Raw genomic sequence first — 57,671 nt, 5'->3', positions numbered from 1 at the left:
TGGCCAGCGCTCGAACTTCGTCGGCGACTACGGCAAAGCCCCTGCCCGTTTCGCCTGCACGCGCCGCTTCGATGGCGGCGTTGAGCGCAAGCAGGTTGGTTTGTTCGGCAATACCGTGGATGACTTCCAGCACAACCTCGATCTGCTGGCTTTGCTGCGCCAGGCGCTCGATGACCTGCGCACCGGTCTCGACCTGACCGGCCAGCGCTTCGATCAGCCCGCCGACCTGACTGGAAGTACGGGTGTTTTCATCAGTCGCCTGCTTGATATCGATCACCTGACGCAGGGCGGCCTGCATTGCGTGACTTTCCGACTGCGCCTCGTCGGCCATCTGCTCCAGCGCTTTAAGACTGGCCGCCACCTCATCACGCTGCAACTCGGCCGCCGCATCGGCACCGGCATTACGCTGGCTCATTGCACCGATCTCGATCCCGGTCAACTGTGCAACCTCACCCGCCTCACGCACGATGGGCTGCAACTTGTCGATGAAGCGATTGACCGCTGCCGACATGTCGCCAATCTCGTCATTGCTGTCCAGCTTGACGCGCTTGGTCAAGTCACCCTCTCCCGCCGCCAGATCGTTGAGTGCCGCGATCAACAGGTGCAGCTTGCTGACCACTCGACGCCCCAGCACGACAGCCAGCAACAGCAGCACGCCAAGGCCCACCAACGCCAGGCCCATGCCGATCCGCCAGCGCAGCGTTTCGGCCGCTTCCTGAACAGTGACACGCGTGTTGCCGGTCATTGCCGTTGCTGCGGTCTGAGCCGCTTGCAAGCGCCCACGCAGAGCCGTCGAGCTGTCTTTTGACGCACTGGCAAGGCTGTCGGAGACCAATTGTTCGCCGCTGGTGATCAGCGCTGCAAAACGCTTGTCCAGTGCCGCAAGATTTTCCTCGACCGTTGCCGTGGAAACACCCATGCGCACTTTGCCGATCTCGACACCATTAGGGCTGATGGAGGCTTCGACGTAGTACACGGATGGATCGTTTTTTGCGGCACTCAGGACTTTATCCATCGCCCGTTCGCCCTCGCCCTTGGCCAACAACGCTCTGACCAGCGCGTTATCCCGGTTCATGTAGCGAGTAAGGTGCTCTCCTGCTGCATCGTCATAGACGACGAACAGCACATTGGGATTGCGCTGCGCCCGTCGGGCAAACTCGGAAAGTGTCGGTGTGTCGTTGTCCCACATGGCTCGCGGAGCGACGGCAGCCAGCAATTCGGCCATATCGGTGGCCGAGTCTTTGAGGTCTTTTTCCAGCGTGGCGCGCAGTTGCGTCTGCTCGTCTTTCAAACGCGTCGACAGACCGACACTCAGGCGTTGACGCGTGCTGGCCGAAAGCGCATCGAGACTCGACGTCACTTCGCTACTCGCCAGTTCCAGCTCGGAGGAAAGATGTTGCGAATCTACCCCGAGGCGATTGGCGAGATCCGCCTCAAGGGCTGTGACCGTGCTCCGGGTAAGCGCAACCGCCACGATGACTTGCACCAGAAGGGCAATGCCCAACGCAATGAAGACCGGGCGCAGCAGACGACTTTGCAATAGAGATAAGATCGCAGACACAGGAGAATCCTTCCACCCTGAGCGCCACTAAAATGATGGCACTTTTCTGTCACCTTTGTAGCAAGCGCCGTGCCGTGACACAAGTCTCACTTTCTGGCGCATTTGATACGCCAGACTTCGAAAGCAGAAAGGGCCGCAAATGCGGCCCTTTCTGTATAACCAAGTGGTGAATCAGCCGAATGGATGACGCAGCACGATGGTTTCGTTGCGGTCAGGGCCGGTCGAGATGATATCGATAGGCGCCCCCACAAGCTCTTCGACCCGCTTGATGTAAGCGCGGGCAGCGGCAGGCAGCTCTTCGAGAGTCTTGGCACCCAGCGTCGACTCGCTCCAGCCTGGCATTTGCTCATACACCGGACGCAGGCCCAGATAGCTGTCAGCATCAGTCGGAGCATCAATGACGGCACCGTCTTCGTTCTCGTAACCGATGCAGATGTTGATGGTTTCCAGACCGTCGAGCACGTCCAGCTTGGTCAGGCACAGACCCGAAATGCTGTTGATTTCGATGGCACGACGCAGGATGACGGCATCGAACCAGCCACAACGACGTGCGCGACCGGTGGTGGCGCCGAACTCGTGGCCACGCTTGGCCAGAAACGCACCAACGTCGTCGAACAGCTCGGTCGGAAACGGCCCAGAACCCACACGCGTGGTGTAAGCCTTGGTGATACCCAGAATGTAATCCAGATACATCGGACCGAAACCCGAACCGGTGGCGATGCCGCCAGCAGTGGTGTTGGAGCTGGTGACGTACGGATAGGTGCCGTGGTCGATGTCCAGCAGCGAGCCCTGGGCACCTTCGAACATGATGTCCTTGCCATCGCGACGCATCTCATGCAGCGCAGCAGTGACGTCGAGCATCAGCGGCTTGAGCAGGTCAGCGTATTCCATGCACTCGTCGAGTGTTTTCTGGAAGTCGATGGCAGGCTCTTTGTAGTAATTGACCAGCACAAAGTTGTGATAGTCGAGCAGCTCGCCCAGCTTGGCGGCGAAGCGCTCGCGGTGGAACAGGTCGCCGATGCGCAGTCCGCGACGCGCCACCTTGTCTTCGTAAGCCGGGCCGATACCACGACCGGTGGTGCCGATCTTGAATTCGCCGCGGGCTTTTTCGCGCGCCTGATCCAATGCAACGTGATACGACAGGATCAGCGGGCAGGACGGGCTGATGCGCAGGCGCTCGCGCACCGGAATGCCTTTCTCTTCCAGCTTGATGATTTCGCGCAGGAGCGCGTCGGGGGCGACGACCACACCATTGCCGATCAGGCACTGCACGCCTTCGCGCAGCACACCGGACGGGATCAGGTGCAATACGGTCTTCTCACCGTCGATCACCAGGGTGTGGCCAGCATTGTGGCCACCCTGATAACGCACTACGGCGGTAGCATGTTCGGTCAGCAGATCAACGATCTTGCCTTTGCCCTCATCACCCCATTGAGTGCCCAGGACTACGACATTCTTACCCATAACACTTGTCCTCATTCACGCAAACTTGGTGCCGGCGGCGGCCGGCAGGAATACTCAAGAAGCCAGCGGCATTACCTGCCAGTGCTCGCCATGCTGAATCAATTGCCGGTCACAGTCGGCTTCGCGCGCCGCACTCACCTGCTGCCCAGGCAATGCCTGAACCACACGCTGACCCTCATTGCGCAACTGGCATACCTGCTGCCAGAGTGCCGCGTCCGTGCTGTCCGGCATCCATATGCCACCGGACGGTAAAACGATTTCTGCCTGCCCCAGAGTTACCAGGGTTTTCAGGTCAGTGGAAAAGCCGGTCGCCGGGCGGGCACGACCGAAGTCGGCGCCGATATCATCGTAACGACCGCCCTGGGCAATCGACTGGCCCACGCCCGGTACGAACACCGCAAAGACCACACCGGTATGGTAGTGGTAGCCGCGCAGTTCGCCGAGATCGAAATACAAAGGCAGCTGCGGGAAGCGCACAGCCAGGCGATCGGCGATAGCCAGCAGGTCATCAAGCGCTGCCAACACAGGTGCAGGGGCCGCCGACAGTCGATCCCGAGCTGCATCAAGCACCTCACGACCACCGCACAGATCAACCAGCGCACGCAGCATCGAAGCCAGCTCTTGCGGCAGATCAGCGGTCAGTGCAACCACTTCGTCGATGGCCTTGCGTTGCAGCGCATCGAACAACTGCTGCTCGACCTCGCCTGACAGACCGGCCGCACGCGCCAGACCACGATAGATACCGACATGCCCGAGGTCCATGTGCACATCCGGCACATCGGCCAGCTGCAGCATGGCCAGCATCAGACTGATGACCTCGACGTCGCTGCTCGGGCTTGCGTCGCCATACAGCTCGGCGCCGAGCTGTATCGGACTGCGAGAGGAGGACAATGCTCGTGGCTGAGCATGCAGAACGCTGCCTGCGTAGCATAGACGGCTAGGGCCTTCACGCTTCAGGGTGTGCGCATCGATGCGTGCAACCTGTGGCGTGATGTCGGCACGAAAGCCCATCTGCCGGCCCGATTGCGGGTCGATGACCTTGAAGGTGCGCAAATCCAGATCCGAACCCGCGCCGGTCAGCAGCGACTCCAGATACTCGATATGCGGGGTGACGACGAACTCATAGCCCCAGCTCTGAAACAGATCCAACACCTGACGGCGCGCTACTTCAATACGCGCCGCTTCCGGTGGCAGTACTTCTTCGATGCCATCTGGTAGCAGCCAGCGGTCAACCGTTGCCATTACGCCTTTCCCCTGTGATCCAGGCGGCCAGCCTACAGGCTGGCCTTGAGTGAAGCAGAGAGTGGCGCGCCGTATGACGGGCACGACAAATGCCCGGGACAGGCCACGCAGACCACTCTCCTCGAAAAACTTTGCCGCCTTCTGAATCAGATGCGGCCAATCAATCGTGCAGACGCAAAAAAGCCGGGAATTTCCCGGCTGCCGCATGATACACACGTTTCACCGTACGTTCACCCCACCAGGCGGTTTTGCCGCCCGGCGGGTGATTGATTACGGCTTGGCTTTTTCCATATAGCGAAAGAATTCGCTGTTCGGATCAAGCACCATCACGTCACTCTTGTTCGCAAAGCTTTCGCGGTAGGCGCGCAGGCTACGGTAAAACGCGTAGAACTCCTGATCCTGACCGTAGGCCTTGGAGTAGATCGCAGCAGCCTGGGCATCACCATCACCACGCGCCTCTTCAGACTCGCGATAGGCTTCTGCCAGCAACACACGGCGCTGACGATCGGCGTCGGCACGGATGCCTTCACCCAGCTCGTTACCCTTGGCACGGTGCTCGCGCGCTTCACGTTCACGCTCGGTACTCATCCGCTCGAAAACGCTGCGATTCACTTCCTTGGGCAGGTCAATGGCCTTGACCCGAACATCGAGCACTTCGATACCCAGCTCTTTTTCAGCCATGCGGTTCAGCGAACCGGTGATATCCGCCATCAGTGCGTCTCGCTCGCCCGACACGACTTCGTGCAGGGTGCGCTTGCCGAACTGGTCGCGCAGGCCGGACTCCAGACGACGCGACAGGCGTTCATCAGCAATCTGCTTGAGGCCGGAAGTCGCGGTGTAGAAACGTTCCGCATCCTTCACGCGCCATTTGGCGTAGGCATCGACCATTACGGCTTTCTTTTCCAGCGTCAGAAAACGCTGGGTAGGCGCATCGAGCGTCAGCAGACGTCCGTCGAACTTGCGCACCTGGTTCACGTAAGGAACCTTCACATGCAGGCCCGGCTGAACGTCAGCCTGGACCACCTTGCCGAACTGCAGCAAAACCGCACGTTCAGTCTGGGACACTATGTAGAAGCTGTTCCAGGCGATGACTGCCAGTACCACACCGACAATAAGGGTGATCAGCGATTTATTGCTCATCAGCGAGTCTCCCTTGTACGTACTTCACCGCGCTGCTGAGCCTCAGTCGCCCGGGCGGCGGCAGCGGCAGCATCGGTATTGGCCTGAGATGGCGTACCCGAACCGGAGCCATGGGCAGTACTGCTGCGACTGCTTTCGATCATCTTGTCGAGCGGGAGGTAAAGCAGATTATTCTGCCCCTTGTCACCGGTCACGAGAACCTTGCTGGTGTTGCTGAAGACTTCCTGCATGGTGTCCAGGTACAGACGCTGGCGGGTTACTTCAGGAGCCTTGCGGTATTCGGCAACCAGCTTGGTAAAGCGATCAGCCTCACCTTTGGCCCGCGAAACCACTTCGTCACGGTAGCCGTTGGCATCTTCGAGAATGCGCTGAGCCTGACCGCGAGCTTCCGGGATAACCCCGTTGGCGTAGCTTTCAGCCTGGTTGCGTGAACGCTGCTCGTCTTCACGGGCGCGGATCACGTCATCAAACGCTTCCTGTACTTCGCGTGGTGCGGCAGCGCTTTGCACGTTCACCTGAGTAACGGTGATGCCGGTGCCGTAGGTATCGAGGAAGCGTTGCAGACGCTCCTTGATTTCGCTGGCCATCAGCTCACGGCCTTCAGTCAGTACCTGGTCCATCGCCGTGGAGCCCACGACATGGCGCAGCGCGCTTTCAGTCGCGTGCTGCAGGCTGATTTCAGGCTGATCGACGTTCAGAACGAAGTCCTTCAGGTTGCTGATCTTGTACTGCACGGTCAGTGGCACCTCGACGATGTTCTCGTCTTCGGTGAGCATCTGGCCCTGCTTGCTGTAGGCGCGCTCGCGAGTCACGTTTTCCATGTACTTGCGATCGAACGGCGGGAAGTAGATGTTGAGGCCCGGCCCCACGGTTTCGTGGTATTGACCGAAACGCAGCACGACGGCCTGCTCCTGCTCATCGACAACATAGATAGCGCTGTACAGCCAGAAAGCGACAAGCACGACAAGGCCGATGCCGAGCAGGCCAAAGCCACCGCCCTTGCCCGAACCGCCGCCATTGCCACTGCCGCCATCACTGCCGCGTTTGTTACCGCCGCCGAACAACCCCTTCAGGCTTTCCTGCAGCTTACGGAAGGCCTCGTCGAGATCAGGTGGTCCCTTGCGGTCGCCGCCACGGCGTTTGCCGCCCCAGGGATCTTGATTATTCGAGTTGCCACCCGGCTCATTCCAAGCCATAGCGCTCTCCATCTGATAAAGCAAAGACGCGCCCGCGGCGCGCCGACCAATGCTACAGAATGCCCGCGAAAGCCGTACAACGGCTTTTTCGTGCTTTTATTGCAAAGTGTGTTGCTCGATGAACTCCAGCGGCTGCAATCCTTCGCGACTCACCAGTCGATTGAGTTCAACGCGCGGTATTCGCACCGCCAGCAAGCTGGCACCGTCTTCGTCATGCGCCTCGCTCTGCACCGCACCCAGCTCGAAGAACTGGGCGCGCAGCCGGGCAAGGCTTTGCGGCAAGTGAAGCGTACCGACAAACAGGTCGTTGCCAAGCAATTCGGCGATAGCCTGTTTGAGCAGATCCAGCCCGCGACCATCACGCGCCGACACCCAGACACGCTGCGGCTTGCCATCGGCATCGCGTTGTATCTGAGGCTCCACGCCTTCGAGCAGATCGAGTTTGTTATAGACCTCGAGGATCGGCAAGCCCTCGGCACCGATCTCACCGAGCACGGCCATTACCTGCTCGATCTGCGACATGCGATCAGGCTCATGCGAGTCGATGACATGCAGGAGCAAATCGGAATTGCTCGACTCTTCAAGGGTCGCGCGAAAGGCTTCTACCAGCTTGTGAGGCAGATGGCGAATGAAGCCTACGGTGTCAGCCAGAACGATCGGGCCAAGGTCATCGAGCTGCAGACGACGCAGGGTAGGATCGAGCGTGGCGAACAACTGATCGGCCGCAAACACATCCGAATCGGTCACCGAGTTGAAAAGGGTCGATTTGCCGGCGTTGGTATAACCCACCAGTGAAACCGACGGAATATCCGCACGCCGACGCCCGCGACGCGCCTGATCCCGCTGACTGCGAACCTTCTCAAGACGGCCTTTGATCTGCCGCAGGCGAACCCGCAGAAGACGTCGGTCGGTCTCGAGCTGAGTTTCACCCGGACCACGCAGGCCGATACCGCCCTTTTGCCGCTCAAGGTGAGTCCAGCCGCGTACCAGACGGGTGCTCATATGCTCAAGCTGGGCCAGTTCGACCTGCAGCTTGCCTTCGTGAGTACGCGCCCGCTGCGCGAAGATATCGAGGATCAGCCCCGTACGATCAAGCACGCGACACTCGAAAACGCGCTCGAGGTTACGCTCCTGACTGGGCGTGAGGGTGTGATTGAATATCACAAGATCAGCCTGCTCGGCTTTGACCTGGTCGCGAAGCTCCTCGACCTTGCCAGAGCCGATCAGGTATTTGGCCGATGGCCGATGACGCGGCACGTTGATAAACGCAACGGTATCAGCACCAGCCGATATGGCCAGCTCCTGAAACTCCTGCGGATCTTCGCGCGCCTCAGGGTCCTGACCATCCAGGTGAACGAGAATGGCCCGCTCACCACCACTGTGGCGCTCAAAGAACAAGGCAGACTCCTATCAGGCGTTACCTGGCTCGGCGTCCGCGCCGTCAGCATCAGTAGCGCTGGGCAGGCGGATCGGGCGAACCGGTACGACGGTGGAAATAGCGTGTTTGTAGACCATCTGGCTGACCGTGTTCTTCAGCAAAATGACGAACTGGTCGAAAGACTCGATCGTACCCTGCAGCTTGATACCGTTGACCAGATAGATCGATACCCCGACCTTCTCTTTACGCAAGGTATTCAGGTAAGGGTCTTGTAGCGAATGCCCTTTTGACATGTGCCGCACTCCTTTAAGGATCAATAATAATAAATCGAATTCGATTGGCTTGACCGGCCACCCCCCAAGGATAGACGGCTATTGCAGGGACTCAGCTCAATATGGAGACCGATCCCAGGTATTTCAAGGCGCGTGGCAGATTGTCGCTGGCCAGACTGTCCAGCCAGTGCAGATTCTCCCAGCTGCGAAGCCAGGTAAATTGCCGTTTGGCCAGCTGGCGCGTTGCAATGATGCCCCGCTCCTGCATTTCATCCCGCGTCAGCTTTCCGTCCAGATGATCCCAGACCTGGCGATAACCCACTGCTCTTATGGAAGGCAACCCTGAATGCAGGTCGCCTCTCGAGCGCAATGCCAGTACTTCGTCCAGAAACCCCTGATCCAGCATTTGCTCAAAACGTAGCGCGATGCGATGGTGCAGCACCTTGCGATCAGCCGGAGCTATTGCAAGGTTTGCGACAGTATAGGGCAATTGCTGACGCCCTGATGCGGCTGCTTCGGTACTTTGCGCAGTTTGTTGCTCGCGGTGTGCGGTCATGCTCATTCCGCTGACGCGATAAACCTCCAGCGCCCTTATCAGCCGTTGCGGATCGTTAGGGTGAATACGCGCCGCCGACACGGGGTCGACTGCCGCCAGTTGATCATGCAACGACTGCCATCCAAAGGCCTGTGCATCGGCTTCAAGCTGCGCCCGAACCTCTGCATCGGCGGCCGGCATATCTGCCAGCCCGTCCAATAGAGCCTTGAAATACAACATAGTGCCGCCGACCAGCAAAGGAATATTTCCGCGTGCGGTAATTTCTGCCATCGCCGCCAGCGCATCGCTGCGAAAGTCAGCTGCAGAGTAGCTTTGTGCCGGGTCGAGAATATCGATAAGGCGATGCGGAAACTCGGCCAATTGCGCTTTGGATGGCTTGGCGGTGCCGATGTCCATGCCGCGATAGACCAGTGCAGAATCGACGCTGATCAGCTCGCAGGGCAGCACTTTGCTGAGTTCGATTGCCAGATCGGTCTTGCCTGCAGCGGTTGGCCCCATGAGAAAGATGGCCGGAGGTAAAGCGTTCATTCATTGACCGCGCAGGAATAATTTATCCAGATCACTCAGGCCCATCTGGGTCCAGGTGGGACGACCGTGGTTGCACTGTCCGCTACGCTCGGTGTTCTCCATGTCGCGCAGCAGGCCGTTCATTTCCGGAATGGCCAGACGCCGGTTGGCGCGAATCGCCCCGTGACAGGCCATTGTGCCAAGCAGCTCGTTCATGTGTGCCTGCACCCGGTCGCTGGTGCCGTACTCCATCAGATCGGCCAGCACATCGCTGACCAGCCGATTGGCCTCGGCCTGCTTGAGCAACGCGGGAATCTGGCGGATGGCCAGGGTTTCCGGACCTAACCGCTGAAGCTCGAAACCCAGGCGCTGGAACGTCGCGATGTGTTCTTCGGCGCAGTCCGCTTCACGCTGGCTGACAGCGAGCGACTCAGGCACCAACAGTGGCTGGCCGCTGAGCCCTTCGTTGGCCATCGCGATTTTCAAACGCTCGTACATGATCCGCTCATGGGCAGCATGCATGTCTACCAGCACCAACCCGTGGGCGTTTTCAGCAAGAATGTAGATGCCTTTGAGCTGCGCCAATGCGTAACCCAGCGGAGGGATATCGCTCGGCGACTCCGGCAATGCCGAAGGGGCGGCGCTGGGCAAGGGCGCAAAAAACTCGCGGTAGGCACTCTGCGCTTCGGCGACCGGCAGCGCTGACGCAGGTCGCGGAGAATACTGGTACTGGTAACCACTGCCGGAACCGCCGCCAGCAGGCCGGGCAAAAGCCTCGCCCTGGGGCTGTTCAAGCACGTTGTTGGCCAGACGCATTTCGCCCTGTGGCCCGAACTCACCTGCGTCAGGACCTGTCGGTTTGGGCTCGGCGGCGACTGGCACGCTGCCGCCCACCTGATTCTCGGGACGCACATCGCCCAAAGCGCGGTGCAAGGTGCCGTAAAGGAAGTCATGCACCATGCGCCCGTCGCGGAAGCGCACTTCATGTTTGGTCGGGTGAACGTTGACGTCCACCGCTGCAGGGTCGACTTCAAAGAACAGCACAAAGGTCGGATGACGACCATTGAACAGCACATCGCGATACGCCTGGCGCACCGCATGAGCGACCAGCTTGTCGCGCACTGCGCGGCCATTCACGAAAAAATATTGCAGATCGGCCTGGCTGCGAGAAAACGTCGGCAACCCTACCCAGCCCCACAGATGCAAGCCATTGCGCTCGATCTCGATAGGCAGCGCCTGCTCGAGAAAGCCCGGCCCGCAGATGGCCGAAACCCGCCGGGCTCTGGCGGTGTCGTCATGCGCCTCGTGCAGGCTGAGCACAGTCTTGCCGTTGTGGCGCAGATGGAAGGCCACGTCGAAACGCGCCAGCGCCATGCGCTTGATGACTTCCTGCAAATGATCGAATTCGGTTTTCTCGGCCTTCAGAAACTTGCGGCGAGCCGGTGTATTGAAAAACAGGTCACGCACTTCCACCGAAGTGCCGACCGGATGCGCCGCAGGCTGCACGCGCGGGGCCATGTCACGGCCTTCGGTTTCAACCTGCCAGGCCTGGTCGGCGTCACGAGTGCGCGAGGTCAGCGTCAACCGCGCAACGGAACTGATCGACGCCAATGCCTCGCCACGAAACCCGAGGCTCATGACGCGCTCGAGGTCTTCCAGATCGCGAATCTTGCTGGTCGCGTGTCGCGCCAGTGCCAGCGGAAGATCATCGGAGGAAATACCTCCGCCATCATCACGCACCTTCAACAGCTTGATGCCAGCCTGCTCGACATCGATATCAATGCGCCGAGCGCCTGAGTCAAGGCTGTTTTCCAGCAGCTCCTTGATCACCGAAGCCGGACGCTCGACCACCTCGCCAGCGGCGATCTGGTTAGCCAGACGCGGACTGAGCAGTTCGATACGCGCAGCGCTCAGGACAGCTTGAGCGCTGGTGGCTTCAGCGCCGTCGAGAAGAAGATCGGTCATTACTGGGCTGCAACCTCAGAGCTCGGAATTCGCAGGTCCTGACCGATTTTCAACTCATCGGTTTTCAGGTTGTTGGCTGTGCGCAGCGTGGCGATGTTCATGTCATAACGCGCTGCGAGCATGGCCAGAGTCTCGCCAGAGCGCACCACGTGATTGCGCGGCCCTTGGGTCAGCTTGCCGTTGTCGCGCAGCCAGGCAATGTAAGTGCCCTGTGGCGGGTTCTGCTGGAAGAACTGTTTCACGCCAGAGGTAATCGAGCGCGCCAGAGCCTGCTGGTGCGACGCAGAACCCAGTTTGTTAGCTTCGTTGGCATTGGAGATGAACCCGGTTTCTACCAGAATCGATGGAATGTCCGGCGACTTGAGAACCATGAAGCCTGCCTGCTCGACACGGGATTTGTGCAGCGAAGTCACTCGGCCAATATTGCTCAATACTTTCTGGCCGACATTCAGGCTCGACGACAGCGACGCGGTCATCGACAAGTCCAGCAACACGCCTGCGAGCATTCGGTCCTTGTCATCGAGGCTGACCGCACCGGCACCACCAATCAGGTCGGAACGGTTTTCACTGTCCGCCAGCCAGCGCGCGGTTTCGGAAGTGGCTCCGCGATCAGACAGGGCGAATACCGACGCACCAAACGCAGCGGAGGAAGGTGCAGCATCGGCGTGAATCGACACGAACAGGTCGGCACCCTTGGCGCGAGCAATCTCGGTACGTTTGCGCAACGGGATAAAGTAATCGCCGGTTCGCGTCAGTTCGGCGCGGTAGCCTTTTTCTGCGTTGACCTGACGCTGCAATTCCTTGGCAATCGACAGCACCACGTTTTTCTCTTTCTGGCCCGCGCCACCCGAGGCGCCCGGGTCTTCACCGCCGTGCCCGGCATCGATCACGATAACGATATCGCGCTTACCGTTAGGCACAGGTGTCAGCTTGATTTCAGGTTTGGCAGGGCTCACCGGAACTGCGGGCGCCGTATTGGCGGCAGTGTCCGGGATCACAGGGGTCGTCGGATTGGCATCTGCGGCGTTGTCGAACAGATCGACCACCAGACGGTTGCCATACTGCTGGTTAGGCGCAAGGGTGAAGCTCTTGGGCGTCACTGCTTTCTTCAGATCGATGACCACCCGCAGGTCGGTCGGCGTACGCTGGGCAGAACGCATGCTGCTGATCGGCGTATTGGCTGTCGGCACATTCAGCGCACCGCCGAGGGTGGCACCATTTATGTCGATCACCAGGCGATCCGGCGAGGTCAGGGTGAATACGCTGTGCTGGACGGGCCCTGTCAGGTCGAACACCAGGCGCGTGTTATCCGGCGCTCGCCATAAGCGGACACTTCGTACTTGCGTAGCGGCAACCGCCTCGACAGCCAGGGCCATCAACAGCAGACCAACTACAGTAACCAGCGCGCGCATGCGCATACCTAACCCCATATCTATTTGAATTCCAAAGCCAAAGTGGCGCACCAGCGTTCACCACGCGAACCCAGCGGGCTCAATATCACGGACCGACCTTCGCCGTGCGCGCCAATGGTAATGGTCAGGTCGGGCTTTGGCAAAAAGCCTGCACCGCGTTGGGGCCATTCAATCAGACAAAGTGCATCGCCGTCGAAGTAATCACGCACACCCATGAACTCAAGTTCTTCGGGATCGACCAGCCGGTAAAGATCGAAATGGAAGACCCGGATCTGACCTATTTCATAAGGCTCGACCAGCGTGAAAGTGGGGCTCTTGACAGCCCCTTGATGCCCGAACCCGCGAATCATTCCCCGTGAGAGAGTGGTTTTTCCAGCGCCCAGATCGCCGTCGAGAAAAATCACACCGGTGCCCTCGGTAACGCCTGCGAGGCGCGCACCAAATTGCATCATGGCGTCCTCACCAACCACCTGCAGCTTTAAATCAGACACGGTTGCAGCTCCTCCAATAACTGACGAATGGCGGGAATAATATCGCTGGCAGCCAGCCCTCGGCCGGTTTCACCGAGTTTCTGACCGGCACTGGCGTGCAGCCATACTGCAAGGCAGGCAGCATCGAATGGCGTCAGGTGCTGCGCCATCAACGCGCCGATCAGCCCGGCAAGCACGTCGCCCAGACCTGCGGTAGCCATCGCCGGATGGCCGCGATCACACAACGCCACTTGCCCGCCTGCATCGGCGATCAGGCTGCCGGAGCCCTTGAGGACGCAAACGGTGTTGAATTTACGGGCCAGTGCCCGGACCGCGCCAAGGCGATCCGCTTGAATGTCCTTTATAGCTACACCCAGCAGGCGCGCTGCTTCACCTGGATGCGGCGTGATGACGCTGTTGGCAGGCAGGCTTACCTGCCCTGTCGCCAGCCTGTTCAGCGCGTCGGCGTCCCAGACCTGCGGACGCTCGGCGTTGGCGGCAGCCGACAACAGACTGCGCCCCCAGGCGTCCTGCCCCAGACCCGGTCCTACGACCAGCACACTGGCGGGCTCGATCAGCGCCATCAACTGATTGGCCGAGCTGATCGCCGCACTCATGATTTCCGGCATGCGCGTCAACGCTGCCGGAATGTGTTCGGCGCGCGTCGCGAGGGTGAGCATGCCTGCGCCACTGCGCAGGGCGCTTTCCGCGCTGAGCAGGGCAGCACCACCAAAACCGTGATCGCCACCGATGACCAGCACGCGCCCGAACATTCCCTTGTGCGCAGTGCGCGGCCGTGGCGCCAACAGCGGCAGATTATGTGTATCAAGACGTTTCGCGCTGACCGGAGTTTGCGCGACCAGCTCCGGATCGGCCTGCAAGTCATCAAAAACCAGTTCACCCACCAGGTCTGCCGCCTCACCGGTCAGCAGTCCTGTTTTCAGGCCGATGAAGGTCACCGTAAGATCGGCACGCACCGCAACGCCCAGTGCCTGACCGCTATCAGCGCTCAGCCCTGAAGGAATGTCCACCGCCGCAACTGGCAAACCGCTGGCATTGATTGCTTTGATAGCCGACAAGTAAGGCTCGTGCACCTCGCCATTGAGCCCGGTGCCGAGCAACGCATCCAGCACCACGCCGTCGAGCGGCTGCCCTGCCCACGCCTGGATGCCCACTGCCGAGGCCGCTGCATACGCCGCTGCTGCGTCACCGGTCAGTGCAGCCGGATCACCGACAGCCAGCACGCTGACCTGCCAGCCCGCCTTGTGGGCGAGGGCCGCCACCAGATAACCGTCACCGGCATTGTTGCCACGTCCGGCCAGAACGGTCAGCTGGTTAGCCTGCGGCCAGCGCCGACGCAGCGCGCGCCACGTCGCATGGGCAGCACGCTGCATCAATTCCATGCCTGGCGTGCCGGCGGCAATCAGCCGGGCATCAAGGTCGCGGACCTGCGCCGCACTGTACAGCGCGTCGGGTAAATGAGGTTTAGTGTCGAACATGCGTCTATAGGCTCCGATGTCTGGCAGAATTATACGCACCTTGGCTCCGGTTTCTCTCTGCGCATGTCCGCTATTACTGCTGTACTTCCTACTTCCGATGATCTTGCCGCACTCGCCTTGTCTATCAAGACGTGGGGGCGTGAGCTGGGCTTTCAGGAAGTCGGGATCAGCGGCCTCGACCTGGCAGAGCACGAGCAGCACCTGCAACGCTGGCTCGATGAGGGTTATCACGGCGAAATGGACTATATGGCAGCCCATGGCAGCAAACGTTCCCACCCCGATGAGTTGGTACCGGGGACGTTGCGCGTGGTGTCGCTACGCATGGATTACCTGCCAGGCGACAGCGAAATGGCCCAGCGCCTTGCTGAGCCGGAAAAAGCCTACGTTTCGCGCTACGCCCTGGGCCGTGACTACCACAAACTGATTCGCAAACGCTTGCAGCAACTGGCCGAGCGCATTCAGCAGGCCATCGGCCCTTTCGGTTTCCGCGCATTCGTGGACAGCGCACCGGTGCTTGAAAAAGCTATTGCACAACAGGCCGGATTGGGCTGGATCGGCAAGAACACACTGGTCTTGAATCGCAAGGCGGGCAGCTTCTTTTTTCTCGGCGAGCTGTTTGTCGATATTCCGCTGCCGGTCGATGCACCTCATGCCACTGAACACTGCGGGCGTTGCACTGCCTGCCTGAACATCTGCCCGACTGCAGCTTTTGTAGGGCCTTACGTGCTGGACGCGCGGCGCTGTATTTCCTATCTGACCATCGAGCTGAAGACGGCTATTCCTGAAGAGCTGCGCCCCTTGATCGGCAACCGGGTGTTCGGTTGCGACGATTGCCAGATTGCCTGCCCATGGAACCGCTTCGCCCGGCCGACAGACCAGCGTGACTTTCAGCCGCGCCACAATCTGGATAACGCAGGCCTGGCCGAGTTGTTTTTATGGGATGAAGAGACATTTCTCGCCAACACCGAAGGCTCGCCCCTGCGTCGCGCCGGCTATGAACGCTGGCTACGTAACCTGGCCGTTGGCCTGGGCAATGCGCCCTCCACCATACCGGTGATCGAAGCCCTGCAAGCAAGGCGCGTCTACCCGTCGGAGCTGGTCAGAGAACACGTGGAATGGGCGTTGCAGCGGCATGGGTTGGCGCCACTTTAAATTTGCGACGCGGCGAGAAGTTTTGACGCGGGGCGTCACGAAATGCATCCCCACGCTGGAGTGAGGAACGATAGTCCTCGAACTATCGTGCGTAAGCTCTGCGTCCTCTTAAGGCTCGTCTTTATAGACGAACTTGGGCATCTCCCAGTGGAAACGAATGGCCAGCAAGCGCAGCAGCAGACCACCGAACAAGGTGATCAGCACGGCCTGCTCGTTTGGCAATTGCAGGTACTGGCACAGTAGAAAACACCACGCGGCCAGAAACGAAACGCTGGCATACAGCTCGCGGCGGAATATAAGAGGGATGTCGTTGCAGAAGATGTCGCGCAGGATGCCGCCGAATACCCCGGTGATGACGCCGCACACTGAGGCAATCAGCAGCCCGTGCCCCGCCTCCAGTGCGGTCATGCAGCCGATAAGGGTGAAGGCCACCAGCCCCAGGGCGTCCAGCACCAGAAACAGGGAGCGCAAGTGGCGCATCAACGGGGCGATAAAGATCGTCACCAGGGCCGCCACACTGGTCAGCACCAAGTATTCCGGGTGTTTCACCCAAGTCAGCGGATAGTGGCCGATCAGCACGTCGCGCACTGAACCACCGCCCAGCGCAGTGACGCAGGCGATCAGTACTACACCGAACCAGTCCATGCCGCGTCGACCGGCAGACAAGGCGCCCGTCATGGCTTCAGCAGTGATGGCGATCAGATAAAGCATCAGCAACATGGCGGCGACTCTGCGAAAAAGGCGCGCAGTCTAACCAGCGAACCTGCGCACTGAAAGAGTGCAGCGAAGATTAATCACCGCACACCGATGCCTTGCTTTCACTCGATCACGGCTTGATGAAATGCTCTCGGTAGAAACGCAACTCGGCAATCGACTCGCGAATGTCATCCAGCGCCAGATGCGTGCTGCCCTTCTTGAACTTGAGCTCGGGGGACCAGCGGGCAGCCAGTTCCTTGAGGGTCGAGACGTCGAGGTTGCGGTAGTGGAAGTAGTTTTCGAGCGTCGGCATGTGACGATAAAGGAAGCGACGATCCTGACAGATGCTGTTACCGCAGATCGGCGAACTGCGCTCGGGCACCCACAGCTTGATGAATTCCAGAGTCTGCGCCTCAGCGTCAGCCATGCTGATGGTGCTTTCGCGCACGCGCTGGGTCAGGCCAGAACCGCCGTGCTGGCGCGTATTCCACTCGTCCATCTTTGCCAGCGTCTCGTCGCTTTGATGCACGGCGATCACCGGCCCTTCGGCCAGTGTGTTGAGCTCACTGTCCGTGATAATCGTGGCCATTTCGATGATGACATCGGTATCAGGGTCCAGACCGGTCATTTCCAGATCGATCCAGATCAGGTTCTGCTTGTTCTGCATGTGTCGACTCCTCAGCGTAGGCGCGCAGTTTAGCTCACCCTGCCGTGCTAGACTCCTGCCGATCCAACGTACTGCTTAATTCATCGGTTACATCACATCGGAACACCCATGGCCAAACGCCAACTCAATCGACGTCAGAACTGGCGCATCGAAAAAATTCAGGGCGAGCGTGCTGCACGTGCAGCAAAACGCGAGTCCGTTACACTCGAAACACTGGAAGGCGGCGACCTCGGTCCCGAGCAGACAGGCCTGGTCATTGCCCACTTCGGCGTACAGGTTGAAGTAGAGGCCCAAGAAGGCGAGACAGCCGGCCAGGTATTCCGCTGTCACCTGCGTGCCAACCTGCCTGCATTGGTTACTGGCGATCGCGTGGTCTGGCGGGCCGGCAATCAGGGCATCGGCGTGATCGTCGCGCAACTGCCCCGCTCCACCGAACTGCGCCGTCCGGATTCCCGCGGGCAGCTCAAGCCCGTGGCCGCCAACGTCGATCTGATTGTGATCGTCTTTGCGCCGATGCCCGAGCCGCATGCCAACCTGATTGACCGTTACCTTGTCGCCGCCGAGCATGCCGGGATTCATCCGCTGCTGCTGCTAAACAAAGCCGACCTCATCGACGAGCAGAACGCGCCGGCGCTGAATGCGCTGCTCGCGGTCTATCGCACGCTGGGCTACCCAGTGCTGGAAGTGTCCGCGCACCAAGGCGATGGCATGCAGAAGCTGCAAAGCCAGCTTGATGGCCATATCAGCGTATTCGTCGGGCAGTCCGGTGTCGGCAAGTCCTCGCTGGTCAACAGCCTGCTGCCGGAAACCGATACGCGGGTCGGGCCTTTGTCCGAGGTGTCCGGTCAGGGCACGCACACGACCACCACCGCACGCCTGTTTCACTTCCCGCGTGGTGGCGACTTGATCGACTCACCCGGTATTCGTGAGTTTGGCCTGGGCCACGTCAGCCGAGCCGACGTCGAAGCCGGTTTCATCGAGTTCAATGACCTGATCGGCACCTGCCGCTTCCGCGACTGCAAGCATGACCGCGAACCGGGTTGTGCCTTGCTCAAGGGTCTGGAAGACGGCCGCGTGCAACAGCAGCGCATGAACAGCTATCGCTCGATCATTGCCAGCCTGCCGCAAGACAGTTACTGACGGCTGAAACCGCACACACAAAAACGCCGCGATGATCGCGGCGTCTTTGTATCTGTGCGGCTCAGTTCTGGGCCGGCTCTACTCGCAGCTTGCCATCATCGAAAATGTTCAGCTTCTGCCGAATCTCGTGCGGCTGAGCATACGCCTGCGGGTCGGCCGGTGTTGCTGTGGAAGCCCCCGGAATACCCGGAGCAGCAGGCGCTGCGGGCGTAACCGGTGCTGCTGGCGCAGGCTTGGCTGGCGCTCCACCGGAGTTCTGATCGCCTTCGATACGGTGCTGGGCCTTTTTGGTCAGGACCACGATATCGATGCGGCGGTTGACCGGATTGGTTGGGTTCTCGTGGTCATAAAGCGCCGACGAGGCATAACCCACCACCCTTGCCACCTGTGCATCCGGGTACGTCCCGGCGACCAATGCCCGGCGTGCAGCGTTCGCGCGGTTGGCCGACAGCTCCCAGTTGCCGAAGCCGCCACTGCCCACAAAAGGCGTTGCATCTGTATGACCGCTGATACTGACCTTGTTCGGCACGCTTTTGATGGTGTCGGCCAGCGCCAGCAGAATGTCCTCGAAATACGGTTTGAGCCGGGCGCTACCCGAGTCGAACATGGGCCGATTTTCGGCATCCATGATCTGGATACGCAAGCCGTCCTGCGTGATCTCGAACAGAATCTGGTCCTTGAACTTCTGCAGTTGCGGGTTTTCCTCGACCTTGTTCTGCAGTTCCTGCAGCAGCATCTCCAGACGCTCCTGCTCGACCGCTTCGGCCTTGGTCTCGGATGTCTCTGCCTCAATGGGCACAGTGTCCGGCGAAGGCGTGGTCTGCACCTCGGGATTGAGGGTCTGGTTCGGCGACATTTCCGGCGAACCACCCAGGTCGATCACATAGGGCGAACCACTGTCCGAGAAGCCGACCGGGTCCTTGAAGTAGCCAGCGACCGCGAGCAATTGCTCGGGCGTGGCAGACGACATCAGCCACAGCACCAGAAAGAACGCCATCATCGCAGTCGCGAAGTCGGCAAAGGCGATTTTCCAGGCGCCGCCGTGATGTCCGCCACCGAAGCGCTTTACGCGCTTGATGATAATCGGCTGATTATTTTCCATGACTTAGCGACCGCGAACCGCTTGTTCCAGCTCGCTGAAGCTGGGGCGATGCAGTGGATAAAGAACCTTGCGACCGAACTCGACGGCCAGCGAAGGCGGCATGCCGGAAGCCGAAGCCACCAGCGACGCCTTGATGCTTTCATAGACGTTCATTTCTTCCTTGGCATCGTGCGCAAGGCTGGTGGCCAGCGGACCGAAGAAGCCGTAAGCCGCAAGAATACCGAAGAATGTACCGACCAGCGCCGCACCTACGTGCATACCGATCGCAGCCTTGTCGCCCGAACCCAGCGACGCCATCGTTACTACGATACCCAGTACTGCCGCCACGATACCGAAACCGGGCATGCCATCTGCGACACCGGTGACGGCATGGGATGGATGCTCGAGCTCTTCTTTCATGCTCAGCAGTTCCATGTCGAACAGGCCCTCCAGCTCGTGGGGCGCCATGTTGCCGGACGACATGATGCGCAGGTAATCGCAGATGTACGCGGTCATGCGCTCATCTTTCAGAACGCCCGGGTATTTGGTGAAAATCGGGCTGGAGGCGGCGTCTTCGATATCCCCTTCAATCGCCATCATGCCTTCACGACGGCTCTTGTTGAGGATCTCGTAGACCAGACCCAGCACCTCAAGGTAATAGGCGTGAGTGAAGCGACTGCCGAACATCTTCAGCGACTTCTTGAACACGTGCATGAACATGTAGCCAGGGTTGGCCTGGAGGAATGCGCCCAGCGCAGCACCGCCGATGATCAAGACCTCATAGGGCTGGAACAGCGCCATGATCTTGCCATGGGACAGCACGTATCCGCCGAGGATGCTCGCGATGACGACAATGATGCCGATGATTTTAGCCATAGGAGAAAATACTTTACTAAGAGTCGGGTTCAGGGACAGTGCGGAAGTTCATGAATCTCTTCTTCTCCTTATCGGCCCATCTGGGCCAGACTATAGCCGGTTCTCGTGAAAAACCCATTTCGCCTGCCGAATCAACAGGTGAAAATGGCCGTTCCACCCAGCACACTGGCAGTCTTCCCGCCCGGATAATCAGTCGCACAGGCCATCCAATGCCGACAGCACATACATCGCATCATCTTGTTCCGAAGACGCTCGACGCCTGGGTCAAACAGCTTGACGGTATCGCGTTGCCAGTTCCTGCCGCCAATCACGCGCATGTGCGTTCCGCACTCAACGACAGCCGCCGTTCACTGCGTGACATTGCCGAGATGATGCAGGAAAGTCCTGCACTGGTGCTGAGCGTGATGCGCGAGGCAAACCATCACACGCACGGCATGACCGAGCAGGCCGAGAGCCTGGAAATCGCGATCAACCGTCTGGGCCTGGCGCGCACCGAAGTCCTTTTAGGCCGCCTGCCGGCCAAACCACCTGAAGAGATTCCTGCCGCTTACCGCCAACTGATACTGGTCAGCCAACACGCCACGCAACAGGCCAACGGGCTGTTTGCCAGCCGTCTTGCGCGGCTGTGGCAGGACATCCATCTGGGCAGCCTGCTGTTTCTCGCGCCGCTCTGGCCAATGGCATTGGCGTACCCGAAACTGCTGGAAGAGCTTGAGTTGCGAGTTATCCACAAGGGGCACTCCAGCGTTGCAGTAGAAAAAGAGCTGTTCGGCGTCAACTTGCTGGAACTGTGTCTGGCGCTGGCCGAATTCTGGCGACTGCCGGTGTGGGTCACACGTGGCTACAAGTTGCTGATCAACGAACGTCACGAACTGGCCAGAGCTCTGCGCATTGCGCGCGAGGGCCGCAGCCCGCTGGAACAGCAACAGCTGATGGACGCCGACCCCAATCTTCGACGCTGGCTTAATCAGCCCGCCAATACCGTGCTGCTCGGCAACGGCCTGGCGCTGGCAGCACAACAGGCCTGGAACAGTCCGCATTGCCTGCGCTGGGAGCGCCTGACCAGCCTTTATCTGCAACAACCGCTCGATGAGGTGCAGCAACAGGCGCACCAGAACGCGGCTGGCAGTGCCCGCATTCATGCGGAGAACGATCTATGGCACCCTGCCGAATCATTGATCTGGCCCTGGGATGCGCGTCGCGTGAGACGCGATAACGAGCCCGCCCCGCCGCCCTCGGCAGACGCCTTGCAATTGTGGCGCAAGAACTGCGCAGAACTGCTCCAGGAGCCGACGCCGTTCATTAACGCCATGCACCTGACAACCTCGGCTCGCGATGCCTTCATGGCCTGCGGCATGGAGCGAGTCATGCTGTTGATGCTGGACAAAACGTCATCAGTGCTGCGCGTCAATCAACTTGCCGGCCTGCCCCAGGAAACAGCCGCCTTGCAGCTTTTCGTCAAGGAAAGCACGGTGTTGCAACGCCTGTTGACTCAGCCGACGCAACTGCGCATGACACCTGCCAACAATGCCCAATTCGCAGCGCTGCTGCCTGCATCGCTCAAGGCATTGTTCAACGGCCAGCACTGGTTGATTCGTTCGCTGAGCAACAATGGCAAAGTCATGCTGCTGGTCGTGGCCGATCAGGGCGGCGGCGCGCTGTCGGAAATTTCCGTTCAGGCGTTCGGAAAAACCGCGCAATGTATTGAACGGGCTCTTGGCATCTTTAGTCATCGCAAAGCATGAGGCCTGGCGTACAATTCGCGTCTTTCTATTCATCGGAGGCTGCAAATGTCCGAATTCACTGGCTTGTCGCTGGTCATCGAACCCAACGATCTGCTTGAGCGTCTCGACGCCCCAGAACTGATTCTCGTGGATCTGACCAGCAGCGCTCGCTACGAAGCCGGGCATATTCGCGGTGCTCGCTTCGTCGACCCCAAACGCACCCAACTGGGCAAGCCGCCCGCCCCCGGTCTGCTGCCTGACACGGCCGGGCTGGAGCAGTTGTTCGGCGAGCTGGGGCACAATCCCGATGCGGTCTATGCCGTCTACGATGACGAAGGCGGCGGCTGGGCCGGCCGTTTCATCTGGCTCCTTGATGTCATTGGCCATCATCGCTATCACTACCTGGACGGTGGCGTTCTGGCCTGGGAAGCAGAATCGCTGCCCATGAGCACCGAGACTCCGCCTGCCGCAGGCGGCCCGGTCACACTGACGCTGCACGATGAGCCAACCGCCACCCGCGAATACCTGCAGAGTCGCCTTGGTGCAGACGACCTGGCGATCTGGGACGCGCGCGCGCCCACCGAGTATTCGGGCGAAAAAGTGGTCGCAGCCAGAGGCGGCCACATACCTGGCGCAGTCAATTTTGAATGGACCGCCGGCATGGACAAGGCGCGCAACCTGCGTATTCGTCAGGACATGCCGCAAATCCTGCGTGATCTGGGCATCACTCCCGACAAGGAAGTGATTACCCATTGCCAGACCCACCACCGGTCGGGCTTTACCTATCTGGTGGCAAAAGCGCTTGGCTATCCGAGGGTCAAGGCCTACGCAGGCTCTTGGGGAGAGTGGGGCAACCTGGCAGACACGCCGGTCGAAGTGCCAAACGCGGTTTCGGCGCCCGTTGACACAATTGATCTCACCAAACCAGCGGCACCTGTGCAGCCAGCCGAAACCGTCGAGCCTGTGCGCTCCAGTGAACCGGGCCGGACCTCTCAGAAATTTTCAGGGCATTCCTCTTCAGGACACTCTTCTTCAGGGCTATCAATGAAAGACCGTTTGTTTATTCTCAGTCAGTACCTGCTGCCACATCATCTGTTGTCCCGACTGGCCGGCTGCGTTGCCGAATGCCGAGTGCGCTGGTTCAAGAATGCCTTCACCGCCTGGTTCGCCCGCCGCTATCAGGTCGACATGTCTCAGGCGCTGGTCGAGGACTTGACGTCGTACGAGCACTTCAATGCCTTCTTCACCCGCGCACTGAAAGCCGATGCCCGTCCGCTGGACACTACACCCGGCGCGATTCTTTCCCCGGCCGACGGGGCAATCAGCCAACTGGGCCCGATCGACCACGGTCGCATCTTCCAGGCCAAGGGCCACAGCTACAGTGTCCTCGAGCTACTGGGCGGCGATCCAAAACTGTCTGCGCCTTTCATGGGCGGTGAGTTCGCCACTGTTTATCTGTCGCCGAAGGATTACCACCGCGTACACATGCCGCTGTCCGGCACGCTGCGCGAAATGGTCTACGTCCCGGGCCGAATCTTTTCGGTCAACCAGACCACTGCTGAAAACGTTCCGGAGCTGTTCGCCCGTAACGAGCGCGTGGTTTGCCTGTTCGATACCGAGCGCGGGCCTATGGCTGTAGTGCTTGTGGGCGCGATGATTGTGGCATCGGTCGAAACGGTCTGGGCCGGTTTGGTGACGCCGCCCAAGCGCGAATTGAAGACATTCAGCTACGATGAAGCAGCGCGTGCACCTATCCATCTGAAGACTGGCGAAGAAATGGGCCGCTTCAAACTTGGCTCCACGGTCATCGTGCTGTTTGGACCAGACCAGGTGAAATGGGCAGAACAACTGAAGGCCACTTCCAAAGTGCAGATGGGTCAGGCACTGGCGTTCCCAAAGCAAGCCTGATACCTGGCACCTGCCTGGAACTGAAAAATACATGGGCGCTGTCTGGACGGCAGCCCCATGCAAGGTCAGACTGGAAAGGGTGGCACAAAGCCACGCCTACTGCGCGACTGCAATGATGCTGGTAAAGTCACTCATTCGGTGCTGTAGGATACCTCGCACAATTGTGGCGTACCTCTGACATATCTGTGCGGCACGATGATGTCGCTTGCCCACTTTTTGTCGCCGCCCGTTCCAGTGAGTCGTTGGAGTCAGCCTTTCACATGAGTAATTTTAGCCTCCCACTGTTGTTGCGTGCCCCCACGCCAGCGCAGTCGAGCCTGACATTCTGTGAAGCCACGCCCCGCGACCTCAAACGCTGGATATCCAGGCTGCCCAAGGCAAACCTGGGGGAAATGGCACGTCAGCTCTATCAAGGGCTGACCGAGCTGAACCAGCTGATCACACCGAGCGAGAACCGTCTGCAGTTGCTGGAGCTGCTGCGGCCCGAGGTGTATTTCGTCTGTAAACACCTCGAACGTCATTTTCTCAATCAGGCCATCGTGCTCGACGAACGGCCACGCAAGGTCGCCAACCTCTGCCAGGCCCTGCAAAACCATCTGGCCACCGGTTACAAACAGATCATCCAGCAGGTAGCGTCTCGCTACACAAAAGATCAAGCCACACTGTTCGGCACCGCGCTGCAAAGAGCACTGCACGGGCTCAACGGGCCGTTGATTCGCGCCAATCAGCTTTACTGTCCGGTTCAGGACGGCCTCTGGCTCGAGCTGCATCAGATCTACCAGATCGCTCGCCAATACCAGTTGCACAACACGCTGATCGACGAACCGATGGCGCATCACACCAAAGCATTGAGCGTCGAGCAGACGTATGTAATCGCGCTGCTGATGGGCTGCTCGCGCTGTAATCAGATGCGCCAATTGAACATTGGCAAACTGGCCGACGCGCTGGAGGCCTGGAGCCCGCTGGTCAGGCTGCAATCGCCTGCGCAGGAAAGCAGTCTGTTCGCACTCGACCCGACGGTCGACAAGCCGCCGTTGTACCGCACCCTGTTCACGGACGAGCAATCCCAAGGGCTGCTGGGCATCAACACTCAGGCGCTGGCGGAAGCGATCAACCAGTACCTGGCCCTGCCCGACGACCAGCGCTCCCCTTCCAGGCTGCTGATCCCGACCGGTATCAATACCGACCTGTTGCAGCATCTGGCGGCGGCATGGGGTGACGTGGCAGAGCGTACGTTTCAGCGCACCGCAGGTCAGGGTACGCTCAAGCTGTGTATCGGCATGAGCGCGCTGCATTTTTATGTCGCAGGCCAAAAGTCATTCAGCGAACTGCTGCAACTGAGCAATACCACCAGTGCTGCGGACTTTTCGCTGAAGATTGTCAACGAGGCCGAGGAAGATCCCTGGTCTTCCGCTTTTGACACGCAGCGAGGCAATACCTCATCCGTCCTGTTGCCATACGAAGAGATCGAGTACCCGAAAAACGACGGCGACAGCGAATCCTCGTCCAACAGCCAGCACTCATTCCCCACGTACGACCTGAATATCGTCAACCATAGCCCGGGCGGTTATTGTCTGGCGTGGCAGAGAGAGGTGCCGCAACAGTTGCAGGCTGGCGAGCTGGTGGGTATTCAGGATGATTCGGGCCATGGCTGGAGCATCGCCATCGTGCGCTGGGTTCGCCAGGTGCGCAGCGGCGGCACGCAAATGGGCATCGAGCTTATCGCCCCGTTCGCCCAGCCATGCGGCATGCAACTGATTCGCGAGCAGCAGAACAGCCAGTACCTGCGGACCCTTATGCTGCCGGAAGTGCGCGCCATGGAAAAACCGCCCACCGTACTCGCACCGCGCCTGCCGTTTATGGAAGGCAGCAAGGTGATGATCAACGTCAACGGTGAAGAGCGCCGTGCCTCACTGAGCAACCGGCGCATCAGCAGCGCCAGTTACAACCAGTTCGAGTATCAGATTTACGAGGCGCCCAAGGCAGCCGTCAACGAGAAGTCGAAGCCCGGCCAGGAATTCGACTCGTTATGGGGCACGCTGTAATCGTCGCAACCTGTTGCGGTGTCACGACGATCTTCGGCGCCCGACTCAGCGCCGCCCTTCGCGATCGCGAAAGCCCAGTAGGTACAGCACCCCGTCAAGCCCCAGTGTCGAGATTGCCTGCCTGGCCGACTGTTTGACCAGCGGCTTGGCCCGGAAGGCCACACCCAGCCCGGCAATCGCCAGCATAGGCAAATCATTGGCCCCGTCGCCGACCGCGATGGTCTGCTCCAGGCTCAGGCCTTCCTTGTGCGCCAGCTCGCGCAGCAAGTCTGCCTTGCGCTGGGCATCGACGATGGGCTCGATAGCAACCCCGGTGACTTTGCCGTCGACCACTTCAAGTTCGTTGGCATACACATAATCGATGCCCAGCTTCGCCTGCAATTGTTTGGCGAAGTAGGTAAACCCACCTGACAGAATCGCTGTTTTATAACCCAGACGCTTGAGCTCGGCGAACAGGGTTTCAGCGCCTTCGGTCAGCCGCAGCGAAGCGCCGATGTCATCCAGCACGCTGACATCCAGCCCCTTGAGCAGCGCCAGGCGCTCCTTGAAGCTTGCGCTGAAATCCAGCTCGCCGCGCATCGCTCGCTCGGTAATCTCGGAAACCTGTTCGCCGACGCCGGCGGCCTTGGCCAGTTCGTCGATCACTTCAGCTTCGATCAGGGTCGAGTCCATGTCGAACACCGCCAGACGGCGGTTGCGACGGAACAGGGAGTCCTGCTGGAAGGCGATATCGACGTTCAGCGCCTGTGCCACTGCCAGAAACTCAGCCTGCATGGCTTTCGGATCGGCCGGCTCGCCGCGCACCGTGAACTCGATGCAGCCTTTGCCTTTGTCGGCAGGCGTATCGAGCGGCATGCGACCGGACAGGCGATCGATCTGATCGATGTTCAGCCCGTACTTTGCCGTGATGGCGCTGACAGACTGCAATTGCTCGGCAGTCACTTTGCGGGTCAGCAGCGTCACGATATGGCGCGCCTTGCCCTGGCCGTCGACCCAGTGCTGGTAATCCTTTTCGGACACCGCGGTGAAACGCACCTGCTGATCCAGCTTGTAGGCTGTGAACAGGATGTCCTTGAGCACGGAAGAACCTTCGACGGTATCCGGAATTTCAACCAGGATGCCGAAAGACAGAGCGTCGTGGATCACCGCCTGACCAATATCGAGAATGTTCACGCCACCCTGAGCGAGGACGCCGGTAATGGCAGCGGTGAGACCGGGACGGTCTGCACCAGTGATGTTAATCAGGACGATTTCGCGCAAGGCGCACCCCCGCAGTGGAAAAAAACCGCATTCTAACCACTTTCAACGACCATCGGGCACAGGCAGCGCTTTGCCGCCACTGGGTCGCTCGTTATACTGCGCGACAACTTCACCGAAAGAGCCGTGCTCTGTGAACCGGCCCACGCCTGTTAAAACCGATAATTTCTTCCTGCTCATCTTTCGTGCCCTGCGTCATCGCCGTGTACCGATCGCTTTGCGCATTGCCAGCCATAACGTGATCCTGGTCGCTTTGGCGTTGGTGATCTACGCCGGTGTCATGGGTCTGCAGTTCAAGCAGGCCATGCATGAACAGGCTGACGCACTGGGGCAGGCCCTGACCACGCAGACGGCCACGTCGGCTACCGAACTGCTGGTGTCAAACGACATCCTCAGTCTCAACGTGCTGCTGGGCAATCTGGTCAAAAACCCGCTGGTGGCGCATGCCGCCATCTACAGCGTGGATAACCGCATTCTTGCGGAAGCCGGCCAGCGCCCGAAAAACGGGATTCTGGGTGAGGCTCAGGGCCTGTATGAAATCAAAATCACGTTCCAGGATGTGATGGCAGGGCACCTGCGCATCAGCCTCGACATGTCGCAGTTCCAGCAGCCAATGACCATCAGCCTGCAAAGCATGGGCATTCTGGCCGGTATTCTGCTGGCACTGGCGCTGGCCCTGAGCCTGCGTCTTGGCCGTCATATCTCTACGCCACTGATGCAGATGCGTATCTGGTTGCGCAACATTGACCCGTACACGCCGGCTACCGATCGTCAGGATGAAATCGGCGATCTCGCCCGGCAGTTGCGCAGTTCGTTCGCACCACCGGAACCCGAACCGGCGCCTGAACCCGAGTACGACGAAGACGAAGGCGACGACCCGTATCTGGAGCCTGAAGAAAGACCTGCACCGCCAGTGACGACACGCACCTCGACAGTCAGCGAGCCAAAGCCTCGTTTGCCGGCGCCGCCTGTGCAGCGCCGCATCGTTGCCGAGGAGGATGAAGAGGACGAGGAAGACCCGTTCGCAGACCTGCGCGACACGTCCGGCAATTCGCCAGCAGAGCGTCCGGCGGCTGCTCCGGTTGTTCAGCGCGAACCGCATGACAGCGCCGTGCTGGCCGTGCAGCTTGGCTCACAGGATCAACTGCGCCGCCTGCCTCGTGCGCGACTGAGCGAATTGCTGCAACGTTACCGCGACTGCCTCGATCAGGCCGCCTCGGTGTATGAGGGTGAGCTGCACACCTTGAATGACGGCAGCACCTTGATGCTGTTCCACAGCCATGAAAGCGGCGACGATTACCTGACCAATGCAATCTGCTGCGGTGAGTTGCTGCGGGCACTGAGTCACGCCTTGCAGATCGAAGTGGCGGACAGCGGCATCACTCTGCAATTGCAGCTGGGCCTGACCCTGGGTGAAAACCTGAGCGACCTGAGTCAGATCGACCTGTTGCTGACCGAAACCGCGCAGGACGCATTGGCGCTGTCTCAGCACAGCCGCAATCTGCTGCTGGTCGAACGCCGCATCAACGATGACCCGCTGATCCGCCAACGCGCCCGCATCCGTCCCATCGCCAGCCCTGAAGGCGCATGCTGCGTGGAACGTCTGATGGAGCCCTACCCGTCAATGCTCGAACGCCAACTGGCGCGCATGCACGACGCCAACAAAGCCTGACACCGTCAGACGCCCACCTGCGTGGGCGTCTGAAACTCAGCGTTGTACCAAACCTGACTGACTCTAGTGCCGCTGCTCTGCGGAGGCACGACAGCATGCGCAGATCAGCCCCCGCGCGATGTCCAACAGCCCCGCCCTTGTGGGAGCGGACTTGTCCGCGAATGGACTGTCAGCCCCCCCAAAAAACACACACATCAAAACCAAGACATGTCCCCAACAAAAAGCCCGCATCGCTGCGGGCTCTTTTGTCTGTCCGGTGCTAGAAGCGGAACACTTCAAGATCGGTACGTATCGGCGATGCCATCGGGATCCGTGGCCTGTCAGGCTCTTTGGCCTTGGCGACCGGAGCCTTTTTCGGCTCTTCGAGCGGCTGCCATGAGATCGGCTTGATCGCGGTGCTGACCTGATCGGCCAAGCGTTGCAGCAGCATGCCTTGCGCTTTGACCTGATCAGCAGAACTGCCGGCGTGAACCTGCTCGAGGTGCACCAGCCGGCTGTCGCGCACATGGCCCTTGCGATCCAGAAGGCGCCATTGCGCATCCAGAACAGCAGGCTGTTTGGCGCCGGAGTCCAGTCGGGTGATCGATAACACGACCTGGACATCCGGTGTGAAATTGGCAACCGCAGGCGCCATCACGACGCGCTGGCTGTCCAGCTTCCAGGCCAGTTGACGCAGAAGCAACTGGTCGATATCCGAAGACAGATTGCCCGCCCACCGCCCGTCGGACGATGCAGTCAGGGTGCCGTCAGGCTGGCGTTGCAGAAGGGTTTCGCGTTGCAGATAGTCGGCCACCGAAACAGGACCCAGCAATACTGCCAGACCACTACTCTGTTTCGGCTGACCAGGCTCACCGCTATCGAGCTGATAAAGCGCGGTCGGCTGGCGCATACTGCAACCAGCCAGACCCAGGACGCCTGTCATCAGCAAGATCAGGGGAAGGCGTAGAAAATTCATCATCCCATCCAAGTGGCCGCCCACGGACTGGCCACGGTATAAGTGCTTTCAAGACGCATGCAGGCACTGAGCCACGCATGCACCCCAAGACCCCATATCATCCGTGAATATGCCATCTGACTCCAGCGATTATGCATCGTACTTCATGGCAAAACGAAGAACGCTGGTGCCAGATCAATGTTTTCAGCTATTTTCCACCAATAATGCGTCGACCCGCTGGAAGCCCCTTGGCAGTTTATTACCACGACGACCGCGCTCTCCCTTGTAATGTTCAAGATCTTCGGGCTTGAGCGACAGGGTTCGTTTGCCCGCCTGAAGTACAAGCGTAGCGCCCTGCGCGATCACCGCAAGATCAGTTACATATTCCTCGCGACTGGCGACCCGCTCGCCCGGAATACCAATGATCTTGTTGCCCTTGCCTTTGCCCAGCTGCGGCAAATCACTGATCTTGAAGACCAGCAGGCGTCCCTCGGTGGTCACTGCTGCCAGCCAGTTCTGCTCGCGGTCAGGCACAGGTCGCGGCAGGATGACCTTGGCACCGGCGGGCAGGCTCAACAGCGCCTTGCCAGCCTTGTTCTTGGCTTGCAGGTCTTCGCCCTTGACCACAAAACCGTAGCCTGCGTCGGAAGCGATCACGTACAGCGCGTCGTCTTCCGGCATCAATACACACTCGAACGTCGCGCCCGGCGGCGGTTGCAGCTTGCCCGTCAACGGTTCGCCCTGGCCGCGTGCGGACGGCAGGGTGTGGGCAGGCACCGAATAACTGCGCCCGGTCGAGTCGATGAACACGGCAAACTGGTTGGAACGCCCTATCGATGAGGTTTTGAAACCGTCGCCCGCCTTATAGGAAAGCCCAGTGGCATCGATGTCATGGCCCTTGGCGCAGCGTACCCAGCCTTTTTCCGACAACACGACGGTCACCGGCTCGGTCGGCATCAGTTCATTTTCGGACAGCGCCTTGGCTTCGGCGCGAGCAACGATAGGCGAACGGCGATCATCGCCGTACGTTTCGGCATCAGCGATCAATTCGGCGCGCACCAGCTTGCGCAGCTTGGACTCACTGCCCAGCAGCGCCAGAAGCTTGGCTTGCTCCTTGCGCAATGCATCCTGCTCGCTGCGCAGTTTCATTTCTTCCAGACGCGCCAATTGGCGCAGTCGGGTGTCGAGGATGTAATCGGCCTGGATTTCGGTCAGGCCGAAACGCGCAATCAACTCGGCCTTTGGATGCTCGGCAGTACGGATGATATGGATCACTTCATCCAGATTCAGGTACGCCGTGAGCAAACCGTCCAACAGGTGCAGGCGATGCTCGACCTTGTCCAGACGGAACTGCAGACGCCGACGCACTGTACCGATGCGGAAGGTCAGCCACTCACTGAGCAGAGTCTTGAGGTTCTTGAGCTGCGGCTTGCCGTCCAGGCCGATGATGTTGATGTTCACCCGGTAGCTGGATTCCAGCTCGGTGGTGGCGAACAGATGCTGCATCAGCTCGTCCAGTTCAACCCGGTTGGAACGCGGGATGATCACGATACGGCAAGGGTTCTCGTGGTCCGACTCGTCACGCAGGTCGGCGACCATCGGCAGTTTCTTGGCCTGCATCTGCGCTGCGATCTGCTCCAGCACCTTGGCACCGGAAACCTGATGCGGCAGAGAAGTCACGACAATATCGCCATCTTCAATGCGATACACAGCCCGCATGCGCACCGAGCCACGACCGGTTTCGTAGATTTTCAGCAGGTCCGCGCGCGGCGTGATGATTTCTGCTTCAGTCGGGTAATCAGGCCCCAGAATGTGTTCGCACAGTTCTGGAATCGTGGCCTTGGGCTCATCCAGCAGGCGAACGCAGGCGCTGGCCACTTCACGCAGGTTATGCGGCGGCACATCAGTAGCCATGCCGACTGCAATGCCGGTAGTGCCGTTGAGCAGGATATTCGGCAAACGAGCAGGCAAAACTGCAGGTTCATCGAGGGTGCCGTCAAAGTTCGGCACCCAGTCAGCCGTGCCCTGGCCCAGCTCGCTGAGCAGCACTTCGGAGTAGCGCGAAAGGCGCGCCTCGGTATAACGCATGGCGGCGAAGGATTTGGGATCGTCCGGCGCACCCCAGTTCCCCTGCCCGTCAACCAGTGTGTAGCGATAGCTGAACGGCTGAGCCATCAGCACCATCGCTTCATAGCAGGCGGAGTCGCCGTGCGGGTGAAACTTGCCGAGTACGTCACCGACGGTACGCGCCGACTTCTTGTGCTTGGCGTCGGCGCCCAGACCCAGCTCGCTCATCGCATAGATAATGCGTCGCTGCACTGGCTTCAGGCCGTCGCCAATGTGCGGCAAGGCACGGTCCATGATCACGTACATGGAATAGTTGAGGTAGGCCTGTTCGGTGAAGTCAGCCAGCGATCGGCGTTCTACGCCGTCCAGGCTGAGGTCAAGGGAGTCGCTCATGCGGGCCTCATCATTTCGTTGACTGGCGCAGCAGCAAGTTACCGCCACGCTGTGTGAATTCGAGTTGTTTCATTGCGCTCATGCCCAGCAGCACCTGCTCGCCATCAAGGCCGGGGGCTATCAGCGCGCGTACGTTGTTCAGGACAATATCGCCCAGCTGCAAGCGGTCCAGCGTGGTGCGAAAACCCTGGCTATTACCGTTGGCGGTACTGACCGTAACCGGCAGACCGCGCTTGAGCCCCATGCGGTCAGCCATGTCGCCGGGTACGGCGACATCGGTCGCGCCGGTATCGATCATGAACTCCACCTCTCGGCCATTGATCTGGCCAGTACTGACGAAATGCCCTTGGCGATTGCCCATCAGCTGCACTTCGATGTAGCCGTCTCCGTGTTGCGAGGTCACGACAGCATTAGGGTTTTGCTGCCTGTCTTCCCAATCGCCGAAAAAGCGTGTCGCCAGAAACAGGCCAGCCGCCCAGGCCATGATCATCAATACCTTGCCAGCGCGCTTGCCGGGCTGTATCTCGCTCACTGACCTGCGCTCCAGCCGTCCTGTGGCGCCGCGAAGCGCCAGACAATCGGGCGCTTCTCGCCATCGGCGCGGGCACCAAAATTGTTGTCTATGCCGACCCATGCGCCGGTCGCATCAACCACCAGCGCCTCCGTCAGGCCATAAGGCTGATCGTAGCGTCGAGATGGCACCATCGCTTCATCGGCGAACGACCAGCAGCGTTCGACTTGACCGCTCTGAAGGTCACGCCGACAGATTCGGTACACTGCGCGCTCCAGCGTGAAAAGCTTGTCGTTGTACAGCGACAGGTCGGAAAAGTCCGTGGATACACTCTTGCCCCCCTGCTCTGCCGGCAGCCTGTCCTGGCCTGACTCGGAGAGCAACACGCAGCTCTGCCCACAGCTCCATTGCCGCCCATCAAGCCGCGTCATGAGCAAGCCGCGCTTCTCGCGTTCAGCAGCCAGCCAGATGCGGTCACCGGCAGGGCTCACGGCGATCCCTTCGAAGATGGCGTTGAAATGCTGCAGCATGCCTTGAGCGCGAGCCTGTTCGACCAGATCCTCGGGCAACGGCAGCCATGACGGCGCACCGCTGACCGGTACTTTGAGGACCGTGCCATAGGCTTCGCTGACCAGGTAGCGATTACCGGCAGAGTCACAACTGACACCTTCGAAATCCAGATCGCCGCCGCGCACCAGCGCCGAAACACGAGCGAGCACGCGCAAATCCAGCGGCAGAAAGCTTTGCGGCGAAGGCACGTCGATGCTTTGCGGCTCGGCTTTCCAGGTGTTTTCAGAGACATCAAGGCTGTAAAGCAGGCTGTCGTCACGGTCCGAAACGGTCCAGAGCCGACCGTTGCACATGGCCAGGCCCGAAAGGTTACCACCCACCATGCCGTCCACGGGATGCTCGGATTGCAGCTTCAGGACTTCAAGAGGGGCGGCGAAAACCGGCGCGACCACAAGAACCAGAAGAGCGAGCCAGGCTCGCATCAAGTCAGAACCTCGGCGAGGTTGCCCTTGGATTCGAGCCAGGACTTGCGGTCACCTGCACGCTTCTTGGCCAACAGCATGTCCATCATTTCCGACGTTGCCGCGTAATCGTCCAGCGTGAGCTGCACCAGACGCCGCGTATTTGGGTCCATGGTGGTTTCGCGCAGCTGCGGCGGGTTCATTTCACCCAAGCCTTTGAATCGGGTGACCTGTGGCTTGCCGCGCTTCTTCTCGGCTACGAGACGGTCGAGAATCCCGTCGCGCTCGCTTTCGTCCAGCGCGTAGTAGATTTCCTTGCCCAGATCGATCCGGTACAACGGCGGCATGGCGACATAGACATGGCCAGCATCGACCAGCGGACGGAAGTGCTGGACGAACAGCGCGCACAGCAACGTGGCGATGTGCAGCCCGTCCGAGTCGGCGTCGGCAAGGATGCAGATCTTGCCGTAACGCAGCTGGCTGATATCGGCAGCCCCTGGGTCGACACCGATGGCGACCGCAATGTTGTGCACTTCCTGACTGGCAAGCACTTCGCCGCCGTCCACTTCCCACGTGTTCAGGATCTTGCCACGCAACGGCAGGATCGCCTGGAATTCCTTGTCGCGCGCTTGCTTGGCCGAACCGCCTGCGGAATCACCTTCGACCAGAAACAGCTCGGAGCGCGCCGGGTCCTGACCGGCACAGTCGGCCAGCTTGCCGGGCAGCGCCGGCCCTTGAGTGATGCGCTTGCGTTCGACCTTCTTGCTGGCCTTGAGGCGACGACCGGCGTTGTTGATCGCCAGATCGGCCAGTTGCAGGCCAAGTTCCGAGTGAGTGTTGAGCCACAGACTGAAGGCGTCCTTGACCACGCCCGAGACGAACGCTGCCGCTTCACGCGACGACAGACGCTCTTTGGTCTGGCCGGAAAACTGTGGCTCCTGCATCTTCATCGAGAGGACGAAGGCAATGCGCTCCCAGACGTCTTCCGGCGCGAGCTTCACGCCACGCGGCAGCAGATTGCGGAACTCGCAGAACTCGCGCATCGCATCCAGCAAGCCCTGGCGCAAACCATTGACGTGAGTACCGCCCTGCGCCGTCGGGATCAGGTTGACGTAGCTTTCCTGAACACTGTCGCCCCCTTCCGGCAGCCAGAGCAGTGCCCAGTCGACAGCTTCCTTGTTACCGGCAAAACTGCCGCAGAAAGGCTCATCCGGCAGACGCAGGAAGTCGGTGACCGAGTCCTGCAGATAAGAGCGCAGACCGTCTTCGTAATGCCACTCGACTTTCTCGCCGCTGGATTTGTCTTCGAAACTGACCAGCAGGCCCGGGCAAAGCACAGCTTTGGCCTTGAGCACGTGTTTGAGACGGCTGACCGAGAATTTCGGGGTGTCGAAATACTTGGGATCAGGCGCGAAATACACGCTGGTGCCGGTATTGCGCTTGCCGACGGTGCCGATGACTGCCAGCTCAGTGGCCTTGTAGCCATCGGCGAAAGTCATTTCGTATTCGTTGCCATCACGCTTGACCCGCACCCGGACCTGGGTGGAGAGCGCGTTGACCACCGAAATCCCCACGCCGTGCAGGCCGCCGGAGAATTGATAGTTCTTGTTGGAAAATTTGCCGCCGGCGTGAAGCTTGGTCAGGATCAGTTCGACACCGGACACGCCCTCTTCCGGGTGTATGTCCACCGGCATGCCGCGACCGTCGTCGGACACTTCGAGTGAATTGTCGGCATGCAGGATGACCTGCACCGAGCGCGCGTGACCGGCCAGGGCTTCGTCGACGCTGTTGTCGATGACTTCCTGAGCCAAGTGATTGGGCCGCGAGGTGTCGGTGTACATGCCCGGACGTTTACGAACCGGATCGAGGCCCGAGAGGACTTCGATGGCGTCTGCGTTATAAGAGCTAGCGCTGGGATTGGCCATGGGTTCTCGTTATCAAGCTTTCATGAAATTTCGGGATTCAATGTTCTTGCATTCATGTGACCGGGCATCGAGCACCTACAGTGCCGACAGGTCGATCTTCTGCAGTAGATCGGGTGCAAAGCCGGCAAAACTCAACAGCGCAGGCAGCCGCTCGGCAAACCCCTGAAAGCTGTGGTCACCGCCCGCCTGAATGCGCAGGGCGCAGGCCCGGTAAAACTTCTCGGCGCGACGGTAATCGAGCGTCTCGTCACCGGTCTGCAGCCACACTTGAAAGCGCTGCGGGTCTTGCGGCGCCGGGACTTCCAGCTCCGCCAGCGCCTGAATATGGTCTTCGGTCAGCTGCCATTGTTCGCCGGTGTACAGGTTCTGCTGCGTGCCGAGAAACCCGTCGAACAGCTGATGCGGATTGACCGCCGGGTTGATCAGCACGGCCCTAAGGCCATGGCGCTGCGCCAAGTGAGTCGCATAGTAGCCGCCGAGCGAGCTGCCGACCAGCAATGGGCGGCCCAGTGTCTTTATGGCGGACTCGAGTTGAAGCATGGCCTGACGCGGATGGTGATGCAGTTCAGGCACTTGCAGGCGATCTGCCAGGCCCAGCGATTTCATCAGCGCCACCAGCTGGCAGGCCTTTCTCGACAGGGCCGAGCTGTTCAGGCCGTGGATATACAGCAATGAAGGTGTGTCGCTGGTCACGCTATCGCTCCAGGGTGCAGGGCAAAGCCGTGTAGTTTACAGGGAGTCACGCTACAACACCTCACCGGAAACGTGTCGACCTGCGCATTCTTCAATACCCTGTGCCGCCGTAGTCCACTTCGAACGCCATACCGGTCACGCGCGAAACTGCGGTTTCCAGGCGTCCATCGTCATGCAGCCGCAACCAGCGATAGCCCGGCGCCGAGGTATCCACCTTGAAGTCCACGCTGCCCGGCGCGAACTGAATGCAGGTAGAAGGAGATGCCAGCAGGCGCACGCCATTGCGCATCTCGTCGAACTCCTGATGCACATGCCCCCAGAGCACGGCCTTCACCTGTGCAAAGCGATCCAGCACCGCAAACAACGCATCGGCGTTGCGCAGGCCGATGGGCGCCATCCATTCACAGCCGATGGCCACCGGATGGTGATGCAGGCAGACCAGATGATGCCGGTCAGGCGCGTCGCTCAGCGATTTTTCCAGCAGCTGTAATTGTCCGGCAGCCAGAAAACCCGGCACCGAGCCAGGCACTGCCGAGTCCAGCAGTGTTATCCGCCACTGGCCGATATCAATCACAGGGTCCAGCAGGCCGTCGCTCTGTGCAACATGCTCCATCTGCGGCAATTCGTCGTGATTACCGGCGAACCACCGCGCAGGGGCAGCAATTTGTCCGCTTATCTGGCGAAACGCTTCGTAAGACTCGACGCTGCCATCCTGAGAAATATCTCCGCTGGCCACGACCAGATCAATCTGCGGCTGCTCAGCCAGCACCCGCTCAACTACTTTTTCCAGACTGTCTCGGGTGCTCATGCCCAGCAACGCCCCGTCCGCCTCGGCGAACAGGTGGCTGTCGGATAACTGGACCAGCAGGACTGACGATTCGGGGGCTGCGCTTGGCAAGACCGTCTCCCAGAGAGGATTCAGTGCGATTATGTGATGTGCCAGCGGGCGGGTAAACCGGGAATGTGGGTGCGAGTGATGATTGGTTCACATTTGTTGAGGTGCCCGGAGTTTAAGATCAACACAAACAACCAGCAAAGCCGCCACTGTGCCTGCCAGTCCAGCACCCAAGAGATGACCCGGCAAGTATTCATAGGGCATATAGGGCCGGATACATCCCGCAAACACTAGAACCAAAGCCATGCTGAGAACCATTCCTGCCAACCCTGCCAAATGGACGGTCCACGGAATGAGCCTTAGCGAAAAATGCCGATGACCGTGCCGACAATGGATGCACATATAAAGTGTTCCCGCCGCAGCGCGCTGCCGATAAGGGACATCAATCCAACATAAAGGAAAAAGTTGAAAATAACTCCAGAGAGAGAGACGCTATCCGGGCCCGAAGTCACCCATCGTGATGTCACGACAAGCGAATCAAGCCGACAGCCATTCAGGTAAGTTTCCACATAATGCATAAGTGCTGCCCGACTATAAGTTCAGGATAAATATAGGCCGTGGCATTTAAAGTTAAAGCTGACAAGGTAAGTGCGAGGCATTTTCAGAAACAGCCTACCTATCCGGCGCAGGGTATCTGCCATGTGTAGATGACAGACAAGGACCATATGCTGCGATCCGGCCTATTCTTTTCACTTTGAAACTCAGCCGGAAATGGGTAAAGCCGGATTATTGCTTACACAACGTAACCCACACCTCATCCAGGTCATCCTCAAGTATAAGCCTTGCTTCGAAACCCGAGTCAGAAAATTGTTGATTCAGCTTTGTATTCCAGCAGTCACGTATTACCGCACCTAGCTCGACTGCGTCTTCATAGCTAATATCACCTAACAAACTGGTAAGCTCAACCATATTAACCCAGAAAGCAACTCCAAGAGTACCTACCTCACCCAGCAAGATTTCCTTTCGTTTCAAATCAGTGTAATTTTCTTCAACAAAATACTCTCCCTCTCGGCAAAACAATGTCGGATTAAACAAAGCGGCAAAGCTCATAACAAAATCATTACTCAAGCCCTCATGGACTCTGATCATGTAAAAATAATCAAACCGCGAAAGCCCATTTTTATTAACAGCCAAATAATCTTCATAACTATTCTTAAGCATGGAATCACTCACCTTGGATACTCTTCATCTGTAGGATATCGGACAATTGGGCTATTGAGAGAGCGTAGACCGTCGCTGTGCTGATTAACTTTAGTAAACTTAACATTGGGTCGTTCATATGAGCCATGCGGCTTACCCGAGCCTCGATATTGTTTGAAGGTGTCATCTTCATGAGAGAAGTGATCTGTGCGCAGTCCGAGGGGCTGAAAACAGGGGAGCGAGTCTAATGACTGGCGCTACGACGTCGAGCCTTGAACAGTGTCGGAGTATTGCCAGACAGGCAGTTGATACGGCCCTGCTGCAATGCCACCGGCATCGGCGGCTGTCGCAAGCAATATGTGTTCAGAATGTTGCAGAGGGGTTTTAACGCACTGCTTCAAACTCATGCCCGCACGCCAGACAATGGCTCAGCCATTCGCCCAGAAACAGATTGAGCTGGGCTTTTTCGTCTGCTGATGCATGTCGGCATTGGGGTATGGATAGATGCCGCGGAAGCGTCGTGCATGTTCGGCACCAATGACTTCGGCCATGCGTGCATCGTGATAGACCTGCACGTCGAGCCCCCCCTCATGAGGTCCATACGAGGCAACCCGATCAAATGCACACAACGCCTCAGCATGAGCAACACAATACCGATGAGCCTGCCAATGATAGATATAAAAAGAACAACCCCAGCGCACCCTGCCAACGGTCAGAGACATGACGCCAGCGTAAAGAAGACCGAGTTATTGCTTACAAAATACCCGACCACTCGAACGCATGCGTCATTCTGAAAAGCCAATTGTTACGAAAACTTCTCCAGCCTCATCATCGACAAGCGCTCTGGCCTGAGCGAAGGAAGATCCGAACTCGGATGCGAGTTTGGCATTCCAGCTTGCAGCTAAAGCGTTAGCAACATCGGCAGCCTCTTGGGTAGTCAGGTTTCCGAACAAACCAGTGATCTCGAGCAAATTCATCCAGAATTGATTTTTTGCCTTAGAGTTAGGGGTTTTCAACAGTGATTGGTAGTAGCTTTCGTCAAAATTATCGACAATAAAAACACACTCATCCACCACTTTAAACTCAGGCCAGTACAGCCTGGCCATCCACAGCGCAAAGTCAGAAGGTAAATGCTGCGTATGATAGATGGCGTGAACGTAATCAAACCCCGTAACAGTATGTTTAGTGTTAGCGGCCCGAAAAGATTGGAAGTCAAAAATTTTAGGGTTTTCCATGTTTAGCTCCTTGGATACTCATCAGGCGTAGGTTCACGCACGCGCCCCTTATCTATATATACTTGTCCAGTATCTGGATTGACGTTAATTTCACTTGCCTTGACATTCGGCCGCTGAATCGGCCCATGTTCTTTCCCAGACCCTCTGTACTGTTTCCAAGTCCCATCCTCATAGTAAGTTGTGTACTGGCCAAGCCTTCCTGGCTTTTCAAGAATCGTATGTGCCCGCCCTTCAGCCTCAGGGTCCTGCGATGGCGGTTTATTTCGAGACTTTATACGAGGCGCAGCTACCGGCTCCGGTACAACCCCCTTCGCCCGATCAATCACAACCGTCTGCGATCCGCTCCCAGCCCCCTCAGCATGTCCTTCTGCGTGAATACGCGCAATCTTGAGATGACGCCCCAGCTGTTCCAGCACTTCGCCAAGCTGCTTGAGTGGTGGTGATAAATGCGAGCTGACAGCAACGACACGTGCTGCCAGCCCAACACCACCGGTCAGGTAGACCAGTAGCGCGGCGAGCACGATCTCGAAAACCATACCTCCGGTCAGTTGGAGGATAGATTCGTGGTTTTGAATCTTGACGTACTCTTTGGCGAAATGCGCCAGAGCAAGCTGACTTTCATTGTCCTGAAAAATATAACTCGCGACTTCGTAGGCATGCGCCATCTTTTCGCGGCTGATCGTAGCGGGATCAAAACCCAGAGCTTCTGCCAGCTCACGGTGCTGAGCAGCAGAATATTGCTCGATAAAAGAATCGAGCCAACTGCCACCCGGTAATACTTCTGCGTTCCATGCCGACACAGCAGCACTGCAGAGCGCATCAAACGGATTGATCAGGTCTGAAAATTCTGCAACCGATTTGACGAGACCCCATGCGCCATAAAGAAACCCCTTGCCCAACGCTGCCCCGGCATAAAAAGTGTTGGCTGCGCCACTGCGTTGCTCCTGAATCGTTTTTAGCCGATCAGCCTCCAGCCTTTCCACGTTGAGAATCTCTCTCAACACTCGTTTCAGCTCTATGCGAGGCGCACTTGGCTGCTTTTTGGACTCAAACCAGGGATGCAACTGAACCTTGTGCTCATGCCCCGCGATAACCTGGCTAAGAAAGCTCTTGGAATCGAGTTCTCCCTGAATGACTTTGCCGTCAGCATGAGTAATACCCCACGAGCAACCCGTCAGGCGCTCACCGTTACTCCAGAGAAAACGAATGCCTATAAGGCAGCTAACCTGCGGCTCAGCACCGTGAAACGTTCTTGGTAGAGGATTTTCCCAGGTGTACTTTGATGCCCGAGGTGCAGGCCTTGGCTTGCCGGACTCTTTATGCCGACATACGCTTGGAGTGGGCGAATAATTGCCTCTGGTGTCGTAAACACCCATTACGATGATTCCCTGAATCAGCGACCTTGCATCTGTGTGCGGAGACGTGCGGTCAAGCTCTCGCACAGCGAGAGAAGTTATCTGTGCGCAGTCCGAGGGGCTGAAAACAGGGGAGCGAGTCTAAGGACTGGCGCTAAGGCGTCGAGCCTTGAACAGCGTCGGAGTATTGCCAGACAGGCAGTTGATACGGCCCTGCTGCAATGCCACCGGCGTCGGCGGCTGTCGCAAGCAATACGTGTTCAGAATGTTGCAGGGGGGTTTTAACGAACTGCTTCAAACTCATGCCCGCACGCCAGACAATGGCTCAGCCATTCGCCCAGAAACAGATTGAGCTGGGCTTTTTCGTCTGGCTGATGCATGTCGGCATTGGGGTATGGATAGATGCCACGGAAGCGCCGTGCATGTTCGGCACCAATGACTTCGGCCATGCGTGCATCGTGATAGACCTGCACTTCGAGCACCGGCACCGGCAGCCAGGGCAGGCTGTGTTCCTGACGGACTTGCAAGGTCGTGGTGTATGGGCAGTCGAGCAGCACTTCGACGGCCAGAACGCCCAGCATCTGGTCGCCCTGGGTGACTGCGACCCGGCGCGAACGCTGTTCGTTGCGCATGTCGGGCAGCAGGCGCATCAGGCGCGCGTAGTTCGCCTCGCACGCTGCCTGCAGCCCGGCAAGATCGACACGATAGCGGTCACGCAACAGATTCAAGACCATAGCCCCCTTATCTCGGCACGGTTCAACGCCAGCCATTGCAAAGCGATGATCGTCGAAGCGTTTTTGATTCTTCCGTCCTTGACGGCTTCCAGTGCATCATCGAACGACCAGATCGTAACCCGGATGTCTTCGCCCTCGGATTCAAGGCCGTGCAATCCACCCGCCCCTTCGCTGCTGCAGCGCCCCATGAACAAGTGCACAAATTCATCACTGCCGCCCGGCGACGGAAAATATTTGGTGATCGGCCACAGAGCGTCGAACACCAGTCCAGCTTCCTCTTCTGCCTCGCGATGAGCAACTTCTTCCGGCTGTTCGTCCTTGTCTATAAGACCGGCGACCAGTTCTATCAGCCAGGGGTTTTCAGTCTTTTTCATGGCGCCGACGCGGAACTGTTCGATCAGCACCACCTCATCACGCTTGGCATCGTAAGGCAGCACGCAGACGGCATCGTGACGAACGAACAGCTCGCGGCTTATTTCCTTGCTCATGCCACCTGCAAACAGCTCATGGCGCACGTGCAACTTGTCCAGCCTGTAGAAGCCTTTGAAGCAGTTTTCACGGCTGATCGTTTCAAAAGCCGTGGGTGCAGTTCGTGTGGTCTGGGTCATGGAATTCTCGCTTGCCGCCATTTTTGACATCGGGCCATCCTAACGCGCATCGACGGTCGGATGCAGCCCCCTTGAACATGCAGGGTAGACGGTCGGGGCATAAAACAATTCTAATCTGCCACCTGGCGAACCGAAGTCGCCGTTTAGAGTCAAACCAGCCTGCACACGCACAACGCAACCGCCTTTTTTGACACTGCCAAGGATCAACATGTCGTTATTGAGGATCACTTCACTGGCTTGCCTGGCCCTGTTGCTCGGCGCCTGCCAAAGCCTCTTCACGCCCAACATGCGCACACCGCTGCAAGTCCAGCGCGATGCGTCCGAGCTGATCAAGCCGGGCTGCACAACCGCAGACTGCCCGCTGGTGAACATCGATACGGTGCATTTCCCCGATGAGCCGCGTCTGGACGCTATCGTCCAGAAGACGCTGCTGCAACTGACGGTCGGTGATACCAGCATCTCGGCGCCGCCATCAATCAAAGCCTATCAGGAGCAGTTTCTGAGCCAGGCCCAGGGTAAAAATGCCAGCTACCTGCAAGCCAAGGTACGCGAGCAGCATGACGGTATCGTGGTTGTAGAACTGTCCAGCTACCTGGATAACGGCGGCGCTCACGGCAATCCTGGCCGAGCGTTTATCAACTATTCGCGTCAGCAGCAGAAGGTCCTGACGCTGGCCGACATGATCATCCCGGGCAAGGAAAGCGAGTTCTGGCAGAAGGCCCAACTGGCCCATCAGAGCTGGCTGCTCTCGACCAAGATGAATGAAGACAGCGAGTTCATGAAGACTTGGCCCTTCAAGCGCACGCCGCATATTGCGCTGACTTACGGGGCCGTGATCCTCAAGTATCCGGTGGATACCATCGCGCCGTATTCGATGGGGCACATCGAGCTGAAGGTTCCTTATCCTCAGCTCAACGGCATCCTCAAGCCGGAACTGTTTCCCGGTCGGGGTTGATTGATAAGCCGATCAACAGCTGCAACACGCCAGCGACGATGAGCGCTGGCAGTGTTGCGCCCACCTCAGGCCAGAGATTGGCCAACAGGTGATAAGTGCTGATACCCCCCAGCCACGCCAGCAGGCTCATCCAGCGTAGCTCGTCCTTCCCGACCTGACCCGTGCGACGACACAGGATGAAATGGTCGACCAGCACGACGCCGAACAGCGGCGCAAACACCGAACCGATCAGCAACAGGAAATTCTGGTACTGGGCCAATGGCGCCAGACAGGCGATCAGGGTGCAGGTGATGCCAATGACCAAGGCCAGGTATTCGACCTTGATGCGTGACAGCAACGCACTGGATACCGCAGCCGAGTGAATATCGGCAAATGCGTTCTCGGTTTCATCCAGCAAAATCAGCAGCAAGGGGATCCCCATGCCCGCGCCAGCCAACGCCAACAACAAGGCATTGACCTCGCCACTCGGTGCGAACGCCAGGGTGTAGGCGACACCGAGGCTCATCAGCCAGAAATTGCCCATAAAAAAGCCTATTGCGGTGCCACCGAATACGCTTTTTGCGCGTCGGCCAAAACGCGAATAGTCGGCGATCAGTGGCAACCAAGACAGCGGCATGGCGATGGCAATGTCGAACCCGGAGGCAAACGGCATCGAACCGTCACCGGACGTTGCCCACAGCGCAGCCAGATCAGCCTTGGCGAGCAGGTTCCAGGTCAGCCATGAGCAGGCTGCCAGCAGAATCCACAGGCCCCATTTGCGCAAAAACCGCCGCACGAAGGTCAATGGTCCACTGACAGCCAGCAGCGTGGCCAGTGCGCCGAAAACCAGCGTCCAGAGCAGCGGGCTGGCCCAAAGGCTGCCGTCTGCAAAGGCCCGAGCGCCCAACAGACTGGCAGCATCGCGCATGACGATGATCTCGAACGAGCCCCAGCCGATCAGTTGCAGCAGGTTCAGGACCGCTGGCAGCGATGCACCTTTGCTGCCCAGGCTGAGTTTGAGCGCTGCCATGGATGACAAACCAGTGTCGCTGCCGATCACCGCGACACTGGCGAGCAGCAGAACCCCCACCAGCGTGCCGAGAAAAATCGCCAGCATCGAGCCGGACATGCCCAGACCCGGCGCCAACAAGGCCCCGGTTTGCAACACCATCAGGCCGATACCAAGGGAAAACCAAAGGGAAAACAGATCTCGCCCGCCGAATACCCGCTGGCTCGCGGGAACGGGAATGTCAGGTGAATAGGTGCCGGGTGTGTTCACGTTTGTGTCTCGTGCGAGGTGTTGATTCGGTGATTCGGGATCGGACGCAGAGCGTCCAGAACAGCGCTACCACGCAGAGCGTGGGAGCGATAACCGCTAGCGGTGTTCTGTCTGCACCTGTCGTTCCCTACACTTTCTTGTACAACTGGCTGCCTTCCTGTTTGAAGCGCTCGGCCTGTTCGGCCAGGCCTTTGGCAACATCTACATCCACTGCTTCAATCCGCTGGTTGGCGGCGTATTCACGCACTTCCTGGGTGATTTTCATCGAGCAGAATTTCGGCCCGCACATGGAACAGAAATGCGCGACCTTGGCAGAGTCCTTGGGCAGGGTTTCATCGTGATAAGAGCGCGCGGTATCAGGGTCCAGGCCGAGGTTAAACTGGTCTTCCCAGCGGAACTCGAAACGCGCCTTGCTCAGCGCGTTGTCGCGAATCTGTGCGCCCGGATGACCTTTGGCCAGGTCAGCCGCATGGGCAGCGATCTTGTAGGTGATGATCCCGGTCTTCACGTCATCCTTGTTCGGCAACCCCAGGTGTTCCTTGGGCGTGACGTAACACAGCATGGCGCAACCAAACCAGCCGATCATCGCCGCACCAATGCCCGAGGTGATGTGGTCATAACCCGGCGCGATATCGGTGGTCAGCGGGCCGAGGGTGTAAAACGGTGCTTCATCGCAGCACTCCAGCTGCTTGTCCATGTTCTCTTTGATCAACTGCATAGGCACATGGCCCGGGCCTTCGATCATGGTCTGCACGTCGTGTTTCCAGGCAATCTTGGTCAGTTCGCCGAGGGTTTCCAGTTCACCGAATTGCGCCGCATCGTTGGCGTCGGCAATCGAGCCCGGACGCAGGCCATCGCCCAGCGAGAAGCTGACGTCGTAAGCCTTCATGATTTCGCAGATGTCTTCGAAATGCGTGTACAGGAAGTTTTCCTGGTGATGCGCCAGGCACCATTTGGCCATGATCGAACCACCACGACTGACAATACCGGTCACACGCTTGGCGGTCAGCGGCACATAACGCAGCAGTACACCGGCGTGAATAGTGAAGTAATCGACGCCCTGCTCGGCCTGCTCGATCAGCGTGTCGCGGAACAGCTCCCAGGTCAGGTCTTCGGCGGCACCACCGACTTTTTCCAGCGCCTGATAAATCGGTACAGTGCCAATCGGCACCGGCGAATTGCGGATGATCCACTCGCGCGTTTCATGAATGTGCTTGCCTGTGGACAGGTCCATGACCGTGTCCGAACCCCAGCGAATGCCCCAGGTCAGTTTGGCGACTTCTTCTTCGATGGAAGAACCCAGCGCACTGTTGCCGATGTTGCCGTTGATCTTAACCAGGAAGTTACGGCCGATGATCATCGGCTCCAGCTCGACGTGGTTGATGTTGGCCGGGATGATCGCGCGGCCACGGGCGATCTCTTCACGCACGAACTCGGCGGTTATTTCCTTAGGAATGCTGGCTCCGAAGCTGTGCCCGGCATGCTGCTGGGTCAGCAGACCCGCGGCGCGGGCTTCCTGAAGCTTCATGTTTTCGCGGATGGCGACGTATTCCATCTCGGCGGTGATAATTCCCTGACGCGCGTAGTGCATCTGGCTGACGTTGGCGCCGGCCTTGGCGCGGCGCGGGTTGCGCACATGTGCAAAGCGCAGCGCGGTCAGCTCGGCATCGCTCAGGCGTTGCTGACCGAAGTTGGAGCTCAGGCCAGGCAGACGCTCGGTGTCATTGCGCGAGTCGATCCAAGGCGAACGGACGTCGGCCAGACCTTTGCGCACGTCGATAATCACGTTGGGGTCGGTGTAGGGGCCTGAGGTGTCGTAGACAGTTACTGGTGCGTTGATTTCGCCACCAAAATCGGTCGGCGTGATATCCAGGGTCACTTCGCGCATCGGCACGCGGATGTCCGGGCGTGAGCCCTGAACATAGATTTTCTGCGAACGGGTAAACGGCTGTACCGATCCGGAATCGACCTGCGCCGACTCGCTCAAATGGGCTGTGTTTTTTGGTTTTGTACTCATCACGGGCTCTCCAGACATCCGGTTGCGGATTTATTGTCGGAGTAACCTGAACATGACGGACGGACGCACCAGTGCTGGTGCCGAGTATCGAAAGGAGGCGAAACTGTTCATTATTTGAACAATCGACCCCGGACGATACTCAAGAGGACTCGCCGGGAGACGAGAAATCTTGTTCCCTACGCAGGCGCTAACCTGATCAGGTTCAACGGGATCCGGTTTAACCGATCTCAGCCTCATAGCAAGGCACCCCGACAAGAACGCGGTCAGTCTATGCCGGGGCGCGGTCGTAATGCCAGCCTATTTGCAAGGGGCTCGATAAATGGCGTAAATCGCCGATTGTTGAGTAAAGCGTCTGGCTCTACACTCGCTAACCCGGTTTTTCTTCAAACTGTGATTACTTTCTTCATGAACAGGGAATGCCTCATGTTGCGCAAACTTTCGTTGGTCGTGGCTGTTTCGTTTGCGTCCAGCGGGCTGACCTGGGCTGCCGACTTGCCAATGCCGACCAGGACTGGACTGTTGAACGTGTACCGGCAGGCGGTGGACAACAACGCAGACCTCGCTGCTTCTCGCGCCGACTACGACGCCCGCAAGGAAGCCGTGCCGCAGGCGCGAGCCGGTTTGCTGCCGAATATTTCCGGCAGCGTCCAGAACACCAACACCCGCACCAGTATTGATCGGCCCAGCGCCGTAGCCACCCGCAGCGGCACGGTTTACCAGGCCACCCTGAGCCAGCCGATCTTTCGCGCCGACCGCTGGTTCCAGCTGCAGGCTGCCGAAGCGGTCAACGAGCAGGCAGCGCTGGAGCTTTCGGCCACCGAACAGAACCTGATCCTGCAATCTGCGCAGAGCTATTTCAGCGTTTTGCGAGCGCAAGACAACCTGGCATCGACCAAGGCTGAGGAAGCAGCGTTCAAACGCCAGCTGGATCAGGCCAACGAGCGTTTCGATGTTGGTCTGTCGGACAAGACCGACGTGCTGCAGGCGCAGGCCAGCTATGACACGTCACGCGCCAGCCGTTTGCTCGCCAAACGTCAGGTGGACGATGCCTTTCAGGCACTGGTGACGCTGACCAATCGCGAATACAACTCCATCGAAGGCATCGTGCATACCTTGCCGGTGCTCGCCCCCACACCCAATGACGCCAAGGCCTGGGTCGACACCGCCGCGCAGCAGAACCTCAATCTGCTGGCCAGCAACTATGCCGTCAGCGCTGCCGAAGAAACCCTGCGTCAACGCAAGGCCGGGCATGCGCCGACACTCGATGCGGTCGCTACCTATCAGCGTGGCGACAACGATTCACTGGGTTTCAACAACCCCAACTACACTGGGCAGAATTACGGCGGTGATGTCGAGCAGCGCAGCATCGGCGTGCAGTTGAACATCCCGATCTACAGCGGTGGGCTGACCAGTTCGCAAGTGCGTGAGGCCTATTCGCGGTTGAGCCAGACTGAGCAACGCCGCGAAAGCCTGCGCCGTCAGGTGGTGGAAAACACCCGCAACCTGCACCGTGCAGTGAATACCGATGTCGAGCAGGTACAGGCTCGCAAGCAGTCGATAATCTCTAACCAGAGCGCGCTGGAAGCCACGGAAATCGGCTATCAGGTCGGTACCCGCAACATCGTCGACGTGCTGGACGCGCAGCGCCAGTTGTATGCCTCGGTGCGCGATTACAACAACACGCGCTACGACTACATCCTCGACAACCTGCGCCTGAAGCAGGCCGCAGGCACCCTCAACCCAGGCGACCTGCAGGACTTGTCACGCTACCTCAAGCCGGACTACAACCCGGACAAGGACTTCCTGCCGCCGGATTTGGCGACTGCGGCGCAGAAAAACTTCGAGCGGCCTGCACAGCGCTGACAAGATGGCGCAGAGCGTCACGGAATGCATTCCCACGCTGGAGTGAGGAATGAGAATCTCAACTATCGTGCCCATGCTCCGCGTGGGCACGCAGTTCTGGACGCTCCGCGTCCTTGCCGATTCAGCGCTTGGCCATCAAACGCCCGATCCCGTCCAGCAAGCGCTGCAAAGCGCCCTGATTGGCTTTCATCACCGCAAGCCCGGCATCGGCCATGCTGCAGGCCTGTTGTGGCTGGTCGATCAGGCGCTGCACCGCGGCGGCCAATGCGGTCGCATCGCTGACCTCTTGCAAGGCACCGGCATTGCGCAGCATTGCGGCTATCTCAAGGAAATTAAACAGGTGCGGGCCGCTCAGTACCGGTTTGGTCAGTGCCGCAGGCTCCAACAGGTTGTGTCCGCCGTTGGGCACCAGGCTGCCGCCAACGAAGGCAATGTCGGCCAACGCATAGAGAAACAGCAATTCGCCCATGGTGTCGCCCATCAGCACCGAAACCTCCGGAGTGACAACCTGAGCGGATGAACGCCTAACGGTGACAAAACCCTGCTGGTTACACAGCGCATGTACGCTGTCGAACCGTTCGGGATGCCTTGGGACCAGAATCAGCAATGCATCGGGGTGCGTGGCCAGTAACCTACGATGCGCGGCCAAGGCAATTTCGTCTTCGCCTTCATGAGTGCTTGCCGCAATCCATACCGGACGCTGCGCTGCCTGCCATTGCTCGCGCAGTTGCGCGGCGTGTGCCAGCAATTGCGGATCGACGCTCAGGTCGAATTTGATAGAACCGGTAACAGCCACGCACTCGGGACGCGCGCCCAGATCACGAAAACGCTGTGCTTCCACTTCGGTCTGCACCGCGAACCAGGCCATTTCCGCCAGCATCGGTCGCGTCAGTTTCGCAAAACGTGCATACCCCCGTGCTGACCGCTCGGACAGCCGCGCATTGGCAAGCACTACGGGGATCCCGCGCCTGGCGCACTGATGAATATGATTGGGCCACAGTTCGGTTTCCATGATGATGCCGAGCCGCGGCTGCACATGGTCAAGGAAACGGCCGGCGGCCCACGGCAGGTCGTATGGCAGGTAACAGTGCTGAATGCGCGGCTCGCTGGCGAACATCGCCTTGATTCGCTCCGAACCTGTGGGCGTCATGCAAGTCACAGTGATCGGCAGTTGCGGATAGTGCGCCAGCAGCGCACGAATCATCGGCGCTGCAGCGATGCTTTCGCCCACCGACACCGCATGCACCCATATCCCGCCGCGCTGCATGGCAGGCAAGCCACTGGCGAAACGCTCGCCGATGCGCTGGCGATACGCAGGGGCCTTGCGCGCACGCAGCCAGAGGCGCAGGGCCACTAGCGGCAGGCCAAGATGAAACAGCACGGTATAAAGGGTTCTATTCATGGCGCGGAGTTTATCAGCCCGCCATCACAAGCCGCTAGAATGCGCAGCCTGACGAAAAGGAATGCACCATGAACGCTTACTACCTGTTGGCTATCGCCGTCTGCGCGGAAGTCATCGCCACCACGTCCATGAAAGCCGTCAAGGGATTCAGCACACCCCTGCCCTTACTGTTGCTGATCACCGGCTATGCAATCGCGTTCTGGATGCTGATTCTGGTGATGCGCACTATCCCGGTCGGTATCACCTACGCCATCTGGTCGGGCATGGGCATCGTCCTGGTGAGCATCGCAGCGTACTTTATCTACGGCCAGAAACTCGACCTGCCGGCCCTGCTGGGCATGGGAATGATCGTGGCTGGTGTGGCGGTCATCCAGCTGTTCTCGAAAACCGCCGGGCATTGAAAACCTGATCCTTTATAATGCTGGTACTTTTTGCTCACTGAGGTGCTCATGCCATCGGTTATTTCCACTGACGTGCTGATTGTTGGGGCTGGCGTAGCCGGTCTCTGGCTCAATGCCAGGTTGCGTCGTCAAGGGTTCTCGACAGTGCTGGTAGAAAGCGCCAGCCTGGGTGGCGGGCAAAGTCTAAAGTCGCAGGGGATCATTCACGGCGGCGCCAAATACGCCCTGCACGGCGCGCTGTCCGGTGCCTCCGAGGCCATTGCCGACATGCCCCGCCGCTGGCGTGAAGCGCTCGACGGCAAGGGCGAGCTGGACCTGTCGGGGGTGCGCCTGCTGTCCGAAGCCCATTACCTGTGGTCGCCTGGCACCCTTGCCGGCAACCTGACCAGTTTCTTCGCCAGCAAGGCAGTGCGCGGCCGCGTGGATCAGGTCAAGGGCGAGCAATTGCCGCCCGCCCTGCAAAACCCGAAATTCAAGGGCAAGGTCTATCGGCTGGCCGAACTGGTGGTCGATGTGCCCAGCCTCATCGGACGACTTGCACAGCTGGCAGATGACAGCCTGCTGGCGGGGCAGAATATCGAGCCGCTTTACGAGACAGACGAGCTGGTCGGCCTGCGTGTCGATGGTCGCGCCATTCATGCCCAGCGCATTGTGCTCAGCGCAGGCGGAGGCACTGCCGACCTGCTGAACGCGCTTGGCGTGTCGCAGCCACAGATGCAGCGCCGTCCGCTGCACATGGTGCTGGTCAAGGGGCCCACCCTGAAACCGTTGTTCGCTCATTGCCTGGGCGGCGGCACCAAGCCACGCATCACGGTGACGACCCACCCCGCAGCCAATGGCCAATGGGTGTGGTATCTGGGTGGCGATCTGGCCGAAGCCGATGGCGTGGCCCGCGAACCGGACGCGCAGATTGCCGTCGCCCGCAAGGAGCTTGAAGCCTTGCTGCCGTGGATCGACCTGAGTCAGGCGCAATGGGCGACCCTGCGAGTGGACCGAGCCGAACCTGCCCAGTCAGGGCTAGTCCGCCCGGACAACGCCTTTCTCGACAGCCAGCATCGTCTGATGGTGGGTTGGCCAACCAAACTGGCGCTGGCTCCGGACTTCGCTGACCGGGTTCTGTCGCAGCTGTCGAGGGACGGCATCCACCCAACGCCACAAGCACCGCTGGTGGACGTGCCACGGCCGCCAATGGCCATACCTGTCTGGGATGAACTGCTGCCATGAGCCTGAAGACCCTGCACGACCTGCATCGCCCCCTCGGCAGCACCGGCCTGAGCGTCTCGCCGCTGGGCCTGGGCACCGTCAAACTGGGGCGCGACGTGGGCGTCAAATACCCCAGCGGTTTCAAAATTCCCGATGACCAGCAGGCGCAGATGCTGTTGCGCATGGCCCGCGACATGGGCATCAACCTGATCGACACCGCACCGGCTTACGGCACCAGCGAAGAACGCCTAGGCCCTTTGCTGCGTGGTCAACGCAATGACTGGGTGATCGTCAGCAAGGTTGGTGAGGAATTCAACAATGGCCAGTCCAGTCACGATTTCAGCGCGGCACACACCCGCAAGTCAGTCGAGCGCAGCCTGAAACGTCTTGAAACTGACTTTCTCGACCTGGTTCTGGTGCATTCGGACGGCAACGACCTGGCGATTCTCAATGAGGCAGAGGTGTACCAGACGCTCGCCGAACTCAAGCGCGAAGGCAAGATCCGTGGCTACGGTTTTTCTGGCAAAACGGTCGAGGGCGGCCTGCTGGCATTGCGCGAAGGCGACTGCGCGATGGTCACCTATAACCTCGCCGAACAGCACGAAAAACCGGTCCTGGACTACGCTGCCGCCCACGGCAAAGGCATTCTGGTCAAAAAGGCGCTGGCCAGCGGTCATGCCTGCCTGACGCCCGGCACCGACCCGGTGCAGGCCAGTTTTCAACTACTGTTTGAACACCCGGGAGTTGTCAGTGCTATTGTCGGGACCATCAACCCGCTGCACCTGGCGCATAACGTTGCCACCGCCGCTGCCGTAATTTGCCGTCAAGCCTGATTTAAGGCGGCCGACCCCAACGCAAGAAGGAGCCGTTATGCCGCGAACACTGATCCGGAAAAACCCCAGCAACTTCAAGACTCTGCCGCTGTTTGTCGAAGCCACTCCCGAAGGCCTGAGCTATCAGAGCGTCGGCATGCCGATGAACTTCGCCCAGACCTTGCAGCGGCGGCGCAAGATCGAAGTGCCGGACACCGAGCGCTTCTCTGCCGAACTGGCCAACCTGGGGGTTTCGGTGCGCCTGACCGTCAGTTGGCAGAATCGCGATTACTGGGTGCTGGTCCGTCAGCGTCGTCAGGACCGCGGTGACGTGGTACTCAAGCTGATTTCGGGCTACGTACCGGCCCACGAGCTGGCATTGCCTCTGCACACAGCTATTCAGGAAGTGGCCGAAGAATGCCTGATCGAAACGCCTCAAGGCTGGCTGAACGGCCTGTTCAAGGAAACCTGGCTGCCTGCGCCTTACGCTGCGGCGCTGCATTATCGTGATGCCCTGCCCTTTCGCCTGAGCCCGCTGTCCGGTGCCGCTCGCCCGGTACGCAGCGGCAACCTGACACTCATCGAACGGCCTCGGGCCTACGTGCATCTGCCCACGGCGTCACTGCAGCTGATTTACGACATGCGCCTGGAAATCCCCAAAGAGGCGCGCCCGATCAGCTTGTTCCACGTCGATGAGGCGCTGGAAAACAATGAACTGGTCGCCCGCTTGAACCGCAGCAAACCGGACCTGTACCTGATGCCGCTGGAAAACGGATCGCCGCTACCCGAGTTGTACACGCTGAAACGCGACAAGCTGAGCCCTGCAGGAACTCGCGGGCTGTATCTGGCAGAGAGTTTCGCTGCCCAGGATGGCTGGGTGGTGAGAGAGGAGCGGATTCGCTGGAAAGACTGGTTGCGCCAGCAAGGCATGGCCCCGCCACCAAAGAAAACCGGCTTCAAACGCCTGACCGTCAAGGCTCGGGAACTGTTGCAGATGGCTCGGGGCAGCCTGAGCAAGTAGCTGCAAGCTTGCGGCTTGCAGCTATATATTGCCATTACTGACTGCGGATCTTCTCGACGATGGCCGTTGTCGAGCTGTTTTCCACCAGACCCAACACCCGCACCTCGCCGCCGTAGGCCTGAACGATATCGGCGCCGACCACCTGATCGACTCCGTAATCCCCACCTTTGACCAGCACGTCAGGCTTGACGTGAGTCAGCAGGTTCTCGGGCGTGCCCTCAGGGAAACTGATCACCCAGTCCACCGCGCCCAGCCCGGCCAGTACGGCCATGCGCCGGTCAACGCTGTTGATCGGACGCCCCGGCCCTTTCAGGCGGCTGACAGAAGCGTCGTCATTGACCGCCACAATCAAGCGATCGCCCAGTGCCCGCGCCTGTTCCAGATAGGTTACGTGACCGGCATGGAGGATATCGAAGCAGCCATTGGTGAAGACGATTCTTTCCTTGTGCGCACGCGCATCATCGACCGCCAGCAGCAACTGCTCCAGGCCCAGCACGCCACGCTCGGAGCCTTCTTCGCGCTGGATGGCACGGCGCAGCTCAGGGGCGCTGATTGCAGCAGTACCCAGCTTGCCAACCACGATGCCTGCCGCCAGGTTGGCCAGCGCAACGGCATGGGGCAATTCTTCGCCCGCCGCAATCGCCGCTGCCAACGTGGAAATGACGGTGTCGCCCGCGCCCGTCACGTCGAACACTTCGCGGGCTCTGGCGGGCAGGTGCAGCGCCTGTTGATCAGGACGCAGCAACGTCATGCCATGCTCGCCGCGAGTCACCAGCAAGGCGCCTAGATCGAGTTCCTGCATGAGTTGCGCCCCTTTGGTGACCAATTGGGCTTCATCGACGCAGTGACCGACAATGGCCTCGAACTCGCTCAGGTTCGGGGTGATCAGGCTGGCACCACGATAAATCGCGAAGTCCTTGCCCTTGGGGTCGGCCAGTACCGGGATGCCACGCTTGCGGGCGGCCTGAATCAGCGCCTGATGGTTTTTCAGTGCGCCCTTGCCGTAATCGGACAGGACCAGCACCTTGATGCCGTCCAGCAAACTGTAAACTTCTGCGCTCAGCGCCAGCGGGTCGGTGTTGAAGGGTTCTTCGAAGTCGATACGCAGCAACTGCTGGTGGCGACTCATGACGCGCAATTTGACGATGGTGGGCTGGTCGGCGATGCGCTGAAAACGCGCCAGAACGCCAGCTGCCTTAAGGCTGTTGGCTAGACTTTCGGCGGCCTCGTCGTCACCTGTCACACCGACCAGAGACGCCGGCGCGCCCAGCGCAGCGATGTTCAGGGCTACGTTGGCGGCACCGCCCGGACGGTCTTCGATCTGATCGACCTTGACCACAGGCACCGGCGCTTCAGGGGAAATACGCGAGGTACCACCATGCCAGTATCTGTCGAGCATGACATCACCGACCACCAGGACAGGGGCCTGATCAAAGCGCGGCATGGTTAGCTTCATGGAACAACCCGTACTAGAAAAATGGACAGGGGCGGAATCTTAGCACAGGGGTTTGCAACCGACAGGCTGTTGAGTTTCGCCGCCAAAAGGCAGGCAGGCTGCATCAGCCCGCCCGATAGTGAGGTCAGACAGCGCCGACAGGAGCAGGCTCATCCAGCCCCATTGCATGCAAACGAGCGTAGTAGCCGTTCTGCGCAAGCAGCTCTGCATGGGTGCCCCGCTCGACGATCTGCCCGGCGTCCATGACCAGGATCAGGTCGGCCTTTTCGATGGTCGAAAGGCGATGGGCGATGACCAGCGTGGTACGGCCCTTCATGACGTGATCCAGCGCCGCCTGGATGTGCCGCTCCGATTCGGTATCGAGGGCGGAAGTCGCCTCGTCGAGAATCAGCAGTGGCGCATTCTTGAGCAAGGCGCGAGCAATCGCCAGACGCTGCCGTTGACCACCGGACAGCAACACGCCGTTTTCGCCCACCTGAGTGTCGAACCCTTGCGGCAGTTGGTCGATGAATTCCTTGGCGTACGCATCGGCGGCAGCGGCCTCGATATCGGCACGCGGCGCCCCTGCCAGGTCGCCATAAGCGATGTTGTTGGCGATGCTGTCATTGAACAGCGTGACGTTCTGGTTGACCTGAGCAATATGCCTGCGCAGGTTGCGCAGCCGGTAATCATTGATCTCGACGCCATCGAGCAGGATATTGCCCAGATTGTGACCATAAAACCGCGGGATCAGGTTGGCCAGCGTCGACTTGCCGCTGCCAGAACGGCCTACCAGGGCGATCATCTGCCCCGGCGCCGCCGAAAAGCTGATGTCGTTCAGGACCTGACGCGCAGTTTCCGGATAGAAGAAGCTGAGGTTCTTCACCTCGAGATGGCCGGAGACACGCTCACGCTCGATAGAGCCTGTGTCGACCTCTTCTTCGACATCCAGCTGCTCGAAGATGCTTTCGGCACCTGCCACGCCCTTCTGAATGGTCGAACTGACTTCCGACAACTGACGGATCGGCTTGGGCAACAGGCCTGCGGCCGTGATGTACGCCACCAGATCGCCTGCGGTTGCATCGCCACGCAGAAACAGCACCAGAAACATCAGCACCGCCATGGCGGTGTAGATCACCAGTTGCAGCATCGGCGTATAGATTGCGCCGGTCTTGGTCATGCGCAGTTGTTTGCGGGTATTGCTGTCACTGGCCTGAGCGAAGCGCGCCTCTTCGTAGGACTCGCCGCCGAAACTGCGCACCACGCGATAGCCATGAATGGTTTCCGACGCAACGTGGGTCACGTCGCCCATCGCCACTTGAATCTTCTTGCTCTGCTTGCGGAATTTCTTGCTCGCACTGCCCACCATCACGGCAATCAGCGGCAGGATTGCCAGCATCACCAAGGTCAGCTTCCAGTTCATCATCAACAGGTAGATGAACAGGAACACCACAGTCAGGCCTTCGCGAATCACGACCTTGATAGCATCGGTGGCAGCACCGGTCACCATGGTGACGTTGAAGGTGATTCGCGAGATCAGGTGACCAGAATTGGTCGTGTCGAAATAGCGGTTGGGCAGGACCAGCAGTTTGTTGAACAACTCGACCCGCAGATCATGCACCAGCCCCAGCGAGACCTTTGCCAGGAAATAGTTACCCAGAAACGAGCCAAGGCCCTGCCATGCGGCAATCAGAACGATCAGCAGCGGCACGGCCTGCAGCAGTTGCAGCTCCCGCAGGTAAGGCACATTGGGAAACAGCACGGCCTCGGGATTGGTCAGGCCATCGACAAAGTATTTCAGGATGCCCGCGAGCATCGGCTGGGTCGAGGCGAAAATCACGAAACCAATGATACTGAGCAGGAAAATGCCCACATACGGACGCACGTAAGACAACAGACGGAAATAAATTTTCACGCTGGAGGTTGCGGACGATTCGGAAGTTGTCATGAGAGTCCGTCGTGTTAAAAAGAGGCCGAATTGTATCACAGCAGTTTTCGCGGCTGCCTGCTGCGGTAACATAGGCAGCCCGTCCATTCCCGGGGGCTTCTGATCGCTGCCCGAAGCCTGCAAGCCTGGCTTCTGCCCGAAGGGCCAGAATCGAAGGTAGGCTTATGTATGACGATCATTGGGCCCTTGGGGCGTAAAAACCGGAGTATCGATGCAAGCGCTTGACCACGCCCACTACCTTGACCTGGTTCAAGGTGCCGAAGTGCTTGAAGCCGACGGCACGGGCGATAAAGTACTACGTCTGCGTGACGGGTCGATGTTGAAATTGTTTCGGCGCAAGCGCCTGGTCAGCTCGGCAGCCTGGTATCCCTATGCCCAGCGCTTCGCAGACAACTGCGTGACACTGGCCAATCGTGATATCCCCTGCCCGCGCGTACTCACGGTCTGCCGAATTGCCGAGATAGAGCGCGACGCCGTCCATTACGAACCGCTGGCCGGTTACACCCTGCGCCAACTGCTGGGCAGCGCGCTCGCCGACGACAAGCTGCGCACGCAACTGGGCCGTTTCATTGCCAGCCTGCACGAGAAAGGGGTGTACTTTCGCTCGGCCCACCTGGGCAACGTGATTCTTACGCCAGAGGGCAACCTGGGCTTGATCGATATCGCCGACATGAAGACCTACCGCCACTCTTTGCGCAAAAGCCTGCGCCTGCGAAATTTCAAGCACATGCTGCGCTATCAGGAAGACCGTCAGTGGCTGCTGGACAATGGTAACCCGGCATTTCTGGAAGGCTACATGAGCGCTCAGACCCTGTGTCGCACTGGTGAGCTTACCCAGGCAATGATCTGAAAAAAATGGCCGCTCAAAAGGCGGCCATTTTTCATCAAGCGCTGATATCAGACAGCCGCAGCACGTTCCAGTCGATACGTCTGCACCACACGTCCCAGCACCATGGTCGCCGGCAGCAACACCAGCACCCAGAGTTCGTCGGGGTTGCCCACCAGCTGGCCGCCG

The 57,671-nt window shown here is 59.2% G+C and carries 48 protein-coding genes, 3 pseudogenes and 1 riboswitch (2 of these 52 running past the window's edge); of the genes and pseudogenes, 14 read left to right on the top strand and 37 right to left on the bottom strand.

Annotation, left to right across the window (positions count from 1 at the left end):
• From POR16_RS02605 to POR16_RS02550, 12 genes are all read right to left on the bottom strand, one after another.
• Nucleotides 1-1,561, bottom strand: partial view of a methyl-accepting chemotaxis protein gene (locus POR16_RS02605; protein WP_005888523.1) — the 5' portion only. It extends 374 nt beyond the left edge of the window; 1,561 of the gene's 1,935 nt are visible here — the first part of the coding sequence; the start codon lies at nt 1,559-1,561; its stop codon lies off the left edge, out of view.
• A gap of 171 nt (nt 1,562-1,732) precedes the next feature.
• Nucleotides 1,733-3,025: an adenylosuccinate synthase gene (locus tag POR16_RS02600; RefSeq protein WP_024670382.1), complete on the bottom strand. Its 1,293-nt coding sequence runs from the start codon at nt 3,023-3,025 to the stop codon at nt 1,733-1,735.
• A 54-nt stretch (nt 3,026-3,079) separates the two neighbouring features.
• A complete protein-coding gene (locus tag POR16_RS02595) occupies nt 3,080-4,267 on the bottom strand; it encodes an ATP phosphoribosyltransferase regulatory subunit (RefSeq protein ID WP_005888519.1) in 1,188 nt (395 codons plus the stop codon).
• Nucleotides 4,268-4,537: 270 nt separating this feature from the next.
• The gene (gene hflC / locus POR16_RS02590; protein ID WP_005888516.1) at nt 4,538-5,407 is read right to left on the bottom strand and encodes a protease modulator HflC; all 870 of its coding nucleotides are present in this window, start codon (nt 5,405-5,407) and stop codon (nt 4,538-4,540) included.
• Complete coding sequence (hflK, locus tag POR16_RS02585) at nt 5,407-6,603, bottom strand: FtsH protease activity modulator HflK (RefSeq protein WP_005888514.1); 1,197 nt, start codon at nt 6,601-6,603, stop codon at nt 5,407-5,409. Before hflK ends, hflC begins: the two co-directional genes overlap by 1 nt.
• Nucleotides 6,604-6,699: 96 nt before the next feature.
• Nucleotides 6,700-8,001 (bottom strand): ribosome rescue GTPase HflX, encoded by a 1,302-nt coding sequence (hflX, locus tag POR16_RS02580; RefSeq protein ID WP_005888513.1) that lies wholly within the window; start codon nt 7,999-8,001, stop codon nt 6,700-6,702.
• A gap of 12 nt (nt 8,002-8,013) precedes the next feature.
• Nucleotides 8,014-8,274 (bottom strand): RNA chaperone Hfq, encoded by a 261-nt coding sequence (gene hfq / locus POR16_RS02575; RefSeq protein WP_002551819.1) that lies wholly within the window; start codon nt 8,272-8,274, stop codon nt 8,014-8,016.
• A 91-nt stretch (nt 8,275-8,365) separates the two neighbouring features.
• Complete coding sequence (miaA, locus tag POR16_RS02570) at nt 8,366-9,337, bottom strand: tRNA (adenosine(37)-N6)-dimethylallyltransferase MiaA (RefSeq protein WP_024670383.1); 972 nt, start codon at nt 9,335-9,337, stop codon at nt 8,366-8,368.
• On the bottom strand, nt 9,338-11,281 hold the full coding sequence (gene mutL, locus POR16_RS02565; protein WP_005888511.1) for a DNA mismatch repair endonuclease MutL: 1,944 nt from the start codon (nt 11,279-11,281) through the stop codon (nt 9,338-9,340).
• Entirely contained in the window at nt 11,281-12,711 is a 1,431-nt protein-coding gene (locus POR16_RS02560; protein ID WP_202981880.1) for an N-acetylmuramoyl-L-alanine amidase, read from the bottom strand. Before POR16_RS02560 ends, mutL begins: the two co-directional genes overlap by 1 nt.
• 2 nt (nt 12,712-12,713) lie before the next feature.
• Nucleotides 12,714-13,142, bottom strand: coding sequence for a tRNA (adenosine(37)-N6)-threonylcarbamoyltransferase complex ATPase subunit type 1 TsaE (gene tsaE, locus POR16_RS02555; RefSeq protein WP_268948599.1), 429 nt, complete (start codon nt 13,140-13,142; stop codon nt 12,714-12,716).
• A 29-nt stretch (nt 13,143-13,171) separates the two neighbouring features.
• On the bottom strand, nt 13,172-14,662 hold the full coding sequence (locus POR16_RS02550) for an NAD(P)H-hydrate dehydratase (RefSeq protein ID WP_005888505.1): 1,491 nt from the start codon (nt 14,660-14,662) through the stop codon (nt 13,172-13,174).
• Nucleotides 14,663-14,725: 63 nt separating this feature from the next.
• Here POR16_RS02550 and queG point away from each other — a divergent pair, with 63 nt between their 5' ends.
• Nucleotides 14,726-15,814 carry a tRNA epoxyqueuosine(34) reductase QueG gene (gene queG / locus POR16_RS02545; RefSeq protein ID WP_005888503.1) on the top strand — a complete coding sequence of 363 codons (1,089 nt, stop codon included), beginning with the start codon at nt 14,726-14,728 and terminating at the stop codon, nt 15,812-15,814.
• A 108-nt stretch (nt 15,815-15,922) separates the two neighbouring features.
• On the opposite strand, the gene POR16_RS02535 is transcribed toward queG, so the two are convergent.
• Together POR16_RS02535 and orn are read right to left on the bottom strand one after the other, a co-directional pair.
• Entirely contained in the window at nt 15,923-16,534 is a 612-nt protein-coding gene (locus POR16_RS02535) for a trimeric intracellular cation channel family protein (RefSeq protein WP_005888502.1), read from the bottom strand.
• A 106-nt stretch (nt 16,535-16,640) separates the two neighbouring features.
• A complete protein-coding gene (gene orn / locus POR16_RS02530; RefSeq protein WP_005888500.1) occupies nt 16,641-17,177 on the bottom strand; it encodes an oligoribonuclease in 537 nt (178 codons plus the stop codon).
• Between the two features lie 108 nt (nt 17,178-17,285).
• Between orn and rsgA the strand changes: the two genes are divergently transcribed.
• Nucleotides 17,286-18,317, top strand: a complete 1,032-nt coding sequence (gene rsgA / locus POR16_RS02525; protein ID WP_122312923.1) for a small ribosomal subunit biogenesis GTPase RsgA — start codon at nt 17,286-17,288, stop codon at nt 18,315-18,317.
• A 61-nt stretch (nt 18,318-18,378) separates the two neighbouring features.
• On the opposite strand, the gene motB is transcribed toward rsgA, so the two are convergent.
• Together motB and motA are read right to left on the bottom strand one after the other, a co-directional pair.
• Complete coding sequence (motB, locus tag POR16_RS02520; RefSeq protein WP_005888496.1) at nt 18,379-19,419, bottom strand: flagellar motor protein MotB; 1,041 nt, start codon at nt 19,417-19,419, stop codon at nt 18,379-18,381.
• Nucleotides 19,420-19,422: 3 nt separating this feature from the next.
• Nucleotides 19,423-20,274, bottom strand: coding sequence for a flagellar motor stator protein MotA (gene motA, locus POR16_RS02515; RefSeq protein ID WP_005888494.1), 852 nt, complete (start codon nt 20,272-20,274; stop codon nt 19,423-19,425).
• A gap of 209 nt (nt 20,275-20,483) precedes the next feature.
• Here motA and POR16_RS02510 point away from each other — a divergent pair, with 209 nt between their 5' ends.
• From POR16_RS02510 to POR16_RS02500, 4 genes and pseudogenes are all read left to right on the top strand, one after another.
• Nucleotides 20,484-22,019 (top strand): HDOD domain-containing protein, encoded by a 1,536-nt coding sequence (locus tag POR16_RS02510; protein WP_005888492.1) that lies wholly within the window; start codon nt 20,484-20,486, stop codon nt 22,017-22,019.
• 45 nt (nt 22,020-22,064) lie between these two features.
• Nucleotides 22,065-22,877 (top strand): annotated as a pseudogene (locus POR16_RS26450) (rhodanese-like domain-containing protein); the annotation flags it as partial.
• A gap of 165 nt (nt 22,878-23,042) precedes the next feature.
• On the top strand, nt 23,043-23,906 hold the full coding sequence (gene asd / locus POR16_RS26445) for an archaetidylserine decarboxylase (protein ID WP_005888490.1): 864 nt from the start codon (nt 23,043-23,045) through the stop codon (nt 23,904-23,906).
• A 260-nt stretch (nt 23,907-24,166) separates the two neighbouring features.
• Nucleotides 24,167-25,951, top strand: coding sequence for a hypothetical protein (locus POR16_RS02500; protein WP_024670390.1), 1,785 nt, complete (start codon nt 24,167-24,169; stop codon nt 25,949-25,951).
• A 45-nt stretch (nt 25,952-25,996) separates the two neighbouring features.
• Here the strand turns inward: POR16_RS02500 and serB are convergent, their stop codons facing one another.
• A complete protein-coding gene (serB, locus tag POR16_RS02495; RefSeq protein ID WP_005888487.1) occupies nt 25,997-27,211 on the bottom strand; it encodes a phosphoserine phosphatase SerB in 1,215 nt (404 codons plus the stop codon).
• A gap of 130 nt (nt 27,212-27,341) precedes the next feature.
• On the opposite strand from serB, the gene POR16_RS02490 reads away from it, so the two are divergent.
• On the top strand, nt 27,342-28,880 hold the full coding sequence (locus POR16_RS02490; protein WP_005888485.1) for a HAMP domain-containing protein: 1,539 nt from the start codon (nt 27,342-27,344) through the stop codon (nt 28,878-28,880).
• A gap of 259 nt (nt 28,881-29,139) precedes the next feature.
• Here the strand turns inward: POR16_RS02490 and POR16_RS02485 are convergent, their stop codons facing one another.
• From POR16_RS02485 to POR16_RS02425, 14 genes and pseudogenes are all read right to left on the bottom strand, one after another.
• Complete coding sequence (locus POR16_RS02485; protein WP_024670392.1) at nt 29,140-29,835, bottom strand: PqiC family protein; 696 nt, start codon at nt 29,833-29,835, stop codon at nt 29,140-29,142.
• A 183-nt stretch (nt 29,836-30,018) separates the two neighbouring features.
• Complete coding sequence (gene parC, locus POR16_RS02480; protein WP_005888481.1) at nt 30,019-32,274, bottom strand: DNA topoisomerase IV subunit A; 2,256 nt, start codon at nt 32,272-32,274, stop codon at nt 30,019-30,021.
• A 10-nt stretch (nt 32,275-32,284) separates the two neighbouring features.
• Nucleotides 32,285-32,764 (bottom strand): retropepsin-like aspartic protease family protein, encoded by a 480-nt coding sequence (locus POR16_RS02475; protein ID WP_162010119.1) that lies wholly within the window; start codon nt 32,762-32,764, stop codon nt 32,285-32,287.
• A gap of 38 nt (nt 32,765-32,802) precedes the next feature.
• On the bottom strand, nt 32,803-33,777 hold the full coding sequence (locus POR16_RS02470; protein ID WP_005888478.1) for an esterase-like activity of phytase family protein: 975 nt from the start codon (nt 33,775-33,777) through the stop codon (nt 32,803-32,805).
• Nucleotides 33,777-35,681: a DNA topoisomerase IV subunit B gene (gene parE / locus POR16_RS02465; RefSeq protein WP_005888477.1), complete on the bottom strand. Its 1,905-nt coding sequence runs from the start codon at nt 35,679-35,681 to the stop codon at nt 33,777-33,779. The genes POR16_RS02470 and parE overlap by 1 nt, the downstream gene beginning before the upstream one ends.
• A gap of 75 nt (nt 35,682-35,756) precedes the next feature.
• Nucleotides 35,757-36,374 carry a YqiA/YcfP family alpha/beta fold hydrolase gene (locus tag POR16_RS02460; RefSeq protein WP_005888476.1) on the bottom strand — a complete coding sequence of 206 codons (618 nt, stop codon included), beginning with the start codon at nt 36,372-36,374 and terminating at the stop codon, nt 35,757-35,759.
• Nucleotides 36,375-36,465: 91 nt separating this feature from the next.
• The gene (gene cpdA / locus POR16_RS02455; protein WP_005888475.1) at nt 36,466-37,272 is read right to left on the bottom strand and encodes a 3',5'-cyclic-AMP phosphodiesterase; all 807 of its coding nucleotides are present in this window, start codon (nt 37,270-37,272) and stop codon (nt 36,466-36,468) included.
• Between the two features lie 87 nt (nt 37,273-37,359).
• Nucleotides 37,360-37,721: pseudogene (locus tag POR16_RS26440) on the bottom strand (hypothetical protein).
• A 274-nt stretch (nt 37,722-37,995) separates the two neighbouring features.
• Nucleotides 37,996-38,442: a hypothetical protein gene (locus POR16_RS02450; protein ID WP_042932038.1), complete on the bottom strand. Its 447-nt coding sequence runs from the start codon at nt 38,440-38,442 to the stop codon at nt 37,996-37,998.
• 351 nt (nt 38,443-38,793) lie between these two features.
• A pseudogene (locus POR16_RS02445) lies at nt 38,794-38,960 on the bottom strand (DUF1249 domain-containing protein).
• Nucleotides 38,961-39,194: 234 nt separating this feature from the next.
• Nucleotides 39,195-39,644, bottom strand: coding sequence for a hypothetical protein (locus tag POR16_RS02440; protein ID WP_005888472.1), 450 nt, complete (start codon nt 39,642-39,644; stop codon nt 39,195-39,197).
• Nucleotides 39,645-39,646: 2 nt separating this feature from the next.
• Entirely contained in the window at nt 39,647-41,020 is a 1,374-nt protein-coding gene (locus POR16_RS02435) for a polymorphic toxin type 24 domain-containing protein (RefSeq protein WP_005888471.1), read from the bottom strand.
• A 260-nt stretch (nt 41,021-41,280) separates the two neighbouring features.
• The gene (locus POR16_RS02430) at nt 41,281-41,733 is read right to left on the bottom strand and encodes a DUF1249 domain-containing protein (RefSeq protein ID WP_024670395.1); all 453 of its coding nucleotides are present in this window, start codon (nt 41,731-41,733) and stop codon (nt 41,281-41,283) included.
• Nucleotides 41,724-42,341, bottom strand: a complete 618-nt coding sequence (locus POR16_RS02425) for an NUDIX domain-containing protein (protein WP_005888467.1) — start codon at nt 42,339-42,341, stop codon at nt 41,724-41,726. Before POR16_RS02425 ends, POR16_RS02430 begins: the two co-directional genes overlap by 10 nt.
• Nucleotides 42,342-42,549: 208 nt before the next feature.
• On the opposite strand from POR16_RS02425, the gene POR16_RS02420 reads away from it, so the two are divergent.
• On the top strand, nt 42,550-43,296 hold the full coding sequence (locus POR16_RS02420) for an RsiV family protein (protein WP_005888466.1): 747 nt from the start codon (nt 42,550-42,552) through the stop codon (nt 43,294-43,296).
• Here POR16_RS02420 and cytX read toward each other — a convergent pair.
• Nucleotides 43,265-44,554, bottom strand: coding sequence for a putative hydroxymethylpyrimidine transporter CytX (gene cytX, locus POR16_RS02415; RefSeq protein ID WP_005888464.1), 1,290 nt, complete (start codon nt 44,552-44,554; stop codon nt 43,265-43,267). The two genes, POR16_RS02420 and cytX, sit on opposite strands and share 32 nt — an antisense overlap.
• 127 nt (nt 44,555-44,681) lie before the next feature.
• Nucleotides 44,682-46,571, bottom strand: coding sequence for a phosphomethylpyrimidine synthase ThiC (thiC, locus tag POR16_RS02410; protein WP_005888462.1), 1,890 nt, complete (start codon nt 46,569-46,571; stop codon nt 44,682-44,684).
• Nucleotides 46,572-46,727: 156 nt separating this feature from the next.
• A riboswitch (TPP riboswitch) is annotated at nt 46,728-46,832 on the bottom strand.
• A gap of 162 nt (nt 46,833-46,994) precedes the next feature.
• Here thiC and POR16_RS02405 point away from each other — a divergent pair.
• Complete coding sequence (locus POR16_RS02405) at nt 46,995-48,434, top strand: TolC family outer membrane protein (RefSeq protein ID WP_005888461.1); 1,440 nt, start codon at nt 46,995-46,997, stop codon at nt 48,432-48,434.
• Between the two features lie 121 nt (nt 48,435-48,555).
• On the opposite strand, the gene waaA is transcribed toward POR16_RS02405, so the two are convergent.
• Entirely contained in the window at nt 48,556-49,836 is a 1,281-nt protein-coding gene (waaA, locus tag POR16_RS02400) for a lipid IV(A) 3-deoxy-D-manno-octulosonic acid transferase (RefSeq protein ID WP_005888459.1), read from the bottom strand.
• A gap of 68 nt (nt 49,837-49,904) precedes the next feature.
• On the opposite strand from waaA, the gene POR16_RS02395 reads away from it, so the two are divergent.
• The 4 genes from POR16_RS02395 to POR16_RS02380 are packed head-to-tail and all read left to right on the top strand — an operon-like array spanning nt 49,905 to nt 53,273.
• On the top strand, nt 49,905-50,237 hold the full coding sequence (locus tag POR16_RS02395) for an SMR family transporter (protein ID WP_005888457.1): 333 nt from the start codon (nt 49,905-49,907) through the stop codon (nt 50,235-50,237).
• 48 nt (nt 50,238-50,285) lie between these two features.
• A complete protein-coding gene (locus POR16_RS02390) occupies nt 50,286-51,461 on the top strand; it encodes an NAD(P)/FAD-dependent oxidoreductase (protein WP_005888454.1) in 1,176 nt (391 codons plus the stop codon).
• On the top strand, nt 51,458-52,273 hold the full coding sequence (locus tag POR16_RS02385; RefSeq protein ID WP_005888452.1) for an aldo/keto reductase: 816 nt from the start codon (nt 51,458-51,460) through the stop codon (nt 52,271-52,273). The genes POR16_RS02390 and POR16_RS02385 overlap by 4 nt, the downstream gene beginning before the upstream one ends.
• A 37-nt stretch (nt 52,274-52,310) precedes the next feature.
• The gene (locus tag POR16_RS02380) at nt 52,311-53,273 is read left to right on the top strand and encodes a hypothetical protein (RefSeq protein ID WP_005888450.1); all 963 of its coding nucleotides are present in this window, start codon (nt 52,311-52,313) and stop codon (nt 53,271-53,273) included.
• 34 nt (nt 53,274-53,307) lie between these two features.
• On the opposite strand, the gene hldE is transcribed toward POR16_RS02380, so the two are convergent.
• Together hldE and msbA are read right to left on the bottom strand one after the other, a co-directional pair.
• Nucleotides 53,308-54,729, bottom strand: coding sequence for a bifunctional D-glycero-beta-D-manno-heptose-7-phosphate kinase/D-glycero-beta-D-manno-heptose 1-phosphate adenylyltransferase HldE (hldE, locus tag POR16_RS02375; protein ID WP_024668649.1), 1,422 nt, complete (start codon nt 54,727-54,729; stop codon nt 53,308-53,310).
• Between the two features lie 124 nt (nt 54,730-54,853).
• Nucleotides 54,854-56,656, bottom strand: coding sequence for a lipid A export permease/ATP-binding protein MsbA (gene msbA / locus POR16_RS02370; protein WP_005888445.1), 1,803 nt, complete (start codon nt 56,654-56,656; stop codon nt 54,854-54,856).
• 211 nt (nt 56,657-56,867) lie between these two features.
• Between msbA and POR16_RS02365 the strand changes: the two genes are divergently transcribed.
• Entirely contained in the window at nt 56,868-57,506 is a 639-nt protein-coding gene (locus POR16_RS02365) for a BUD32 family EKC/KEOPS complex subunit (RefSeq protein ID WP_005888443.1), read from the top strand.
• 47 nt (nt 57,507-57,553) lie between these two features.
• Here POR16_RS02365 and POR16_RS02360 read toward each other — a convergent pair whose 3' ends face one another.
• On the bottom strand, nt 57,554-57,671 hold the 3' end of the coding sequence (locus POR16_RS02360) for a membrane protein (protein WP_005888441.1). It continues 1,058 nt past the right edge of the window; the window shows 118 of its 1,176 coding nt (coding positions 1,059-1,176); its start codon lies off the right edge, out of view; it ends in the stop codon at nt 57,554-57,556.

The organism is Pseudomonas coronafaciens pv. oryzae str. 1_6 (genome assembly GCF_000156995.2).
Taxonomy (GTDB): Bacteria; Pseudomonadota; Gammaproteobacteria; order Pseudomonadales; family Pseudomonadaceae; genus Aquipseudomonas; species Aquipseudomonas tremae.
The sequence above is the reverse complement of the archived record's forward strand: the minus strand, read 5'-3'. Positions and strand labels throughout refer to the sequence as shown.

Bases quoted from the DNA above. Each gene is read 5' to 3' on its own strand.
- POR16_RS02600 (WP_024670382.1), bottom strand. From the start codon at position 3,025: ATGGGTAAGAATGTCGTAGTCCTGGGCACTCAATGGGGTGATGAGGGC.
- POR16_RS02595 (WP_005888519.1), bottom strand. From the start codon at position 4,267: ATGGCAACGGTTGACCGCTGGCTGCTACCAGATGGCATCGAAGAAGTA.
- hflC (WP_005888516.1), bottom strand. From the start codon at position 5,407: ATGAGCAATAAATCGCTGATCACCCTTATTGTCGGTGTGGTACTGGCA.
- hflK (WP_005888514.1), bottom strand. From the start codon at position 6,603: ATGGCTTGGAATGAGCCGGGTGGCAACTCGAATAATCAAGATCCCTGG.
- hfq (WP_002551819.1), bottom strand. From the start codon at position 8,274: ATGTCAAAAGGGCATTCGCTACAAGACCCTTACCTGAATACCTTGCGT.
- miaA (WP_024670383.1), bottom strand. From the start codon at position 9,337: ATGAACGCTTTACCTCCGGCCATCTTTCTCATGGGGCCAACCGCTGCA.
- mutL (WP_005888511.1), bottom strand. From the start codon at position 11,281: ATGACCGATCTTCTTCTCGACGGCGCTGAAGCCACCAGCGCTCAAGCT.
- POR16_RS02560 (WP_202981880.1), bottom strand. From the start codon at position 12,711: ATGGGGTTAGGTATGCGCATGCGCGCGCTGGTTACTGTAGTTGGTCTG.
- tsaE (WP_268948599.1), bottom strand. From the start codon at position 13,142: ATGCAATTTGGTGCGCGCCTCGCAGGCGTTACCGAGGGCACCGGTGTG.
- POR16_RS02550 (WP_005888505.1), bottom strand. From the start codon at position 14,662: ATGTTCGACACTAAACCTCATTTACCCGACGCGCTGTACAGTGCGGCG.
- queG (WP_005888503.1), top strand. From the start codon at position 14,726: ATGTCCGCTATTACTGCTGTACTTCCTACTTCCGATGATCTTGCCGCA.
- POR16_RS02535 (WP_005888502.1), bottom strand. From the start codon at position 16,534: ATGTTGCTGATGCTTTATCTGATCGCCATCACTGCTGAAGCCATGACG.
- orn (WP_005888500.1), bottom strand. From the start codon at position 17,177: ATGCAGAACAAGCAGAACCTGATCTGGATCGATCTGGAAATGACCGGT.
- rsgA (WP_122312923.1), top strand. From the start codon at position 17,286: ATGGCCAAACGCCAACTCAATCGACGTCAGAACTGGCGCATCGAAAAA.
- motB (WP_005888496.1), bottom strand. From the start codon at position 19,419: ATGGAAAATAATCAGCCGATTATCATCAAGCGCGTAAAGCGCTTCGGT.
- motA (WP_005888494.1), bottom strand. From the start codon at position 20,274: ATGGCTAAAATCATCGGCATCATTGTCGTCATCGCGAGCATCCTCGGC.
- POR16_RS02510 (WP_005888492.1), top strand. From the start codon at position 20,484: ATGCCGACAGCACATACATCGCATCATCTTGTTCCGAAGACGCTCGAC.
- asd (WP_005888490.1), top strand. From the start codon at position 23,043: ATGAAAGACCGTTTGTTTATTCTCAGTCAGTACCTGCTGCCACATCAT.
- POR16_RS02500 (WP_024670390.1), top strand. From the start codon at position 24,167: ATGAGTAATTTTAGCCTCCCACTGTTGTTGCGTGCCCCCACGCCAGCG.
- POR16_RS02485 (WP_024670392.1), bottom strand. From the start codon at position 29,835: ATGAATTTTCTACGCCTTCCCCTGATCTTGCTGATGACAGGCGTCCTG.
- parC (WP_005888481.1), bottom strand. From the start codon at position 32,274: ATGAGCGACTCCCTTGACCTCAGCCTGGACGGCGTAGAACGCCGATCG.
- POR16_RS02475 (WP_162010119.1), bottom strand. From the start codon at position 32,764: ATGATCATGGCCTGGGCGGCTGGCCTGTTTCTGGCGACACGCTTTTTC.
- POR16_RS02470 (WP_005888478.1), bottom strand. From the start codon at position 33,777: ATGCGAGCCTGGCTCGCTCTTCTGGTTCTTGTGGTCGCGCCGGTTTTC.
- parE (WP_005888477.1), bottom strand. From the start codon at position 35,681: ATGGCCAATCCCAGCGCTAGCTCTTATAACGCAGACGCCATCGAAGTC.
- POR16_RS02440 (WP_005888472.1), bottom strand. From the start codon at position 39,644: ATGGAAAACCCTAAAATTTTTGACTTCCAATCTTTTCGGGCCGCTAAC.
- POR16_RS02435 (WP_005888471.1), bottom strand. From the start codon at position 41,020: ATGGGTGTTTACGACACCAGAGGCAATTATTCGCCCACTCCAAGCGTA.
- POR16_RS02430 (WP_024670395.1), bottom strand. From the start codon at position 41,733: ATGGTCTTGAATCTGTTGCGTGACCGCTATCGTGTCGATCTTGCCGGG.
- POR16_RS02425 (WP_005888467.1), bottom strand. From the start codon at position 42,341: ATGACCCAGACCACACGAACTGCACCCACGGCTTTTGAAACGATCAGC.
- POR16_RS02420 (WP_005888466.1), top strand. From the start codon at position 42,550: ATGTCGTTATTGAGGATCACTTCACTGGCTTGCCTGGCCCTGTTGCTC.
- thiC (WP_005888462.1), bottom strand. From the start codon at position 46,571: ATGAGTACAAAACCAAAAAACACAGCCCATTTGAGCGAGTCGGCGCAG.
- POR16_RS02405 (WP_005888461.1), top strand. From the start codon at position 46,995: ATGTTGCGCAAACTTTCGTTGGTCGTGGCTGTTTCGTTTGCGTCCAGC.
- waaA (WP_005888459.1), bottom strand. From the start codon at position 49,836: ATGAATAGAACCCTTTATACCGTGCTGTTTCATCTTGGCCTGCCGCTA.
- POR16_RS02395 (WP_005888457.1), top strand. From the start codon at position 49,905: ATGAACGCTTACTACCTGTTGGCTATCGCCGTCTGCGCGGAAGTCATC.
- POR16_RS02390 (WP_005888454.1), top strand. From the start codon at position 50,286: ATGCCATCGGTTATTTCCACTGACGTGCTGATTGTTGGGGCTGGCGTA.
- POR16_RS02385 (WP_005888452.1), top strand. From the start codon at position 51,458: ATGAGCCTGAAGACCCTGCACGACCTGCATCGCCCCCTCGGCAGCACC.
- POR16_RS02380 (WP_005888450.1), top strand. From the start codon at position 52,311: ATGCCGCGAACACTGATCCGGAAAAACCCCAGCAACTTCAAGACTCTG.
- hldE (WP_024668649.1), bottom strand. From the start codon at position 54,729: ATGAAGCTAACCATGCCGCGCTTTGATCAGGCCCCTGTCCTGGTGGTC.
- msbA (WP_005888445.1), bottom strand. From the start codon at position 56,656: ATGACAACTTCCGAATCGTCCGCAACCTCCAGCGTGAAAATTTATTTC.
- POR16_RS02365 (WP_005888443.1), top strand. From the start codon at position 56,868: ATGCAAGCGCTTGACCACGCCCACTACCTTGACCTGGTTCAAGGTGCC.